The organism is Acinetobacter sp. YH12116 (assembly GCF_013418895.1).
Classification (GTDB): domain Bacteria; phylum Pseudomonadota; class Gammaproteobacteria; order Pseudomonadales; family Moraxellaceae; genus Acinetobacter; species Acinetobacter indicus.
In genome coordinates, this window is sequence record NZ_VPBE01000007.1 from 1 (window position 1) to 57,671 (window position 57,671).

The following is a 57,671-nucleotide window of genomic DNA, read 5'->3' on the forward strand; positions in this document are numbered from 1 at the left end:
ATTAGCTGTTTTTCTAAACCCATCATCATTTTTATTTGATAAATAATTTTGAACAACTTCAAGTTTAAACTGTTGAGAATATTTAGCCATAGAAAAGCACCCTTCAAATTGGACTAAGAGTGTCCAACTTTCGGGGTGCAGATCAATCATGCGGCTTTTTTATGCAGATTGAGATCTGTTGAGATCAACACGCGGCTTAAGCCAGGAACGTTTTGATCATTTTCACCAGACGTTCAACCAGCTGATCGGCCTGTTCCTGGCTAATGTTCAAGGTTGGCAGTAAACGCACCACGGAGCCGGCGGTCACATTGACAATCAGTTTGTATTCATCACGGGCAATATCCACCAGTTCTGCGCAGGCTTTAGGTAATTCAATCCCGATCATCAGGCCAAAACCACGCACGCTGACATTTTGGTCAGCCAGCTGGTTGCGTAGCTGCTCAACAATATAGCTACCCATTTTTGCGGCATTCTCGACCAGATTTTCTTTCTGGATAATATCAATCACGGTGTAGACCACACGTGACCCCAGGGCAGTACCACTGTAGGTTGAACCATGGTTACCGGCAGTGAGTACACCCACACCGCGACCTTGGGTCATCACTGCACCAATCGGGAAGCCATTGCCCAGGCCTTTGGCAGTGGTTAAGACATCTGGCACAATATTGGTGTGCTGATAGGCAAAATATTTACCGGTACGGCCGTTACCAGTTTGCACTTCATCCAGCATCATCAGCCAGTTGTGCTGGTTACAGATGCGGCGGATATCTTCTAGGTAGCTAAAGCCTTGAGGCGCGGTATTAACACCGCCTTCGCCCTGAATTGGCTCAACCAGAATCGCGACGATGTCCGGATACTGAATGGCGGCTTCTTCAATGGCTTCAACATCACCAAACGGTACACGGATAAAACCTTCTACCAGCGGTGCAAAACCTTCCTGGACTTTTTTATTGCCGGTGGCAGATAGGGTTGCCAGGGTACGGCCGTGGAACGACTGATCGGCGACAATAATTTTCGGATTGGCAATGCCTTGTAAATAACCAAATTTACGTGCAATTTTAATGGCACCTTCATTCGATTCTGCACCACTGTTAGAGAAGAAGACTTCTTCCATACCAGCGACTTCTGCCAGTTTTTGTGCAGCGGCAGTTTGCCAAGGCACTTCAAACAGGTTGCTGGTATGAATCAGGGTCGCGGCCTGATCCGCGATGGCAGCAGCAATTTCCGGATGAGCATGACCTAAACCACAGACTGCAATACCGGTCAGGGCATCCAGATATTCGGTGCCATCTTCAGTGTACAGATAAGCGCCTCGGCCGCGGACAAAGCTGATCGGCTGACGGCCGAAGACGGGCATCAAATGAGACGGTTGATCAGTTTGCACAGGGGCAAGGGTAACGTTGTTCATGACTAACTCTTATCTGTAAGAAAGAAAGGAAAAAACTTATATAAGCAAAATCTGCCCCCGATTGAAAGTGTAAATGTAAATAAAAATGGAAATATTGCTTTAAGCATACTGTTTTGCTGTGTTTTCGGTATAATGCAAAACAGATTAGTTGAGGATTTATCAATGACTGAACAAGCACGCGATACCGAAGCGTTAATTCGTGACCAAATTGCTAAACATGCAGTTCTTCTTTACATGAAAGGCACACCGCAATTCCCACAATGTGGTTTCTCAGCTCGTGCAGTAGAAGCGCTCAGTCAAATTGGTCGTCCATTTGCCTATGTGAATATTCTTGAAAACCAGGATATTCGTGCAACTTTGCCGAAAATTGCCAACTGGCCAACTTTCCCGCAATTGTGGATCAATGGCGAGTTAATTGGCGGTAGCGATATTATGCTGGATATGTTCCAAAAAGGTGAGTTACAGCCTTTGGTTGAACAGTACAGCCCAGCGCCTGAAGCTTAATTCAGTCGTATAAAAAAGCGCCTTTCGGCGCTTTTTTGCTTTTTTAGACCGGCCATTATGAGCCAGTCTGGTTACGGGCATCTTCTACCGGAATAGCCTCAATTGCTGCTTCAGCAGGCTGATCTTTTTTCTTGGCCTTTTTTTCTTTCTTGGCTTTTTTCTTTTTCTTTGGCTCTTCCTCTTCAATTTCTGCGCCATCTTCAATGGCTTGCCAGTATTCAAGCTGCGCCATCACCATGTCATAAATCGAGCCTTTGCTATAACGGCCTTTTTTGTCCAGTTTACCGACCGGACGCGCCATCAGAATTTCTAGCGCCTGATCAATCACATCAATGGCATGAATATGGAATTCGCCTTTTTGCACCGCTTCAATCACATCTTTACGCAGCATGAGATGCTGCATGTTTTGACGCGGAATAATCACGCCTTGCTTGCCGGTTAAACCTTGTAATTTACAGGCATCATAGAAGCCTTCAATTTTGGCATTGACGCCGCCAACAGGTTGCACCTGACCCAGCTGGTTCATGGAACCGGTAATGGCCCAGGACTGATCAATTGGTAACTGGCTGATTGCTGAAATCAGGGCAGACAGTTCCGCAACGGTGGCGCTATCACCATCGACCTGACCATAGCTCTGCTCAAAGGCCAGTGCGGCAGAGAAGTGTAGAATCTGTTCGCGGCCAAAATGGGCTTTCAGGAAGCTGGACATTAACAGCACGCCTTTGGCATGCAGCGAGCCACCCAATTCAACACTGCGTTCAATATCCAGAATATCGCCGCCGCCCTGATAGACCGATGCCGTCAGGCGTGAAGGCAGACCAAACTCGACATCGGCATAATGAATCACGGACAGGGCATTGATCTGACCCAGACGATGACCTTTGGTTTCAATCAGCTGGGTGCCGCGTGACAGGTCTTGCCAGTACAGTTCACGTAAATAGCCTAAGCGATATTTGCGATGATCCAGCGCCATGTTAATATGTTCTTCTGACACCATTTTTTTGCCGGCTTGTACGGCATGATGATGTGATTCCCGAATCAGATCACCTAGCGTTAGCGCATGTAAGGACAACGAGCTTTGGTCCTCGGCCAGACGACTCGAGTCGGTTAACAGCGCAGCCAGGGCAGAGCGGTCAAAGGGCAGCAGTTTATCGGCCTGAACATAATCAGCAATCAGCTGCATATAAGCCTGCTCATTGGTGTCATTACGTTGTAATGTATCGGTGAAGTCGGCACGGATTTTAAAGACGCTGCCCAGCTCCGGTTCGACTTCCAGAATTTCATAATAGATTTCCGGCTCGGCCAGCAGAATGACCTTTAAAGTCAGGGGAATTGATTCCGGCTCAATCGAAATACTACCGGTTAAAGTCAGCATATGTTCCAGTGAGGACAGTTTTAGCTGGCCCGATTTCAAGGCACGTTTCAGCCCTTGCCAGGCATAAGGCTGTTCCAGTAACTGTTCGGCTTCCAGAATTAAAAAACCGCCATTGGCACGATGTAAGGCACCGGAACGGATTAAGGTGAAGTCAGTGGTGATGGTGCCGTTCTGGGTCATCTGTTCCACATGACCGAGCAGGTTGTAGTGGGTCGGGAAATCTTCAAAGATTACCGGTGCACCCGAGTTCGGTTTATGCGTGACAACAATATTGGCCTGATAACGCGCTGGCACCCGGCTAAACACCGCCGGAGTGAAGTCATCTTCTTCCTGTTCCAGCACCATTTCAACATTGTTGATAATGTCTTCAGCATAGTATTTCAGATAGTCTTCAAGCCCTTGAACCTCTGAAAATTTATTCAGCAATAAATCAATCCGCGGCATCACCACCTGTTTGGCAATGTCACGATTCAGGACCTGAACCCGATCGCGGGCATCATCTTCCAGATCGCCCAGATGCAGACCCAGACGTTCCAGTTTTTTATCCATATAGCGCATATTGGCGGCAATTTCGGCGCGCTCTTTGCTACTTAAGGCATTGACATCTTCCTGGGTCATTTCCTGCAGCTGATCATCTTTAAACTGTACCGGAATAAAGCAGTGCTCGTCATTGCGCGAGACCAGTTTTAAATCCAGCGTTTCACCTTCTTTGGTCAGTTCAATGAGGGCCTGTTGCTGTTCATCGCCAGTTTGCTGGCGAATCTGTTCAATGCGGTTGTGATAGGTTTCGGCGCTAAAACGGCGTTCCAGCTGTTTTAAAATGGTCTGCCAGCTCTGATGCAGCTGGGTCTGGAATTTTGGTGCCTGACCGGCCGGCAGTCGCAGGGCAATGGGCTGACGCGGGTTTTTAAAATTATTGACATACACCCAGTCATTTGGCGTGGCCATGGTTTTGGCATGTTGTTGCAGTAAACGCCGGATCATAGTGCGTTTACCCAGTCCTGCCGTACCGACCGCAAAAATGTTATAGCCCGAATACGGCAATGCAATGCCGGCTTCTACTGAAGCGCGGGCACGATCCTGACCCAGAAAATTATTTAAAGGCTTAATCCGTTTGGTGGAGGCCGGAATTTTTTCCAGATCCGGAATATGGGTCAGCTGTTCCGGGCTTAAGCGGGTGTTATTAAGTGTCGTTTGAATTTCGGCTTGTTCGAAGGCTGAGGTAAGAGTTTGTTCTGGTTGTAAAACTAATGTTTGTTGTTCGGTAATTGAAGCAGATAAAGAAGAGGTCATGTGCTCGTGTCTTTGCGTCACTGTGAAATCCAAAACGAAATTATTGCAATAGAGATTTAAGGTATACAGGTTTAATAGAAAATTTCAAGCCAGGCCGCTGCATTTCTCCAGAAAATCACAGGGCGTTTGCATAAATCAGGTTGAAACCAAATCCATTAAACGATTGAATAGCAACATTCAGTTTTTTGACAAAAATAATGTAATGACAACACAATCTACAGGATGGAAATCTGCCTTTACCGCATTTTTAGATCGGCGTGCGCTGATCATGCTGTTTCTTGGCTTCTCGGCCGGTATTCCCATTCTTCTTATTTTTTCCAGTTTATCGTTATGGTTAGGTGAAGCCGGCATTAGCCGTAATGCCGTAACTTTCTTTAGCTGGGCGGCGCTGGGTTATTCATTTAAGTTTGTCTGGGCACCATTAATTGATGAGTTACCAGTGCCATATTTAACCCAAAAACTGGGCCGGCGCCGGGCCTGGCTTTTAATTGCCCAGGTCCTGATTATATGCGCCATCTGTATTATGGCCTTTTCAGATCCGGCCTTAGGGCAGACGCATCTCTACCAGATGGCGGTGGGTGCGGTGCTGCTCGGTTTTGCTGCGGCCACGCAAGATATTGTGATTGATGCCTATCGTATTGAGCTGGCTGAAACCCAGATGCAAACTGTATTGGCTTCGACCTATAACGCCGGTTATCGTATCGGGATGATTGTAGCTGGTGCGGGCGCTTTATTTCTGGCAGCGTATCTGGGCACGGCTAAAGGCAACTATATTTATGAGGCCTGGAAATACACCTATCTGGTGATGGCGGCGGTGATGCTGATCGGGATGTGTACCACGCTGGTGATTCGTGAGCCGGTGGTGGAGCGTGTCCGTAAAGAATATAAACGCAGCGATTATTATCGACTGGTGGTGGTGTTTTTTGTTGCCGTGATCAGTTTTGTGCTGAGTTATATCTATTCCGGTCAGGCGCTGGATGCGCTGAAAAACCAGCTCAGTATTCAGGATTCCTTCCTGCTGTTTACGCTGGAGGCGATTCGCTTTATTGGCTCGGGTGCGGTGGCTTTACTGATCGGAACTGTGCTGGTCAAACTGGGTGCAGTCAATAAACAGATGGCTTTTGAAACCTGGGTGCATCCGGTCGCGGATTTCTTTAAGCGCTATGGTTTAAAGCTGGCTTTGGTGTTACTGCTGCTGATCGGGTTTTATCGGGTTTCGGATATTATTGCAGGGGTCATTTCCAATGTGTTTTATCAGGACCTGAACTTCAGCAAAGAACAGATTGCTGAAGCAGTCAAAGTCTACGGGGTGATTTTCTCGTTGGTGGGTGGCTTCCTGGGTGGTTTGCTGGCCCAAAAAATGAATATCATGAAACTGATGTTTCTGGGCGCAGTGCTGGCCAGCTCGACCAACCTGATTTTTATTGGACTGGTCAAATCCGGGCAAAGCCTGAGTGATGTGCAGGTGAATGTCGGGGCGCAGCAATATAAGGTACAGGCTGATGAAGCCGGTTACTGGAGTATACAGGTACCGAGCAATGTGCTGGCTCAGGCCAATCAGATTCAGGTACAGGCACAATATGCCAATCAGTCCGATCAGGCACAATTAAGCATGCCGTATTTGCAGCAGACCGGCACAGCCCAAATCCAGTTATTACCGATTACCTCGGATGACCGGATTTCTGTACAGGAAGCCGAGCAAAGTCTAGTGATTCGCGGGCAGTTGAGTGGACTCGATGCTGCACAGCTACAACCTGAACAGCCGCTGAGTTTGGTTCTGGATGGCAAGGAATATCCGGCCAAGCTGGAAGAAGGTGGCCTGTTTAGTGGCGTGATTGAAGGCCAGCAGTTACAGACAGCGCAAAATAGCACGATTCAGGTGCAGGCCCGATTGCTGGATGGCAGTACGCTCAGTGCCAGCCGCGGTTATCAGCTGGCACAGCAACATCCGGCGCTGGATATTGATATTCAGGCCCTGACACCGGTAGATGTCAACGCTGATGCACCGATAGAAGTTCGCGGTAAGGTGATTAAACCGTATAGCAGCTTATGGCTCTATCTGGCAATTATTATTGATAATCTGGCCTCCGGTCTGGCCGGTGCGGCATTTATTGCCTTCCTGTCCAGCTTAACCAGTGTGTCGTTTACCGCTGTACAATATGCGATCTTTAGTTCGCTCATGACCCTCACCCCTAAAATTTTAGGTGGATATTCAGGTACCATAGTCAATAATATCGGTTATCCGAATTTCTTCCTCATGACCACGCTGCTTGGAATTCCAATTCTGATTCTGGTGGTGTGGGTGGCAAAATTATTGCGTGCTCATGAACACGCTCAAATTCAACAAAAGGACGAATAATATGCGCATGCTGCATACCATGTTACGTGTAGGCAATTTAGAACGGTCATTGCAGTTCTATACTGAAGTACTTGGCATGACTTTACTCCGTAAACGTGACTACGAAGAAGGCCGCTTTACCCTGGCATTTGTCGGCTATGGTGATGAAGACAACCATACCGTGCTGGAACTGACCCATAATTGGGATACAGACAGCTATGAGCTGGGCAATGGCTATGGTCATATTGCCATTGCAGTGGAAGATGCCTACAAAGCCTGTGAAGAAATCAAGGCACGCGGCGGCAATGTGGTGCGTGAAGCGGGGCCAATGAAAGGCGGCGTGACCGTAATTGCCTTTGTGGAAGATCCGGACGGTTATAAAATCGAGCTGATCCAGCAGGATGACAATGCCCGCAATAACTAAGTTGGCGCAGTAGTATAGCGCCACAAAATAGTGAACATTAAGCCAGCAGACTAGCTTTATTGTTCCAGCCCAGTAAGATGGAACTTTACCGTGAGGTAAAACCCGCTGACTGGGCTTTTTTATGTCGATGCAAAAATAAAATCACAGGATGTAGACATGCTAAAACTACTTGCATTGGATCGCTTTACCATATTGTTAATTGTGATGGTGATACTGGCCAGTATCGTGCCGGTGTCTGGACAGGTCGCTGAAGTCTTTGGCGTTATTACCACGGCGGCTATTGCTGTGCTGTTTTTTTTACATGGGGCAAAATTGTCCAGAGAGGCGGTGGTACAAGGCATCATGCACTGGCAACTGCATACGCTGGTGTTTGCATTTACCTTCTTGTTATTTCCAGTGTTGGGTCTCATGGCCAAACCCGTATTATTGCCATTGCTGGGGCAGGAGCTGTACTGGGGCTTTTTATTTATGTGCTTCCTGCCTTCTACGGTGCAGTCTTCTATTGCCTTTACCTCGGTTGCACGCGGCAATGTCGCCAGTGCAGTCTGCAGTGCGTCTTTTTCCAATATTGCCGGCATGTTCATTACCCCGGTTTTGGTCAGCCTGTTTATTTTTGGCCAGTCGCAGCACGATTATGATCCGACCTCATCCATTATTCAGATTACCTTATTGTTATTGGTGCCTTTTATTCTGGGGCAATTGCTGCGGCCGTGGGTCTATCCATTTTTGGTCAAGTTCCCAAGTCTGGTTAAAGGCTTTGATCAGGGTACGATTTTGATGGTGGTTTATGGTGCCTTTAGTGGCGCCGTGGTGGCCGGACTGTGGAATGAAGTCAGTGGCACAACGTTACTGATTTTAACTGTAGCCTGTTCGGTGCTGCTGACCATCATCATGCTGTTGGCGCTGTACGTACCAAAATGGATGGGCTTTAAACGTGAAGACCAGATTGCGATTTTCTTCTGCGGCTCTAAAAAAACCCTAGCCAGTGGTGTACCGATGGCGCAGATTCTGTTTATTGGCCAGCCTTTGGGCATGATTGTGCTGCCAATCATGATTTTCCATCAAATCCAGCTGATGGTCTGCGGCATTATTGCCAATTACTGGTCGAAGCAGCCTGAAATTGAGGACAAAGAATAATTCGCATATTGGCATAGATTCACGTATAATATGCCCCAACTTGTTGTGCTTAGCTCTGACGGTATCCGTCTCGGTGGGCCAAAAGAATGGTCTGTTGTGGTGTTGGTCTGCGGTTTATCTCGAATAAACAGCTTTTTTCCTCAGTCTTGAGAGTGATCAATTGCGACGACAGCTAAACCTTCTTTAATCTTATGGAGTAATCGACGATGCGCGCCGATATTCACCCAAAATATGAAAAATTAGTTGCTACTTGTTCATGTGGTAACGTGATCGAAACTCGTTCAGCTGTTGGTAAAGACACTCTTTACCTAGACGTATGTTCAGCTTGCCACCCATTCTACACTGGTAAGCAAAAGAACGTTGACACTGGCGGTCGTATCGACAAGTTCAAACAACGTTTTGCTGGTATGTCACGTTCTATCAAACGTGGTTAATACCCAGAATGAAAAAAACGGGCATTTGCCCGTTTTTTTGTGCCTGCACTTCAGGCGAAAAGTACAAGACCTTATTGGTCTTGTACATCAATGAGATGATCCAGTTTCTTCTGGAAGTAATCACCCTGAATATAACGGGCATCCACATTCCAGGCGTTGGCAAACAGGTTCATATCGTTTAGTTCATGTAGCACCACTTCCACCGGCTTGATTTCGCTAAACTGCTGAATCTGTTCCTGTAGCTCCTGAGTGGCACTATCTTGCATCAGTTTGCTGGTCAGCGATGGATGCAGGGTCACATATTGCACATCCAGCTGTTTAAGAATGGATTCGCTATACATCGACTGGCCGAATTCACGGATGGAAATCTCCGCACCATGCTGATGCAGCAAATGCATCTGCTTTTGGGCATCCATCAGGTTCTGGCTCACATCTTCTTCAGAGAATTGCAGAATTAACGGATAAGCCTGCTGACTGCCGACAATGGTAATCAGTTTGGACACAAATTCCGGGAAAGCGCGGTCTTGTAGCAGCACATGCTTGTTCAGGTTAACAATCAGCTTGGCTTCCGGATATTGGGTAATGAAGTTATGCAGCTGTTTGCAGGCTTCGACCAGAATCCAGCGATCCAGTTTAATTGAGAGTTCCGGATCTTCAGCCAGATCAACCAGCCCGGTCAGACTTTTCCATTCTGCTTGATGAATAAAGCCGCTGCTGACTTCATAGGTATATAAATTGCTGTCCTGTTTGTCATACAGCTGCTGGTATTTCAGATGAATTTCATTACGATCCAGGCTGTGGCGTAAGGCGCCTAATAGCGATGAAGCAGCGGTTTCGACCACAGGTGCAACCTTTGGCTCGACAATTTCCAGCGACAGATCGGTCATGGATAAATCCAGTCCGAGGCTTTGCTCATCTTTTTGCTGATAAGGCAGTGCGGTTACAAAGGCACGTTCCATCAGCTGTTCAAACTGGGTGCTGTCGGCAATTTCACCTTCTAGTACCGCATAGCCCATACGGAAATTCAGCGGATAACTTTGCCCATTGACGCTCAATAACTGTGGTTTACTCAGTGAGCTGAGACCAATCAGTTTGGAATGCAAAATGGTGGTTGATTCTGCCTGAAACAAGCCAATATAGATCGATGAATTGACCTTGAATAAAGGCACATTGGTCTGTTCTTTCAGGAAGGTTTTAATATTACCGAAATAGTTTTTCAGCGTAACCCAGTCCGATTGCAAGACTTTTTCAGGGCAGGAGGCCAGGGCAAATACCACCAGCGCATTAATTTTGGATGGCTGATTGTTCAGGGTGCGGTTAATCAGCTGATGGGTCGGCTGCTGACCAGCTGTGCTTTCATGGCTGGCCTTGGCTGGTGCTGTAGCAGCTTGCTGAATATCAATGGTCAGCTGCAAGGCATCTTCATCAGTGGCCGGTAAAAATTCCAGCTGTAGCGGATTTTGCGCGGCGACATGACTATTTAAAGAGCTGTAGCTGAAACGGCCTAAATCAAACTGACCTTGCGATACTTTTTTAAAGCGCAGTTTAAAATCGGCTAGATCTTCCGGTTGCAACAGGTCAAGCAAAGGCAGACCAATAATCTCATCTTCATTCTGAAAGCCAAACAGCTGTAAATATTCCTGATTGGCCTGTACATGAATGCCTTCCTGAATAATCGCCACCGCCTTGTTGCTGTCTTCCACCAGAGACTGCGCCTGCGTCTGGGCATTTTCCAGCTCTTCTTTGAGCTGGGCATGGGTTTGCTGCAAACGGCTGAAAGAGAGGGCACGAAGCAGACCCAGATAGAAACTGTCACTATCGTTCAGGTTGACCAGATCATAAATGCCTTTGCGGATGAGGGCGCTATATTGGGTGGCATCATAGTCTTCAGGTTGCAATAACACCAGCGGTAAATTCGGCTGTTTTGAGGCGCGAATCAGGGTCAGGGCCTGATCAATTTTCAAGTCGTAGGCGCGGCCAAAAATCACCACATCCCAGGTTAAATTCAGCTGTTTTTCAAAATTTTGCAGGTCATCGAGCAGGGTGGCCTGCACGGTATGTTCCTGTGCATTCAGCTGTTCGCAAATCTGATTAAAACGGATTTGGTTATCATCGATAATGAGTAAACGTGTTTCGGTACGTTTAAATTTTTTAGATAGTAAAGGATTTCTCACTTCAACGCTTCCCATAAATCTTGATTCTTAACGTCATTCATCTGCTTGTGAATAAAGGCATCGACTGTGGCTTGCTGCTGGTCATTTAACAGTTCAAAGTCAAAACGCATAAAGCTTTGAGTAATGAGTAACGGTTTAATTAAAAAGACTTTAATGTCTTCATCCCCCAAACGCAGCTGTACGGTCTGCTTGTCTCTTAATAATTGAATCCCCGGTAAAATAAGATGAGTGCTGACTTCATTTAGCTGTGAGCTCTGCATGAGCAGGGCAGGATGATAATGCCCGCTATGCCGGTCAGATTTCACATAGACGGCACATGGAATAATGTCCTGCGCCAAAACTTCAAGGCCCAGTTCCAGGGTTTTGTCAGTCGACTGTTTAATCCAGCGAATCACACCGCCACGCCACGGACTTTGCGGATTTTCCTGCACCAGAATAAATTCACCGGTTTTAAGGTTTTTTGGCGTTTCACCTTCCCATTTAATCCGGTAACCATTCACACTGATATCCAGCACTTCCGCGCCGTAAATCTGTTTGGCCTCGCGGTCCAGATTCTGGATTTTACTGATGTCGGCAGTGGCATGACTGTGCATCTGGTTGATGAACTGGCTTTCACTCTGGAACTGGTAATTTTCACCCAGTTGCAGGGTTTCCTGAAAATTCTTGCCTTTAGACAAATAGAAGTGCGCCACGCTTAAGCCAAAACAGATTTTGACCCGGGCCGAATATTCATAACGTTCATGGCGACGCTCAGGATTATGAGTGAGCAGGGTATGAATATGAAAATGCAGGGCCGGAGTTAAAAACAGCTTTTCATTGCGGGAGAAATGTTCGGCCTTGCGGCCCTGATTTTCACTAATATGATCCAGCAGTGCCTGCGTCGAAATAAAAATACCCGGCTCAAAATCACCCGATTGATGCGAGTTATAAATTGGCGGATAGTCTTTGTTGGTATCGACAATATAGCGTGACAGGGTGGTTTCTTTGGGCAAAATCTGAATCAGCTTGACCCAGTCAAAACTGCAGAGATACAGCCCCTGAATTTCGGCCGGACGAATCTGATGGGAATTGAAAATATCCAGCAGGATTAATTGCGCATATGCCTGACTGATATTTTGCAGCTGATGCTGGGTGCCTTGCAGATGGTTAATATTGTTCTGAAGAAAATTGTGCTGCAGCGCGCAGTTAAACAGTTGATGCGCAGTGAGCCATTGCCCGGAAAATGGCGAGCTATATAGCATCTGTTGCTGATACAGCAATAAGGTCAGTTGTTGCAGCGCATAATAGGTGGCCACAGTCCGCGCAGTCTGCAGGTTCTTTTTCAGGTTAAAGGCAAAAATGGAAAACTTCTGCTGGGCCAGCTGGCGGTGACTGCGGCGCGCGATTTCAATATAGACTTTGGCAAAATGACTACGTAACAACAGCGCCAGCTCGATAATGTGCTCATTGCGGTCGCTGCTAATCAGACCCTGGTTAAAAAAGTGTTTTTCCAGGCTGGTCAGGACATTTTCCAGCGTCGGGTGAATGGCCTGAATCAGGTCAAAGCGCAAGGTTTCCTGACATTTGAGTTCAGAAATTTCCAGTAAGGCTTTGAACAAGGCTTTTGACGAGTCCCCAAGCTGTAAAATGGATAAGTCAGCTGCCCACTCCTGAATACTTTTGACAGAATTCTGGCAAAAACTGAGCTGTTCCAATTTCAGCTCAGTGGCAACCTGAAAAATATCTGAATGATTCATAGTCATCGTTGTTATTTAACTCAAATTCAAGCAGTTGAAACCCCAAAAAGCGGTGTTTTATTCTTTTCGCCCGCAATTTCCCTAACGAGTTTAGGAACAAGATAACCCGGCAAGTTCGCTAAAACCTCTTTATAAATAAGATCGATGTCCTGTGGCATCAGATCGAAATGATGTGCACCTTTCACTTTATCTAATACATGCAAGTAATACGGCATCACCCCAGCATCGAACAGGCGATAACTTAAATCGACCAGAACCTGAGCAGAATCATTCACCCCACGAAGTAAAACTGCCTGATTCAGGACGGTAATTTGATGTTTCACCAGTGTATTTAATGTACGGCAAGTGAAGTCATCCAATTCTGATGCATGATTTGAGTGTACCACCAGAATAATCCGTAGCCTACTGTTTTTTAATATGGAAATCAGCGCTTCATCGACACGGTTGGGGATTACAATCGGAACGCGTGAATGAATTCTCAAAAATTTAATCTGCGGCAGTGATTCCAGACGTTCAATCCAGCTCTGTAAACGTCGATTGGTTAACGTTAATGGATCACCGCCACTTAAAATCACTTCATTAATGTCGGGCTGAGATTCAATATATTGTTTGATGTTTAGCCAATCTTCATTTTTAGGCAGGTTGTCCTGATAGGGAAAATGGCGGCGGAAACAGTAGCGGCAATGTACCGCACAAGCCCCGGTCAGGGTCAGTAAAAAACGCGACTTATATTTGTGCAGGACACCCGGTTGCTGATTGGCCTGTTCTTCACCTAAGGGATCGGTGACAAATTCAGGATGATCTTCCAGTTCCAGATGATGTGGCAAGACCTGTAACAGCAGCGGATCAAAGGGATCGGCGACTTTCATTTTTCCGACGAATGCACGCGGCACACGTAATTTAAACTGTTCAGATGCCAGAATTGCGCCGGAGAGTAACTGTTCAGGCGACAGTTGCAGAAGACTCAGTAACTCTTGAGGATCGGTAATTAAATCACTGAGCTGTGATTGCCAGTTTTGCTGTTGATACAAATAGTTTGTCATGCCGGAAAAGAATCATGGAAGTGGGAGGGCAAGGCCTAATCGTGCTAGTTTAACAGTTTGCAGGCGCTGGGAATGTGCTTTGTGTGCGAAAAATCAGGACATCCGGGCCAGGCGGAGTCCAGAACGAGCTGCGCTGATTTTAAGCATCTGCCAGTTGGGAATAAAGCCGGTAGATGGATATCTGCTTGTAACTTAGGCAGCAGCGGCCGGTTAAACAAGAATTTTTCATTGCGGCAAGGCATATTGGTCATTTAGAATACGTCACATAAAATGAATGTGCATGTGGCAACTAATGTTCGTGTCAGACTTGCTAAATGACATCGCAACAGCCCGTAGCATCGATAGCTTAAAGTTAGTAAGTTTGGAGTGTGCCAGTCATGGCCAATTATTCTACGAATGAATTCAAGTCAGGCCTTAAGGTTATGCTTGATGGTAACCCATGTTCAATCATGGAAAACGAATACGTAAAACCAGGTAAAGGTCAGGCCTTCAACCGTGTGAAATTACGTAACCTTAAAACAGGTAAAGTATTAGAAAAAACTTTCAAATCTGGTGATTCACTAGAAGCTGCTGACATTGTAGAAGTAGAAATGGACTACTTGTACAATGACGGCGAACTGTGGAACTTCATGGATCCTGTAACATTTGAACAGATCGCAGCTGATAAAACAGCTATGGGCGATGCTGCAAAATGGTTAAAAGACGATTCTAATGAAAAATGTACCATTATGTTGTTCAACGGCGTGCCTTTAAACGTTAGCGCTCCGAACTTCGTGGTATTAAAAATTGTTGAAACTGATCCAGGTGTTCGTGGTGATACTTCTGGCGGTGGCGGTAAGCCAGCGAAACTTGAAACAGGTGCTGTGGTACGTGTTCCATTATTCGTTCAGCAAGAAGAAAGCGTTCGTGTAGATACCCGTACTGGTGAATATTTAGAACGTGCATAATGGTGTAAAAATATACTATTATCGAAGGGATGATGATCAATCATCCCTTTTTTTATGCCAAAGTCTTAGAGGCATAGAAAAATAACAGGCGTAAAGTCGCAAAGGAAAACAGCAGTACCTCGAACAACAACAATCAAGCTGATTTAAATGCATCGAAAATATGAGGGATTGAATGGAAACATTACCAACGAAGTCGAGCCTAACTTCGAAAATTATCTGGCTGCTCGTCGCTATTGTGGGTGCAGTGTCTTTCGGGATTCTGGCGCTCAGCCGTGGTGAGCATGTAAACGCAGTCTGGCTGGTCCTTGCCGCCGCCTGTGTCTATAGCATTGCTTACCGCTTCTACAGTTTATTTATTGCCAATAAAGTCTTTGAACTCAATGCTAGGCGTTTAACTCCCGCGCATCGCCTGGCCGACGGTTTAGATTATGTTCCGACCAATAAAAGTGTCTTGTTCGGCCATCACTTTGCTGCAATTGCCGGTGCCGGACCGCTGGTTGGTCCTATTCTGGCAGCACAAATGGGTTATTTACCGGGCACCATCTGGCTACTGGTCGGGGTGGTGCTGGCCGGTGCGGTACAGGATTTCCTGGTGTTGTTTATTTCGACCCGTCGTGACGGCCGCTCACTGGGTGAAATGGCCAAGCAGGAACTGGGCAGCTTTGCCGGTATTATCGTGATGCTGGGTGCACTTGGGGTGATGATTATTATCCTGGCGGTACTGGCGCTGGTGGTGGTGAAAGCCCTGACCAACAGTCCGTGGGGTGTATTCAGTATTGCCGCCACCATTCCGATTGCCATTTTTATGGGCATTTACATGCGTTTTATCCGTCCGGGTAAAATTGCAGAAGTGTCGATTATTGGTTTTGTGCTGATGATGCTCGGTATTATCTACGGTGAAAACATTGCACAGCATCCGTACTGGGGTCCGTTCTTTACCTTATCGGGGACTGAACTGACCTGGGCGCTAATCATTTACGGTTTTATTGCGTCGGTTTTACCGGTGTGGCTGTTATTGGCACCGCGTGATTATCTGTCAACTTTCTTGAAAATTGGTGTCATTGCAGGTCTGGCGATTGGTATTTTATTTGCCATGCCGGAAATGAAACTGCCAGCGGTCACCAAGTTCGTGGATGGGACTGGTCCGGTATTTGCCGGTTCGCTGTTCCCATTCCTGTTTATTACCATTGCCTGTGGTGCGATTTCCGGTTTCCACGCCCTGGTGTCTTCAGGAACCACGCCAAAACTGGTCAACAACGAACGCGATATCCGTATGATTGGTTATGGCGGTATGTTGATGGAATCTTTCGTGGCGATTATGGCGCTGATCTGTGCCGCGGTGCTTGATCCGGGTGTGTATTTCGCGATTAACTCGCCAGCAGCTTTATTGGGTACATCGGTAGATACGGCTGCAGAAGCGGTGCGTAATCTTGGTTTTGTGGTGACGCCTGAAGCCTTGACCTTGCTGGCTCAGGAAGTCGGTGAAAACTCGATTCTGTCCCGTACTGGTGGTGCGCCAACCTTCGCAATTGGTATGGCCCATATCATCACCGAGATTTTCAATAGCCGCGAAATGATGGCGTTCTGGTATCACTTTGCCATTCTGTTTGAAGCGCTGTTCATTCTGACAGCGGTGGATGCCGGTACCCGTGCCTGCCGTTTTATGGTTCAGGATACCGTAGGTATTGTGATTCCTGCGGTGAAAAAATCTCACAACTTCTTTGGTAACTTGCTGGGGACAGCAGTTGCGGTGGCAGGTTGGGGCTTCTTCGTCTATCAGGGCGTGGTCGATCCACTTGGCGGGATTAACAGCTTGTGGCCACTGTTTGGTATTGGTAACCAGATTTTGGCTGCGATGGCGCTCATTCTTGGTACTGTCATCCTGTTCAAGATGAAGAAACAGAAATATGTCTGGGTGACCATCATCCCGACCGTGTTCCTGTTTATCACCTCGATGACTGCTGGCTGGCAGAAGATTTTCCACGAAAATCCGAAGATCGGCTTCCTGGCACAGGCAGAGCGTTTCAATACCGCCATTGCCAATAATGAAATTCTGGCACCAGCCAAAAGTATTGCGGAAATGCAGACTGTGGCAATGTCGAACCAGATTAATGCGGCATTGTGTGGCTTCTTTATGATTGTGGCGTTTGTGATGCTGTTTGCTGCGATTGGGGTGATTCGCCGTGCCTTGGCCAATCCGGAACCAACCGTGCATGAAGCAGAAGCAATTTACCGCGATCCTGAAGATATTCAGCCGGCCAAAGGCCATTAAGGAGCGAGAAGATGAATCTGAAATTTGCTCGAGCGGGTAAAACGGTGATTTATAAAATCATCAAAATGACCGTGATGTCGCAGAAGGATTTAATCCTGAATCCTAAAAACTGGTCGCGGATTGCCACATTGTGGCAGCGCCTGCAGCAAAGTTTCCGGCTGATGGTGGGGGTGCCTGACTATCAGACTTATCTGGAGCATATGCGGCAGCATCATCCGGATCTGGAAGCGATGGATGCCAAAACCTTTTACCGGCACTGTGTCGATTCACGTTATCCATCTTCCGGAAACCTGAAGAAGTGTCCGTGTTAAAAATCTAGAAATCATCTGATTTCTTTAGAAAAAAAACAAAACGGTGTATGTTAGGGCATACACCGTTTTTATTTGGGGAATGAAGGTGATTTGGGGCATGAAACAGGATAAGAAATCGGAACCAGTACACGATCAGGCGCAGCTCCAGAGCGAGCTACAGCGCTATGCACCCAAAATCCAGCAGTTCCTTGAACAGGTTAATCAGATTGTTCTGGATAAACAGCAGCAGACCAAACTGGCACTGGTCTGTTTACTGGCTGGCGGCCATGTGCTGTTTGAAGATTTACCAGGCCTAGGCAAAACCACCTTATCCAGCAGTCTGGCACATTTGGCCGGACTGAAATTTCAGCGGATTCAGTTTACCAATGACATGCTGGCCAGTGATGTAATTGGGGTGAACATGTTTAATCAGAAAGAACATCAGTTTGAGTTTAAGCAAGGCCCGATTTTTACCCAGATTTTATTGGCCGATGAAATTAACCGCTGTAGCCCGAAAACCCAGAGTGCCTTGCTGGAAGCAATGGAAGAGGGCAACGTCACGGTCGATGGCGTGCGTTACGAACTGCCGCAACCATTTTGGGTCATTGCTACCCAGAATCCGCTGTTTCAAAGCGGAACCTATGCATTGCCTGAATCACAACTGGATCGCTTTTTAATGCGTTTATCACTGGGCTATCCATCGCGTTATGCAGAAAAACTATTGCTGCAGCAATCTTCCCGGCAGAGCCTGATTGCCAGTTTGCAGCATGTGTTTAGTGAAGATGAAATCCTGGAATTACAACAGCAGGTGCATCGGCTATATGTCAGTGACGCCGTGCAGGATTATATTCTGGATCTGGCCGAAGCCAGCCGTAAAAACCGGCATGGACTATCGACGCGCGGAGTACTGGCCCTGAAAAAAGCCGCCCAGGCACATGCGTTAATTGAACAGCGCAGTTTTGTCACTCCGGATGATGTACAAGCGGTTTTTGTGGCGGTGGTGGCACATCGTATTGGTTTAAGTGAGGGTGAAACCCAGCAGCTGCTGCAACAGGTGCAGGTCAGCTAAGTATGCTCGGGCAGAATTTTTGGCAGCACTGGCTGGAGAAACGCTTTCAATTCCAGCAGAAAAAACGCCTCACGCAAAAAGATGTGCTGGTATTTATTTATCAGCAGGGTTATTTATATCTGGTGCTTATCCTGATTACCTTTGTGGCCGGTATTAACTATGCCAATAACCTGATTCTGGGCTTCTGCTTTTTAATTAGCGCGATTTTATGTATCAGTTTTTATTTGACCTTTAAGCAGCTGCATGGCTTGCAGCTTGAGGTGGTGGCACAGCAGGTCGGGCAGGCCGGGGAAAATGTCCAGCTGCAGCTGTTTTTTCAGCAGGATACGCCACAGCTGCGTTATCTGTGGATTCAGGTTGATCAGCAATTACATAAACTGGCGCTGAGTGAAGCCAAACAGCAGTATAGCTTAGCTTTTTATACTGCCCAGCGCGGCAAGTTTCATTATCCGGCCATCCAGTTATATTCGGTTTATCCCTTTGGTCTGGTACGTGCCTGGACCTATCTGTATTTCAATGACTTTGCCTGGATTGCACCGAAAGCGGCGCAGCACACCACTGAAAATAAACACAATCGGCACAATGAAGAACCTGATTTAGATGAATTCCGGGAGCTGCGCAGTTATCAGCTCGGAGATTCCTTGCAGGCAGTGTCCTGGAAACAGGTGGCGCGTGGCCAGGGCTTATACGTCAAGGTCTTTGAGCAATATCAGAATCAGCAGCAGCTTGAAATTGACTATGCGCAGATGCCCAGCACATCGCATGAAGAAAAACTCAGCCTAATGATGGGCCTAGTCGAGCAGTGTGAACAGCAGCAATGTGCCTATGCCCTGTATTTGCCGCAGGTAGAATTACCGGCCGCCTGTGGCGAGCAGCAATTGCTGCTCGCCAAACAACTGTTGGCGCAGGCATAAAGATGAATTCCAGTATCCGTATTTCGATTCTCTCAAGCCTGGGCCTGCTGTTACTGGCACAGCTGATCTATCTGCCTGTGCTGCTCAGTATAATTTTTATCATCATCCTGATTAGTCTGTATTTCAGTCTGCAGCCCGGGCGTCAGCCGATTGCTAAATACTGGACCTTTAGCCTGATTGCGCTGGCGCTGCTGAGTATTTATTTACAGTACCGCGCCTTTATTGGGGTAGAGGCCGGCGTGGCGGTGTTATCAACCTTTTTATTTGCCAAGGCCCTCGAAACCCGAACCCGGCGCGATGTGATTATCCTGTTCAATTTCGCGCTATTTGTCAGTGCCAGTTCCTTCCTGTTTAGCCAGTCAATCTGGATGGCCTTTATGGTCATTTTAAGCCTGCTCAGTTGTCTGATCGGGCTGTATCGCCTGCAAACCAGCGAATTTGAATATCAGGCTTCGGCTGTACAGGCCTTAAAGCGCGATGCCCGCCATGTGGGACGTTTTGTGCTGTATGCACTGCCATTTTTTGTCTTGCTGTTTATGTTTTTCCCACGGCTGCCGCCGCTGTGGCATATTCCGATTCCGGAAAATAAAGGCATTACCGGAATTAGTGACAGCATGTCGCCGGGCGATATTGCCGAGCTGTCACAATCTAGCGCGCTGGCCTTTCGGATTATTGGCGATGTGCAGCAACTGCCACCACGGCATGAGCTGTATTGGCGGGCGATGGTGCTGGATGAATATGATGGCCAGCGCTGGCGTAGCAGCTTTGTTAACCAGCAGCCGTTAATGCGTAGCGATGTATTGCAGCCGGCGCAGGCGCGTAGTTTTGATTATCAATATCTGGCGGCTGACCCGGGCGTGCGTTGGGTGATGGGGCTGGAGAAATCGGTACCGCTGGAGCGCCGTTATTATAGCCAGCAGGATTGGGGCATTGTACCGCGGCGTTTAACCCAGCGGGTCGAGCCGATTCCGTTGCGCTGGATCGGCGATATCCAGGCTCAGACCGTGAGTAATGCTCATCTGAATTTACGCATCAATACTCAATTTCCGGTACAGCAGGATCTGCAAGCACAACAATTGGCCCAGCGTTTATTTTTGCACAGCGGACAAGATCCTGAGCGTTATGTACAGCAGGTGCTGCGCTGGTATCGGGAAAATGGCTTTGTATATACCTTAACCCCGGGGCGATTAGGGCAACATCGTGTTGATGAGTTCCTGTTTCAGTCACGTCAGGGCTTTTGTGAACATTATGCTTCCAGTTTTGTGATGCTGATGCGTTATGTCGGAATTCCGGCGCGGGTGGTCACCGGTTATCAGGGTGGAGAGCTGGCCCCAGATGGTAAAAGTTGGGAAGTACGCCAGTTAGATGCGCATGCCTGGACCGAAGTGCTGTTAAACGGCAAATGGCAGCGTTTTGACCCCACAGCAATGATTAGTCCGCAGCGGGTTGAGCAGGGCATGCAAAACCTGATTGCGGAAGATCAGGCGGTATTGGGCGAGCGCGGCAGTGGCTGGACTTATCGGCATTATCATTTAATGAATAAACTGCGTATCTGGAGCGACTATGCCAGCTATCAATGGCAAAGCAAGGTGGTGGGCTATAATGCCGAGTCGCAGCGGGGCTGGCTGGCCAAACTGGGGCTACATTCCAGCTATGCCAATATCCTGATGCTGATACTGACCATTTTAGGTCTGCTGGGGCTATATATGGCCTGGTTGTATTATCAGCATCTTCGCCGGCAGCCAAAACTTGCCCAGCTGTTGCAGACGTTTTCGAAGCCGTTACCGCCTGAATTACAGAAAAAGCCTGCTGAAACGTTTAACATGTGGATGTCTCGTTTGGCGGCTCAGGCTGAGTCACAGCAGCATCATGTGTTTAAGCAGACCGTGCAGTTATATGAGCAGATGCAGTATGCATCTGAGCAGGTTTCTGAGGCAGATTTGAAAAAATTCAAAGCATTGCTGAATTCTTGTGCATCTGCATTGAAAAATCATAGAAAAGGCTTGTCATAAAATTTAAAAGTGAATATGATGCGTCACATATAGGCGTATAGCTCAGTTGGTTAGAGCGCTACGTTGACATCGTAGAGGTCTCCAGTTCGAGTCTGGATATGCCTACCAAATTTTAAAGGCTTATGAGTGAAATACTGATAAGCCTTTTTTCATATCTGTAATTTCTCCATCCATCATTTTATCAGTGACTCTTCTATATAAGTTAAAGCTGCCCCTTATTAAGACTCACAAGAAACTTTCTCCCTCTTTTGCAAAAAGACACAGCAGGTGCAGTAAAATTTGCTAGGCTAATATTTTTTATAAAAGAATACTGCCCATGAAAAATATTGTTCTTTTTGCTGCGCTTGCAGCCTCGCTTATGGCCTGTAGCACCGTACAACAGCCTCCTGCACAGGTAGGACTTGCCAATCCGGCCAGTCAGTATTGTATTGAACAGGGCGGCCGACTGGAAATTAAAGATGAACACAGTGGGCAGGTGGGCTATTGCCATTTGCCAGATGGCAGCATCGTTGAAGAATGGGCGCTGTTCCGTCAGCAGCCAGGCCAGTGTGTGGCAGAAGAAGCCAAAAAGCTGATCGGTCAATCAGGTAGTTTGCCACAGAGCGAAATCAAGCAGCGGACCCAGGCCAAAATTGTTCGCAGCGTCCATCCTGGCCAGCCGGTCACCATGGATTATCGCGCTGACCGAGTCACAGTAACCATTGATCCGAACAGTAATAAAATTGTGCAAGCATCCTGCGGTTAAGGCTAAACAGTCCGCCCAGTGCGGACTTTTTTATGGGTGTCAGGAAATTGAAATTTCAATAGGTGAGGGTAGGAGTGAGTTAAAGGCCAATTGAATGCTTGAATTGTTAAAATTTGATTAATACACAAAATGAAAGTTGTGACATGGTTCACATATTGTTTATTTTTCTGTTAGTATAAATTAAATTTGTTTAATAATAGTAAAGAACATGAGGCAAATCCTGATAGTGACCTTTATTGTCATGGTTATCCTGTTAATGGTCTGGGTGTTTCAGCAGGAACAACACCGCAGACAACAAGAAATGCAGAATATTGTGCAGGAGGCACGCGACTCTCTGCATCTGATTGAACAAGATCGGGCTTCACATCGTTCATCGCTGGATGATCACATGCGAAAGATCGAACCCTCTATTGAGCGGGCTGGAAGTTTAGGCCAAAAATTCTAATTCAGCATGAAATGCTCTGAATGAAAATTAAAGATAAATTTTAGAAACAATGAAAAATCAGTGTGATATAATTTACCCATTAGACAATTAAATTAGCGTATTTATTTTTTAAATAGTTGATTTAATTATGGTAAGTAAAGCTGCATAAAGTTATGCGGCTTTTTTGTTTAGAATTTATCTGATTTGAGCTGTTAAGGGCTCAAAGCATAATGGCTAAATAGACTTATCCTGTGCGTGTAACTTTTGGCATATCCGTTGCTTGGCAATGCTAGGGGTAGGGATGAATTTTCTCCGTACTTTCGCATCACTGTTGGGTATTTAAGTTTATTTACAAGGGCGAGGTCATGACGACTCCTAATCCATCTTCAGAAAATGTGCTTGAGCGCTTATTTAAGTTAAGCGAAAACAAGACCAGTTTTCGTACTGAGGTTCTTGCCGGTGTAACCACATTCTTAACTATGTGTTACATCATTATTGTCAATCCAATGATTTTATCCGAAACCGGGATGGATCACGGGGCTGTCTTTGTTGCAACCTGTCTGGCAGCCGCAATTGGCTGTCTGGTGATGGGACTGATTGCCAACTATCCGATTGCGCTGGCACCGGGTATGGGCCTGAATGCCTATTTCACCTATTCGGTTTGTCTGGGCATGGGTGTGCCTTGGCAAACTGCGCTGGCTGCGGTGTTTGTATCCGGTCTGGTGTTTATTGCCATCAGCATGTTCAAAATTCGTGAAGCCATTGTCAATGCCATTCCAATGTCCCTGAAACTGGCCATTGGCGGCGGGATTGGTTTATTCCTGGCCTTAATTGCACTAAAAAACGCAGGCATTATTGTCGATAACCCGGCGACTTTGGTGGGTCTGGGTGACTTGAAACAGCCTTCAGTGCTGTTGGCCTTATTTGGCTTCCTGATGATTGTGGTGATGCACCAATTCAAGGTGCGTGGTGCAATTATCATCAGTATTCTGGTATTAACGGCTATTTCTACGGCTTTGGGCTTAAGCGAATTTAAAGGTGTGGTCGGTGAAATCCCGTCTATCGCGCCAACGTTCATGCAAATGGACTTTGAAGGTCTGTTTACTGCCAGCCTGATCGGGGTGATTTTCGTCTTCTTCCTGGTCGATCTGTTTGACTCCACCGGTACCCTGGTCGGCGTTTCACATCGTGCGGGCCTGCTCAAAGATGGTAAATTACCACGTTTGAAAAAAGCCTTATTTGCCGACTCATCTGCCATTGTAGCGGGTGCAGCACTGGGTACCTCTTCAACCACACCGTATATTGAATCGTCTGCCGGTGTTGCTGCGGGCGGGCGTACCGGTCTGACTGCGGTAGTGGTGGCGGTGCTGTTTGTACTGTGTTTATTCCTCGCGCCACTGGCCCAATCGGTACCGGGCTTTGCTACTGCACCTGCCTTGTTATTTGTAGGTGTGCTGATGATTCAGGGCATTGTACATATTGATTGGGAAGATATTACCGAAGCGGTTCCAGCCTTCCTGACCATCGTATTTATGCCATTTACCTACTCAATTGCAGACGGTATTGCCATGGGCTTTATCAGCTATGCGTTGATCAAGCTGTTGACCGGTAAAGCTTCATCTGTGCCGTATATGGTGTGGATTATTGCAGTATTGTGGGCATTAAAATTCGCGTTATTTGGCGGTTAATCCCCAGCAACCATTTTGAGGGTGTAAACTCGGTTTGCACCCTTTTTTATTTTCATGAGGATGAGAGATGAATCAACTTGAGCTGATTCGCGCCTTACCCAAGGCAGAGTTGCATGTCCATATTGAAGGGACGTTTGAGCCAGAACTGATGTTTGCCATCGCGCAGCGTAACAACATTGCCATTCCATATCAGTCGGTCGAGGAAGTCAAAGAGGCCTATAACTTTCATAACCTGCAGTCGTTTTTAGACATCTATTATGCCGGTGCCAATGTACTGGTACATGAGCAGGACTTTTATGATCTGGCCTGGGCCTATTTTGAAAAGTGTGCAGAAGATCAGGTGGTACATACCGAAATGTTCTTCGATCCGCAAACTCATACTGACCGCGGGATTGCCTTTGCGACAGTAATTAACGGTTTGCAACGTGCCTGTGATGATGCACAAAGCAAACTGGGCATCAGTTCCCGTTTAATCATGTGTTTCTTGCGTCATCTTAGCGAAGAAGCAGCATTTGTAACGCTGGAACAGGCACTGCCGTATAAAGAACAGATTATTGCAGTCGGTCTGGATTCCAGCGAAGTGGGGCATCCGCCTGCTAAATTTGCCCGCGTTTTTGCCAAAGCCCGTGAATACGGTTTCTTGGTGGTGGCGCATGCCGGTGAAGAAGGTCCACCAGAATATATCTGGGAAGCACTGGACTTGCTGAAAGTGAATCGTATTGACCACGGCGTGCGTTCTGAAGAAGATCCGGCACTGATGCAGCGTCTGATTCAGGATGAAATGCCGCTTACGGTGTGCCCGCTCAGTAATTTAAAACTGTGCGTGGTGCAGGATATGCGGCAGCACAATATCCGCCGTTTGTTACAGCAGGGCGTGAAGGTGACGGTTAACTCGGATGATCCGTCGTATTTCGGCGGCTATATGAATGACAACTTTATTGCCATTACCGAAGCGTTAGATTTAAATGCAGATGAGTTAAAGCAACTGGCGATTAACTCTTTTGAAGCCTCGTTCCTGCCAGCAGCGCAGAAACAGGCCTGGATTGAAAAAATCCAGGCGTTATAAGCGCATCTAGTTTCATAAAATGATGAAAAAAATAGGCCTACTTCATGTAGGCCTGTTACTTTCTTGTTATAAAAAAGTAAGTTAAAGCAATATTAGGCTAAGAATCTTATAGGATTCTACACAGATAAAGCCAATATAAGTACAGATGCCAAAATTTATAATTTTTACAGATTTAGATGGGACTTTATTAAATCATGATAATTACAGCTATGGGCAGAACACAGAGCTGATCCAGCGTTTAATTCCGGATTCTCCGGTTATTTTATGTAGCAGTAAAACCGCAGCGGAAATCCGCCATTTGCAGCAACAGCTCGGTTTAAGCGGCATGCCTTTTGTGGCTGAAAATGGGGCATATATCTATTTTAATGCGCAGCATGACTATCAAAGTCCCTTATCCAGTACCGACATTGCGGTGCAACTACAGCAGTTAAAAGCAGACTATGGCTTAAATTTTCAATGCTTTAGTGACTGTGATGCTGCGCAGATTGCAGCGCTGACCGGTTTGGTGTTGGACGATGCAGCCCGGGCTTTAGAACGTCCGTATAGCGAAGTCATTATCTGGAATCCGGACAGCCGAACCGAAGACGAAGCGATATTGTCGCAACATCTGGCCAGTAATTTGCATATGGTTCATGGTGGACGCTTTAGCCATATTTTAAGCCGTGACTGTGATAAATCGCTGGCGGTGAACTGGCTGAAACAGTTTTATCCGACGCAAATGGTGTGTATTGGGCTGGGGGATAGTGAAAATGATCTCGATATGCTGAAAGCCTGTCAGCATGCTGTGGTGGTCAAACGGCCGTATAAAGCAGCATTGGCATTAGAACACGATTCTGTGTACTTCACCCGGCAGCAGGCACCAGCGGGTTGGGCAGAAGGATTACAGCACTTTTTACAACAATAAACTGGAGAGAATGATGGTCGATTTTGCACAAGAAGGCATGATTACAACAATACATGATTTAAAACAGCGCCATCTACATGAATATGAACAGGAACTTCGCGAATTTACCAAGTCCAAACCGGTCACCTTAATTTTACCTTCCTTATATTCCGAGCTTGAGCATCCGGCGCTAACCCAGATTGTCGAAGAATTAAAAGGCGCTGATTATATCCAGCAGATTATTATCGGTCTGGATCAGGCCAATGCGGAGCAGTTTGCCCATGCGCGGGAATTCTTCTCGGTGTTGCCGCAAAACCATGTGATTTTATGGAATGATGGACCGCGTTTGCAGCAGCTGCATCAGCAGTTAAATCAGTTAAATGTCGCGCCTTTGCAGCGCGGTAAAGGCCGTAATGTCTGGTATTGTGCGGGTTATGCCATGGCCGAAGGCAAGAGTCAGGTGGTGGCGATGCACGATTGCGATATTCGTACTTATAAACGTGACATGCTGGCCCGACTGATTTATCCGATGGTACATCCACAATTCAGTTTCCAGTTTTCCAAAGGTTATTATGCGCGGGTGGCTGACCGGAAAATGAATGGTCGGGTATCACGTCTGCTAGTGTCACCTTTATTGCAGGCGCTGAAAAAAGTCTTCGGACCGCTGGATTATCTGCTTTATCTTTCAGCCTTTCGTTATCCCTTGTCTGGAGAGATGGCAATTCATGTCGAAGCACTGCGTGACCTGAAGGTGTCGGGCGATTGGGGCCTGGAAATTGGCGTGCTCTCGGAAATTTACCGCAACTATTCCACCAAGCGCATCTGTCAGGTCGATATTGCCGATGATTATGAACATAAACATCAGGAAGTCACCACCGCCAATGGGGATGGTGGCCTAAAACGGATGAGCCGGGATATCGCACTGGCATTTTTCCGTAAGCTGGCGGCGCTGGGGGTGCAGGTCAGTCTGGACAATATTCGGATTATCCGCGCGGCCTATTATCGTAATGCGCTGGATCTGATTGATCACTATTATTATGATGCCACCACCAATGGCCTGAACTATGACCGGCACAGCGAAGAAAATGTGGTGGAATTATTTGCTCAGAGTATTGTCGAGGCAGGGGAGCAGTTTATGAATTATCCGAACCAGCAGTCTTTTATTCCAAGCTGGAACCGGGTGCAATCGGCCTGTCCAACGGTATTTGCGGATATGAAGCAGGCAGTTGCCCTGGATAATGCTTAAATTTGCCATTTATTTGTGCATTGCGGTCAAAAAGATAAACCGAATCCGCGCTAAAGCCCTTAAAATAGGCCGGTAAAATGACGCAAAACTGAAGGAAAATACATGAAAAAGTTGGCTTATGTTTTAGCACCGCTGGCATTACTGTTAAGCGCATGTGCATCTACAGGCACCACTCAGCCTACAGCGGCAACAACGACCCAGCAATTGGGCGGCGCAGCACTGAAAATTGCGATTAATGCCAAATGTGTCACCGAGCTAAACAACATTCCGGCATGGCAAACGGCCACCAAAGTCATGACCAGCACCCAAAAGCAAAATATCCAGACTGAAATCTGTGGTTGTGTCAGCGAAAAAGCACCACAAAATGTGACTGCGGTAGACTTGGCGACAGCAGCGATTGACCCGGCAGCGCGTGCCACCATTGTGAGCAATGTTGTATCAAAAACCATTCATGCTTGTGTGCAAGAAGCAGTACAATAAGCGCAAGATGAAAGAAATAGGCTGACAGGTTCAGCCTATTTTATTGAAGGTAATAATGTCGATGAAAATTGCTGGTGTAGATGAAGCAGGGCGCGGGCCTCTGGTGGGAACCGTGGTGGCTGCGGCAGTCATTCTGGATCCGAACAATCCGATTGCGGGCTTGAATGATTCCAAGAAACTGAGTGAAAAGAAACGTGAAAAGTTATTCATTGAGATTCAGGAAAAAGCCTTGGCTTGGGCCATTGCTGAAGCCAGTCCGGCTGAAATTGACGAGCTGAATATTTTACAGGCCTCATTGCTGGCTATGCGCCGTGCGGTTGAAGCCTTGCAGGTCCAGCCCGATCAGGTCCTGGTCGATGGCAATAAAATTCCGCAAGGACTAAACATGCCGTGTGAAGCGGTGGTGGGTGGAGATGCCTTGCACGCCGAAATTTCCGCAGCCAGTATTCTGGCCAAAGTCACCCGTGATCGGCAGATGCTGGAACTGGACCAGAAGTTTCCACAGTTTGGTTTTGCCAAACATAAGGGCTATCCGACCAAAGCGCATTTTGAAGCAATAGCTTTGCATGGCGTGACTACAGAGCATCGCCGTAGTTTTGGACCAGTACGTAAAGCGCTGGCTTTGCTGGAACAGCAATAATTTTGAAGCGCTAAAAAAACTTAAAGCGGCCGTAGAGCCGCTTTATAACAAGATAACTTTAAGTCTTAACGGTTAAAGTTATTTTGTGGGTAATTATCATCTTCATAAGAAGGCTGATAATCCTGATCGAGATGTTGCAAATGCTCATGCATGGCACGTTCATGTTGAATACGTTGATAAATTTCTTCACGATGAACAGACACTTCTTTTGGCGCATTCACACCAATACGCACCTGGTTGCCTTTGACACCAAGTACAGTAACACTGACTTGATCCCCAATCATTAATGTTTCTCCGACACGTCGGGTCAGAATCAGCATGTTTATCTCCTTGCAAAATGCTAAACCTGCATTGATTTGAAAGTTTTGAAAAGCACAAAATATTTCAAGCGAAATTTTATCAGAACTCTCCCTGACAAAACCTTGTCGGATACAATTCTGTTAAGATTTCTAATTCTCATTATTTCAATATAACAGAGCCACTATAAAAAATACTATAGTGGCTCTGATTTTTTGTAGTTTTTCGCAATATTGTCTGACAATTCCAATAATTGCTGACTACAGATTAAGCACGCGGGCTTGATTCACCTGACTCGCGGTCTAAACCGAACGCCGTGTGCAGTGAACGAACTGCAAGCTCTAAATAGTTTTCTTCAATAATCACTGAAATTTTGATTTCAGAGGTCGAGATCATCAGAATGTTGATGCCTTCATCTGCAAGTGCGGTGAACATTTTGCTCGCTACGCCAGCATGTGAACGCATACCCACGCCAACAATTGACACTTTTACGATGTCATCACGGGTTGCAACTTCACGTGCACCAATTTCCTGTGCAGTCGCTTCAAGAATCGCTTTGGCTTTGGCCAGTTCACCACGGTTTACGGTAAAGGTGAAATCAGTGGTGCCATCTTCTTCAACGTTCTGGATAATCATATCCACTTCAATGTTGGCAGCGCCAATTGGGGCCAAGATTTTAGAGGCAATACCTGGCTCATCTGGCACACCGAGAATAGTCAGTTTAGCTTCGTCACGGTTAAACGCGATACCTGAGATAATTGGCTGTTCCATGTTGTCTTCCAATTCAGTAGTAATAAGAGTTCCGACGTTGTTTTTAAACTCTTCGTCAAATGCACCATCGTTGTCGTTATCGAAGCTAGATAGTACGCGTAAAGGCACCTGATATTTGCCAGCAAATTCTACAGAACGGATTTGCAGGACTTTTGAGCCTAAAGATGCCATTTCCAGCATTTCTTCAAAGGAAATACGATCCACTTTTTTTGCTTTTGGCGCAACACGCGGGTCAGTGGTGTATACACCATCAACATCGGTGTAGATCTGGCATTCATCTGCTTTTAATGCTGCGGCTAACGCAACACCGGTTGTATCTGAACCACCGCGGCCTAAAGTTGTGGTATTGCCTTGCTCGTCTACACCCTGGAAGCCTGCAACCACAATCACACGGCCGGCATCTAAATGACCGGTCATGACATCGGTGTCAATCGCTTCAATACGGGCTTTGGTGAACGCGCTGTCAGTTTTAATTCCGACTTGGCGACCGGTTAGAGATTTAGCTTCTACGCCAATAGAATTGAGCGCCATAGCTAACATGGAAATCGTTACCTGCTCACCCGTAGAAACCATCTGGTCAAGTTCACGTGGGTCAGGGGTGTCGGTAATGGCTTTCGCGAGAGCGAGCAGGCGATTGGTTTCGCCACTCATTGCTGATACAACAACGACCACCTTGTGGCCATGGTCATGCCAGCGCTTTACGCGACGAGCAACATTTAAAATGCGCTCGGGCGTACCCATAGAAGTACCGCCATATTTTTGAACGATTAATGCCATAGTTGTTCCATATAAGCCATGACCCTGATTGCCGCCAGGGTCAGTTACACAAAAGTGAAGTTATTTTGCTTCCAGCCAGGCAGTTAACTCTGCCATCACGGTTGCAAACTTCTCGTTTAGTGGCGCGCCACCTTGTGCTAAGTCAGGTTTACCACCACCTTTACCACCAAGCTCAGTAGCCAAGTGTTTGATGATGTCACCTGCTTTAATAGACGTAGTGAAGTCTTTTGCAACGGATGCAATCAGGCTCACTTTGTCACCCTCTACACCGGCAAGTACAATCACTGCGTTGTCTAATTTTGATTTCACACCGTCATGCAGGTTGCGCAGTGCTTTGGCATCCATACCCTGAACAGTGGTAATAAGTGTTGCACGGCCAGCAATGGTCTGAACTTGGCTTAAAAGTTCACCCGCTTGCAGGCTGGCCAGTTTCTGATTCAGCTGTTCAATCTGTTTTTGCAGGCTAGATGCTGTTTCAACAATTGCTTCAACTTTCTCAATGGTTTGCTCTTTCTGTGCTTTTAACAGCGCATTAATGGTGTTGATGTCACGATCAGCTTTTTGCGCAGCTTCAATCGCTTTGGTGCCTGTCACCGCTTCAATACGACGCACGCCTGCAGCCACACCACCTTCAGAGGTTATTTTGAACAGACCGATGTCACCAGTGCGTTTCACGTGAATACCGCCACATAGTTCGATCGAGAAGTTTTTCTCTTCAATTACTGAACCCATAGACAGTACGCGAACTTCATCACCGTATTTTTCACCGAACAGCATCATCGCGCCTTTGGCTTTCGCAGATTCGATATCTAACAGCTCAGTGGTCACTTCGGTATTGGCAATCACTTCAGCATTCACCAGACGCTCAATTTCTTGCAGCTGTTCAAATGAAACCGGCTGGTCGTTGGCAAAGTCAAAACGTAATACGTCTGATGCAACCAGTGAGCCTTTTTGCTGTACGTGTGAGCCCAGAATTTGACGCAGCGCAGCGTGCAGCAGGTGAGTCGCCGAGTGGTTGCGTGCAGTTGCAGCACGAATGTCCGCTTTGACAATTGCTTCCACGTTTTGTGCTGCTTTCAGGCTACCCATGGTTACAATACCCTGGTGTACAAAAGCGCCGCCCGATTTTTTGGTGTCTTGCACTTCAAAAATACCGGTGTCGTTTTTGAAAATACCGGTATCACCGATCTGACCACCGCTTTCTGCATAGAATGGCGTCTGGTTCAGGACGATCAGTGCTTCATCACCTTCAGCGACTTCGTCAACTTGTTCGCCATCTTTATAGATGGCAATGATTTGACCTTGACCTGCAGTGGCATCGTAACCATCAAACTGGGTTTCACCATCCACTTTGACTACGCTGTTATAGTCGATGGCAAATTTACCGGCATCACGTGCACGTTGACGCTGTGCTGCCATTTCAACTTCAAAGCCAGCTTCATCAATGGTTAGGTCGCGTTCACGGGCAATATCTGCGGTTAGGTCGGTCGGGAAACCGTAAGTGTCATACAGTTTAAATACCACTTCGCCTGGAATCACAGAACCTTTTAAGTTCGCCAGTTCGCCTTCAAGCAATTTCAAACCTTGCTCAAGTGTTTTGGCGAATTGTTCTTCTTCTTTCAGTAATTGCGCTTCAATACGTGCTTTTTGAGCTTCCAGTTCAGGATACGCCGCACCCATTACTTCAATCAGCGGTTGCAGCATTTTGTGGAAGAATGAACCGGTTGCACCGAGTTTGTTACCATGACGCACGGCACGGCGGATAATACGGCGCAGTACATAACCACGTCCTTCGTTAGACGGATTGACGCCATCTGCAATCAGGAAGCAGCAAGAACGGGCATGGTCAGCCACCACTTTAAGTGAAGCTGGATATTGTACCGGTGTGCCTTTTTCTTTGGCTTCCGCTTCAAGTGCAGAGGTATCTAGACCAATAATTTCAGCTGCTGCTTTTAAAAGATGCTGGAACAGGTCAATTTCGTAGTTGGAGTTGACGTGCTGTAATACGGCAGAAATACGTTCCAAGCCCATACCGGTATCGACCGAAGGAGCAGGAAGCGGGTGCAATACGCCATCAGCAGTACGGTTGAACTGCATAAAGACGTTGTTCCAGATTTCAATGAAACGGTCGCCATCTTCTTCAGGTGTGCCAGGTAGGCCACCCCAGATATGATCGCCATGGTCAAAGAAAATTTCAGAACATGGACCGCATGGACCGGTATCACCCATAGCCCAGAAGTTATCAGATGCGTATTTCTCGCCTTTGTTGTCGCCAATACGGATAATACGTTCTGGTGCTAAACCGATTTCCTTGTTCCAGATGTCGAATGCTTCGTCATCGGTGTGGTAAACCGTGGCATACAGTTTGTCTTTTGGCAGGGCTAACCATTCATCACCGGTCAGGAATTCCCAGGCAAACTTGATCGCATCACGCTTGAAGTAATCACCAAAAGAGAAGTTACCCAACATTTCAAAGAAGGTGTGGTGACGCGCGGTATAACCGACGTTATCTAAGTCGTTGTGTTTACCACCGGCACGTACACATTTTTGTGAAGATACGGCACGGACATAATCGCGCTTTTCCAGACCTAAGAAACAATCTTTAAACTGGTTCATACCAGCATTGGTGAACAGCAACGTTGGGTCGTTGGCGGGAACCAGAGAACTCGACGCGACACGTGTATGCCCTTGCGATTCAAAGTAACGCAAAAATGCTTCACGAATTTCAGCTGATGTCATAAAACGAGTACTCACAACCAAGTCACTCCATAATTCTCGATTTGGCTAAAAGCATAACAGTCTGACAAGATTTTCTCTGCTGTTATACGGGCTTAAAATTTAAAAACGCCAAATTATAACGGAAAAAGCCACACTCACCAATGATTTTAAAGTGTTTTGATGACAAATCTGCGGCGAAAACCCAAACCTTAAAGTCATCTAAACTGCTGTGAAATCACAAGCTGTTGTCATTGCTGCGGTTTAGCCAGTTACCGTGCATCCTGCTAATTTTTATCAAGCAGAAAATAGTGCTGCTAACTGCTTAAATATTGGACAGGTTTAAATTAATTGCTGAGTTTGGCAGGAATTATTCGCCGTGTCTGGCGGAAATCCTTTAACATAAGCACAGACAAGATTGATGTGCAGTTTGAAGGAATACGGATGCAACGAGTGGCGATTAATGGCTTTGGGCGAATTGGGCGAAATGTACTGCGTGCCTGGTTTGAAAATCCTAAAGAATTTCATTTTGATATTGTCGCGATTAATGACGTTGCCGATGTTGCCACGCTACTACATCTGTTTAAATACGATTCAACCCATGGCCGTTTTCCGGGGCAGGTAGAAATCCAGCTGGAACAGGAACAGATTTATCTGTGCATACACTCGGGGCAGGCCAAGCTGAAAGTTCAGGTGCTGAGCCAGCCACAGCCGGCACAGTTGCCATGGCAGCAGTTAAATATTGATGTGGTGCTGGAATGTACCGGCCTGTTCCGTTCGCGTGAAGCCGCAACCCAGCATATTCATGCCGGTGCCAAACGGGTGATTATTGGCGCAGCACCGTTTGACACGGTTGATGCCGCCATTGTTTACGGGGTCAATCATCATGAGGTCAAAGCCTCAGACCAGATTATTTCCAGTGTTTCCTGTACCACTCAGGCCTTGGTGCCGTTGGTTAAAATTGTGGATGATGCTTTTGGTATTGAAACCGCGCTGATGACCGAAATTCATGCTGTCACGGCTGATCAGTCGGTGCTGGATCATGCGCACCGTGATTTACGCCGCGCACGTGCATCCGGGCAGAATATTATTCCGACCACCTCAAGTGCTTTAGGCGCCTTAAAACAGGTGATGCCTAAAATGGAAAACCGTATTGATGGCTATTCGATTCGGGTACCCACCATTAATGTCGCCGCCATTGATGTCAGCTTTATTTCCCAGTCACCCATTACCGTGCATAAATTGAATGAAGTGCTGGTGAAAGCCGCGCAGCAGGATTATGCCGAAATTATGCAGGTCACCGATGAGCCACTGGTATCGAGTGACTTTAACCATTCGCCGTATTCTTTAATTGTCGATCTTACCCAGACCATGGTGGTCGGGCATCAGGCCAAAGTCTTTGCCTGGTATGACAATGAATGGGGCTATGCCAACCGTTTACTGGATTTATGTGAATCTTTTGCCCATCAGGCGCATTAATTTCTATCTGTCCAAATCTTTGTCTAAGCTTGGACTGCACGATGGTGGTCTAACCGGGCGAAATGCGATAACAGCCGAGTATTGACAGGTTGGAGGCGATTTTTCGCCTTTTTGCTATATTTTTCGTTAAGATAAAACAAAACAAATAAGTCGAGCACTACACATGATGTTTATTCTACTTTGGGGATTTATTTTACTGTTGGCCGTAGCGGTGATTTTTCTGATCTGGCTGCAGTTTAAAAACCAGCATGATCATTTGAATCGCCAAAGCGATAATCATCAGCTCGAAAACAAAGTCATCAGTCTGGAAGAAAATCTGAAAAAGACTTTAGAGATCATGCAGGATCTGGCCAAGAAAATGCACGTGCAGCAGGAAGCACTGGATAAATCGGCGCAGCGAATTCATCAGCTGGAAACCCAGAACGTCGAGCTGGTCAATTTAATTACTCAAGTGCTGGATCCGAATAAAGTCAAATAAGACTTTTTTAAGCAGATGGACGCAGGGCAGAGTGAAGGTGATTTCCATCTGCGCTGAAAAAAAGATGATAAGTTTGGGATGTGTCCAGCTCCTTTATCTTCTTCAGTAAAAACAGCTTTTACTCTCGAAACGACAGCTCCAGCCGGGCAGGATTGTAATGGAATTGATCAGACAGAGAAAATTATCAAATTTGCGATGCACAGCCCATTTGATCGTGCTAAACTAGGAGAAATCGGGTGTGCTCCCGATTTTTTTATGCGGATTTGTTCCGCGCAGACAAGAATTTAGGTTTACAACATGCCCATTTCAGAGACATGGTTATTACCTGATGGTGTAGCTGATGTATTACCAGAACAAGCGCAAGTCATCGAAACATTGCGCCGTAATTCACTGGATTTCCTCGCATCTCGAGGTTATCAGTTGGTGTACACGCCATTTATTGAATATATCGAATCTCTCTCTTCTCTTTCAGAATCGAATCAAGATTTAGACCTGGCCACTTTCAAGGTGATTGACCAGCTGTCTGGTCGTCTGCTTGGCGTGCGTGCCGATATGACGCCACAGGTGGCGCGTATTGATGCGCATGTACATCCGGTAGATGGTGTGGCGCGTTATTGCTACGCTGGTACGGTCTTGCATACCAAGCCACAGGGCTTTAATACCACCCGTGCGCCTTTGCAACTGGGTGCCGAACTGTTCGGTTCCGACAGTATTGATGCCGATGTGGAAATGGTTGACCTGATGATCAGCCTGATTCAGGAAGCTGGTCTGGCCGATGGTATCCACCTGGATTTAGGCCATGTGGGGCTGTTCCGCAGTCTGGTACAAAAAGCTGGTCTGAACAAAGCTACTGAGCGTCAGTTATCTGATTTATATCAGCGTAAAGCCTTGCCAGAACTGGCGGACTTTACCCAGGACTTAGCCTTTGGTTCAGATTTCTATGCGCTGGGCCGTTTTGCTAGTGATCTGGATGCACTGGAAGCCCATTTAAGCACCGATGTACTGGCCAATGTGGAATTTAAACATGCCTTTGATGCGGTAAAAACCACCCAGGCAGAAATTCAGGCACGCTGGCCAAATCTGCATATCGGGATTGATGTGGTAGAACTGCGTTCGTATCACTACCACACCGGTTTAATGTATGCCGTTTATGCACCAAACCGTGCTGCACCACTGGCTCAAGGCGGCCGTTATGATGGTATTGGCCAGCATTTTGGTCGTGCCCGTCCGGCAACCGGTTTCTCTTGCGACTTATATGCGCTCAGCGCCGGTCGTTTCGAAGCAAAATCGGTGGTGGTTGCACCAAAGGGCAATCAGGCAGATTTATTGGCTGCAATTCAGGCCACCCGTACCCAAGGCTTAAGTGTAATTCAGTTATTGGGTCAGGATGATTTAAGCTCTGTACCGTATGCAACTCACCAGCTGGTGAATCGTAACGGTGAGTGGACGGTCGAAAAAATTTAATCGCCAGCGCATGTGTTCATGTCACATGCGCCTGGTTTTCAATTTTAACAGCATGATGTAATGAGGCTATTATGGGCAAGAATGTTGTGGTACTTGGTACCCAATGGGGCGACGAAGGTAAAGGTAAAATCGTCGACCTGCTCACAGATCAAGCGGCTGCGGTAGTACGTTATCAAGGCGGACACAACGCAGGTCATACTCTCGTGGTTGGTGGTAAGAAAACTGTATTACACCTCATTCCATCTGGTATTTTACGTGAAAACGTACTGTGCTTAATTGGTAACGGTGTGGTGCTTTCACCTGAAGCGCTGATCAAGGAAATGACCATTCTTGAACAGGAAGGCGTGCCAGTTAAAGAACGTTTACGTATTTCTCCAAACTGTCCATTAATTCTTCCGAACCACATTGCGCTGGATCAGGCACGTGAGAAAAAACGTGGCAATGCCAAAATTGGTACTACCGGTCGTGGTATTGGTCCTGCCTATGAAGATAAAGTGGCGCGCCGTGCAGTACGTGTGGCTGACCTGGTACGTGGCGGTGACGCATTACGTGCGCAACTGGCTGAATTGCTGGATTACCACAACTTCCAGTTAACTCAATACTACGGTGTTGAAGAAGTTAAACTGGACGACGTGATTGCACTGTGTGACCAATGGCGTGAAGTGATTGCACCATTAGTGGTGGATGTAACCACTGAAATTCATAATTACCGTAAAAACGGTGACAATATTATGTTTGAAGGTGCGCAAGGTTCATTGCTGGACGTTGACCACGGTACTTATCCGTACGTGACTTCTTCAAACACCACTGCGGGCGGCGTAAGCTCAGGTTCTGGTTTAGGTCCATTGCATCTTGACTATGTGCTGGGTATTACCAAAGCCTACACCACACGTGTGGGTGCTGGTCCGTTCCCAACTGAGCTGGTCTACGACGCGGCAAATGATGTGGGTGATGCAATTGGTAAACACCTGGGTACAGTGGGTCACGAGTTTGGTGCATCTACTGGCCGTCAACGTCGTTGTGGGTGGTTCGATGCAGAAATCCTGCGCCGTTCAGTGGATGTCAACTCACTGTCTGGAATCTGCCTGACCAAGTTAGACGTATTGGATGGTTTAGAAGAAATTAAAATCTGTGTTGGCTATGAAAACACCGATTCAGGTTGTGTCGGTTCTTCTGACGCGCTGGCTTATGAAAACTTGAAGCCAATTTACGAAACCATGCCAGGCTGGTCTGAGTCAACTGTGGGTGCGACCAGTGTTGAACAATTGCCTGAAAATGCAATCAACTACATCAAGCGTCTTGAGCAGTTAATTGAATGTCCAATCGATATCATTTCAACGGGTCCAGACCGTGCAGAAACCATTATTCTGCGTCATCCGTTTGAAGCTTAATCGTTTAAGCTGAAATGAGAAAACCCTGTGCCTGCACAGGGTTTTTTATTTTTGGCCGAGAAAAATAGCGCGCCATCTTGAGAACTCCCTGATTTTGTTTATAGTGCTAAGCACTTTCGAATAATTAGAGAACGTTATGAAATATAAGAACTTAGCCATTGGAATTATACTGGCAACGCATTTGACAGGCTGTGCCACTGTGGCAGAACTGGCCGGGGCAGATTCAGCGACTTTAAACTTAAACGCCAGCCAGAGCTATCAGCAAATGTTGCAGGAAGCCGAGCAGAAAAAGGTGCTAGATACCCGTTCTGCCACCTATAAGAAAGTCAATCGCGTGTTTTTAAAGATGAAGCCCTATGCCGACCAGATGAACCAGACCGGGCAGGCTTTTGAGTGGCAGGTGGCGGTGATTAAGTCACCTGAAATTAATGCCTATGTGGCTCCGGGTGGCAAAGTAGTGTTCTATACCGGCATTGTTGAAAACCTGAAACTGACCGACAATGAAGTCGCGGCGATCATGGGCCATGAAATGGTGCATGCGCTAGAAGAACATGCCAAAAGTAAAATTGGTGCCCAGACCCTGACCAATCTGGCGGTTAGTATTGGCTCGCAATATGTGGGCCAGTCGGTAGGCGGTTATGGTGGTTTACTGCTGGATTTGGGCAGTCAGTTTGGGGTAGGGTTGCCTTATTCGCGTAATCTGGAAAGCCGCGCCGACAAAGGCGGTTTACTGTTAATGGCCAAAGCCGGTTATGATCCGAATGCGGCCATTACGCTCTGGCAGAAAATGAATGCCAATGATGCGCGTGGAAATAGCGCCATTGCCAAGTTTATGTCGACCCATCCCAGCAATAATGACCGTATTGCCGCGTTACAGCAGATGATGCCGGAAGCAATGCAGTATTACCGCGCTGCGAAGTAATTCAAGACTAAAGTTGCACACATCAGCACTGTCTATTCAGATGGTGCTTGCTAGAATAAAACACAGCAAAAACATTGGGTCAGGCAGGATGCATAAAAATATTTCAAGCACCATTTTCTATTCGTTATTATTTGCCATGGGCGGTGCACCGACCATTGCGATGTTGCTGATTCTGTTACAAAAGCATGATCCGAATATTATGTATCAGGCCTTTATTGGTCTGAGTGTGATTTTTGCCTGTATTTTGGTGCCGCTGGTACTGATCCAAAACGCCTATTTATTCTATAAACGTAAAAATCCGGCACTGGAAGAGAAAATGGAAGTGGTTTCGCAGATGTATCTGGGTCTGAATATTTTCTGTCTGGTATTCTGGATTTTCTATCAGTTTGCCTATTAAGGCCGTATTCCGCTCGTTGCTGCTGATGTAGCTACAGTTTACACAGCACTGCCATTGTTTACATAAATGATATGATTATGAAGCCATTTCAGATTTAAAGCATTGAAATGATTTCATATAATTCATGAGTATGTGTATAGCCGAATGGCGGAGATTATTATAATGAACAAAAAATTGGTATTGAGTTTTTGTGCCGCAAGTGCAATCACTTTTTCAGGCTGTACCACCGTGGCCGATATGGCCGGTGCAGATACCGCAACCCTAAATGCAACCGCGGCGCAAAGTTATAGCCAGATGGTGCAAGATGCGCGTAACAAGGGGCAGCTGGACACCAGTTCAAGTACCTATAAACGTATTAACACGGTGTTCCAGCGTTTAACACCGGTTGCCAACCAGATGAACCAGACTGGTCAGCCATTTAGCTGGCAGCTGGCAGTATTAAAATCTGACCAGATTAATGCCTTTGTCGCGCCCGGCGGTAAAGTGGTGTTCTATACTGGTATCGTCAACAAACTGAACCTGACCGATGCCGAAATTGCTGCGATTATGGGCCATGAAATGGTGCATGCTCTAGAAGAACATGCCAAGAGTAAGATTGGCGCGCAGGCACTGACCAATTTGGCTTTAAATATCGGTTTAAGCGCAGCAGGCAGTAACGTTGGCCAGTTAGGTGCTGCAGCGGCACAATTGGGCGCACAGGTAGGTGTGGGCTTGCCATATTCACGTAATCTGGAAAGTCGTGCCGATGAAGGCGGTTTAATGCTGATGGCGCGTGGTGGCTATAACCCGCAAGCGGCAATTACCTTATGGGAAAAAATGAACCGCTTAGAAGGTGGTGGCGGGGCATCGTTCCTGTCGACTCACCCATCGAACAGCCAGCGTATTGCAGCGATGCGTGAGAACTTGCCGGCTGCTCAGGCCATTTATAACCAGAACCGTCGTTAAGCTTCTGGGTTTAAAATAGATTTAAAAATGCCTCATATGATGAGGCATTTTTTTATGCATGAGGTTTTGTTAATACCTGTCATCAAGGTGCCGGGTTGGGCTGCTGACGGTGAATCGCTTCAATGCCTTGTAAAATGTCATCGGACAGATTGACTTCAAAGGCATCAATATTTTCTTTTAGCTGTTCCAGCGAAGTCGCACCAATAATGGTACTGGTGACAAAGAACTGCTGCTTAATAAAAGCCAAAGCCAGTTGGGTTAAGCTGAGGCCATGTTGCTCGGCCAGTTGCGCATATTGTTCAGTGGCCCATTCACTTTCTGGATTGCTGTAGCGGCTAAAGCGTGAATACAGGGTAACACGCGCATTGGTCGGACGGGCACCATGCCGGAATTTCCCGGTTAAATAACCAAAGGCCAGAGGAGAGTAAGCCAGTAAGCCGACGCCTTCATATTTGGCAATTTCCGACATGCCAATTTCATAAGTACGATTCAGCAGGTTATAGGGGTTTTGTACGCTGACAAATTTGCTTAAACCGAGTTTTTCCGCCAGATGCAAAAACTTCATGGTGCCCCATGGGGTTTCATTGGAGAGCCCAATATAGCGAATCCGTCCGTTTTGGATTTCCTGCTGCAAGGCGGTCAGGGTTTCTTCAAGGTCGGTGACATGCTGCTGTGCATGGGCTTCGGCATTGCCATAACCCAGCTTGCCAAAGAAGTTGGTCGGACGCTGTGGCCAGTGCAGCTGGTATAAGTCAATATAATCGGTTTGCAGGCGTTTCAGGTTGCCATCCAGCGCAGTGCGAATATCAGTAGCGTTGTAACGGGTTTGTCCATCACGAATATGGCTGCCACCCTGAGCCGGTCCGGCAATTTTTGAGGCCAAAAAAAGCTTGTCCCGTCCACCGCGCGCCTTGAGCCAGTTGCCAATCATGACTTCGGTGGCACCTTGAGTTTCTGGTTTAGGGGGCACCGGATACATTTCGGCGGTATCCCAGAAATACAGGCCACGTTCCAGTGCATAATCCAGCTGGGCGAAGGCTTCATCCTGGGTGTTTTGTTCACCAAAGGTCATGGTGCCCAGACAGATTTCAGGCAATAAAATACCGGTATCAGCAAGGGGATTGAACTGCATAAGATGTCCTTATTCAAAATATCATCAAGCGAATAGGGACTAGGCTAAACCATCGCAGGCAGACTGTTAAATCAATATTTTAGGTTAGTTTGTAAATATTTTTCACATAGCGAACAGGCATAAAAAAGGCAAATCCGAAGATTTGCCTTAAGCATATAGCAGTTTAAGACTTATTCATCATCAAACTGTTCATCTGCTGCATCATTTTGCTCTAAAGAGGCATCAAAAATCAGAATGGCTTTACCATCAGTTTCGATCATGCCTTGTTCTTCCAGGGTTTTCAGAACACGGCCGACCATTTCACGTGAACAGCCAACAATGCGGCCAATTTCCTGACGGGTAATGCGGATTTGACGGCCATTTGGCAAAATCATGGCTTCAGGCTGCGCAGACAGGTCAATCAGACAACGCGCAATACGGCCTGAAACATCAATGAAGGCCAGATCGGTCACTTTACGCGTGGTATTTTTTAAACGGCGCACCAGTTGGGCAAATACCGCATAGCTTAAATCTGGATATTGCTTGCTGAGCTCGTGGAAGTTTTCATAAGTCACTTCGGCAATTTCACAAACGTCACGTGTGCGTACTTCTGCAGTACGTTGTGGATTTGCTTCGAATAGACCCATTTCCCCAAAGAAGTCACCCGGATTCAAATACGCCACAACAATTTCGCGATCATCATCTTCACGCAGAATGATGGAAACAGATCCTTTCAGAATCAAATAAAGTGATTTTGATTCAGACCCCGCATCAACAATTGTGGTCCGTTTCGGATAACGGTTGATATATGCACGTTTTAATAATGCCTTGACTGAATTTGGTAATTGACCAGGAGACAGGGCATCGGTGCTTAATTGTGAAAAGTTTGAAGTCATGCTAACGGTTCCGAAAATGGATAAATAATAGATCGCACAAGACCTAGTATGAACTTGTCACACAGTAGAGATGAAATTCCTTATCAACTCAAATTATGTTAGTGTACAGGCACCTTGTAAATTTATAGTTTTTTTGAAGGACTTGCAATGCAAACGAGTGTTCATTGGCTAGAGAATGTTGCTTTTGAAGCAAAATCGGAAAGTGGCCATAGCGTGGTGATGGATGGTTCTGCCGAGTATGGTGGAGAAAACCGTGGACCACGTCCCATGGAGCTCATTTTAATGGGACTTGGTGGTTGTGCATCGTTTGATATTGTGACCATTTTAAAGAAATCACGTCAGGATGTGACTGGTGTGGTTTGTCAGCTGAAAGCAGAACGTGCCGATTCGATTCCGGCGGTGTTCACCAAAATTCATCTGCATTTTGTGGTGACAGGCAAGGCAGTCAAGGAAAAGCAGGTCGCCAAGGCAGTTGAATTATCCGCAGAAAAATACTGTTCAGCCAGCAAAATGCTGTCAGATGGTGGTGTTGAAATTAGCCACGATTTCGAGATTATCGAAGCAGAATAATCATGACTGTAAAGTCATGTAAAAAGTCGGTTAATTACCGGCTTTTTTATTTTTCCATGGTTTTAGACCTCGCAAAAAATTGGCCGCAATGGGCAGAGCTCTCAAAATATGTGTTTCCTATTACATAGGTCGCAGCTGCATTACTGTATAAAAATAATCCTGATGCTGACTTGAAATTGGCCGGTCACAGACCAATATTATAATTGAGTTATATCTGTTTCATTAAAATAACACTTTGAAAAATATATGAAAAATCATTTGAAATTGCCAAAAGTACTCCCATATATGTTTCAAGTGAAAAAATTGTTGTGAGGAATAACAAGAATGCGTTTTGAAAAATTTACAAATCGCTTACAGCAAGCTCTCTCCGATGCGCAATCGCTGGCGATGGGCAAAGACCATACCGCCATTGACGGCATTCATGTCTTGGCCACTCTGTTAGAAGAAGCATCCAATGTCAGCTTGTTACAGCAGGCCGGTGCCCAGTTGCGTGATTTGCAGAGCAAGTTGCAGCAGGCACTGAATGATGCGCCAACGCTAGCCAATCCGACTGGCGACATTAATTTAAGTCCGGAAGCGGTTAAAGCCTTAAACTTGGCCGATAGCTATGCCCAGAAAGCGGGCGATGAATTCCTGTCTACCGACTGGGTATTACTGGGCCTGAGCGAAGTTGGGGCCACTAAAAGCTTATTGAACAGTATCGGTGTCAGCGCAGACAGTCTGCGTCAGGTGATTTTAAAAATTCGAGGTGATGAAAAAGTGATGAGTAATAATCATGAAGATCAACGTGATTCACTCAATAAATACACTGTAGATTTAACCGAACGTGCGCTGGCTGGCAAGCTCGATCCGGTGATTGGTCGTGATGATGAAATCCGCCGTACCGTACAGGTCTTGTCACGTCGGACCAAAAATAACCCGGTACTGATTGGTGAGCCTGGGGTCGGTAAAACCGCAATTGTAGAAGGTCTGGCACAGCGTATTGTGAATGGTGAAGTGCCAGAAAGCTTAAAAGGCAAACGCGTGTTATCGCTGGACCTGGGTTCATTGCTGGCCGGTGCCAAATATCGCGGCGAGTTTGAGGAGCGTTTAAAAGCGGTCCTGAAAGATCTGGCCAAGCATGAAGGCGAAATCATCCTGTTTATTGATGAGTTGCATACCCTGGTTGGCGCAGGTAAAGGTGATGGCGCGATGGATGCCGGCAACATGCTGAAACCGGCGCTGGCACGCGGTGAATTACGCTGCGTGGGGGCAACCACGCTCGATGAATATCGTCAGTACATTGAAAAAGATGCCGCCCTTGAGCGCCGTTTCCAGAAAGTGCTGGTCGATGAGCCAAGTGTCGAAGACACCATTGCCATTTTACGTGGTCTGAAAGAGCGTTATGAAGTCCACCACGGGGTGAAAATTCTCGACTCGGCGATTATTGCTGCAGCGAAAATGTCACATCGTTATATCACTGACCGTCAATTGCCCGATAAAGCCATTGACCTGATTGATGAAGCAGCATCGCGCATCAAGATGGAGCTGGACTCTAAACCGGAAGCGCTGGATAAGCTGGAACGCCGTCTGATTCAGTTAAAGCTGCAACTTGAAGCTGTGAAAAAAGATGAAGATGCCGGCAGCCGTGCAGAAGTCAGTCATCTGGAAAAACAGATCGAAGACGTCCAAAAAGACTATAATGATCTGGAAGAAGTGTGGAAGTCTGAAAAAACTCTGGTCGAAGGCACTAAGCAGATTCAGGCGCAGCTGGATCAGGCGCGTATTGCCTTGCAAAAAGCACAGCGTGAAAATGATCTGGGCGAGATGTCGCGTCTGCAATATGGCGTGATTCCGGAACTGGAAAAACAGCTGGCCCAAGATGAGCTGGTGGAAGAGAAAGAAGAACCGAAGTTATTGCGCAATAAAGTCACCGATAACGAAATTGCGGAAGTGGTCAGCGCAGCCACCGGTATTCCGGTTGCGAAAATGCTGCAAGGCGAGCGTGAAAAACTGCTGCAAATGGAAAGCTTCCTGCATCAGCGTGTGGTAGGGCAGGATGAAGCGGTGATTGCGGTATCCAATGCGGTGCGCCGTTCACGTGCCGGGTTGTCGGATCCGAACCGTCCAAGTGGTTCTTTCCTGTTCCTGGGTCCAACCGGTGTCGGTAAGACCGAGTTAACCAAAGCCTTGGCCAATTTCCTGTTTGACAGCGATGACGCCATGATCCGGATTGATATGTCCGAATTTATGGAAAAACATTCAGTCAGTCGTCTGGTCGGTGCGCCTCCGGGCTATGTCGGCTATGAAGAAGGCGGGGTATTAACCGAAGCCGTACGCCGTAAACCATATAGCGTGGTGCTGTTTGATGAGGTGGAGAAAGCCCATCCGGATGTATTTAACATCTTGCTGCAGGTGCTGGATGATGGTCGCTTGACCGACTCGCAGGGCCGTGTGGTGGACTTTAAAAACACCGTGATTGTAATGACCTCGAACCTGGGTTCAAGCGATGTGCGTGAACTGGGCGATAATCCAAGCCGTGATGATGTACGCAATGTGGTGATGGCGGCCGTGTCTGAGCATTTCCGTCCGGAGTTTATCAACCGTATTGATGAGCTGGTAGTATTCCATGCCCTGGAAAAAGCGCAGATTCGTGGTATTGCCGATATCCAGCTGGACCGTTTACGTGCCCGTCTGGCCGACCGCGATATCAAGTTAACGGTAGATGATTCTGCCTTTGACCAGCTGATTGAAGCCGGTTTTGACCCAGTTTACGGTGCGCGTCCATTAAAACGTGCCATCCAGCAACAGGTAGAAAATAATCTGGCGCAGAAAATTCTGGCCGGTGACTTCCAGCCGGGAGATACCATTGTGATTACGGCAGATGCAGGCCAACTGGATTTCCAGAAGCTGAAACTGAACTAATCCGCACACGGTTCATCTAAACTGTTTAATCAAAGACCTGGCTTCGGCCGGGTTTTTTTATGGAGGTATCTGCAGCAAAAAGCCGGGCAGATGTAGCGATTCACTCTGCAAAGTAAGTCCACGCTGGATGATGAGTGACAGCGTAAAGTTTCCGATGTAAAAGAAGCCTGCTATGGGGTAGCAGGCTTTTTTATTGCTGATCGAATGAATTGCGAATAGAAAAGGATCAAATCATCCTTTGCCATTCACCGTCCTTGCCAATCACATTTTAGATTTGTGGATGCTGGATTTTCCAGGCGCGGTGAATCTTCTGGTTACGCTTGAAATCTGGACCAATGGTTTCATGGCTGATTTCCTGAATATCAAACAGCGCTGGCAAGGTTTCATCCATTTCAAAACCGCGATAGTTGTTCGAGAAGTACAGGGTGCCTTCTGTGGTTAAACGGTTCATGGCGCGTTTAATTAGCGAAACATGGTCACGTTGTACATCAAAAGTGCCGTAGAATTTCTTCGAGTTAGAGAAGGTGGGCGGATCAATAAAGATCAGGTCATATTGCTCATGACCTTCTTTTAGCCACTCAAAACAGTCGCTGGCAAAGAACTGGTGTTGTTCATCGGCATGGTCGACGGTTAAGCCGTTTAAGACAAAGTTTTCTTTGGACCAGTTTAAATAGGTGTTGGACAAGTCCACACTGGTGGTACTGGCCGCGCCGCCTAAAGCGGCATGCAAACTCGCCGTTGATGTATAGCTGTACAGATTGAGGAAATGCTTGCCTTTAGCTTCTTTGGCAATGCGTAAACGAATCTGGCGATGGTCCAGGAATAGGCCGGTATCCAGATAGTCGGTGAGGTTAACCAGAATCTTGGCCTGACCCTCCTGCACAATAAAGCGTTTCGATGCGGTACTTTGTTTGGTGTACTGGTTTTTACCTTCCTGACGGGCACGGGTTTTAATAAACACGGCATCACGGCCTAAACCGGTCACGGCACGAATCGCTTGCAGCGCCAGGTTAAAGCGTTTTTTTGCTTTTTCAGGATCAATTTTCTTCGGTGGTGCATATTCCTGCACATGCAGACGATCACCATATAAATCGACCGCGACATTAAAGTCCGGTAAATCGGCATCATACAGACGCAGGCAGTAAACGTTTTCTTTAACCGCCCATTTTTTTAAGGCCTGCATGTTCTTTTGCAGACGGTTGGTAAAGTCTTCGGCACCTTCAATTGGTTCAAACTGCTGTGGCTGCCAGTCAGCCAGGAACGGTTTTACTACTGCCGATGGTTTGACCGTACCAAAGCGAATGTAAATTGGCAGCTTACCATTCATTAAACGCAAGGTTTGTGGCTCATTAAATGCCAGCACATCAGCCTGTTCCACCTGGGCTGCAATGACAGCAGCAGACTGGTTCGGGAAATGTTTTTGTAGCAGGGCAGACAGACCTAAATACAAGGCACGGTTCGAGGCTTTATCACCCAGACGTTCACCATACGGCGGGTTGGTCACCACAAACGCAGTTTTGCCTTCGGCCTGAAAATCTGGCCAGTCTGACAAGGTGCGTTCTTCAATCTGGATATGATCGAGCAGACGTTCAAAACCGGCAGCAATAATATTCTGTTTGGTGGCTTTGACTGCTTCCCAGTCGGCATCAAAAGCATAGAATTTTGGCAGTGGCTGTTCCAGCGCCTGTTGATGACGCTCAGCCGCTTCTGCCTTTAATGACATCCACAGTTCATGGTCATGGCCATTCCAGCCATTAAAGCCGAAACGGCGTACCAGACCCGGTGCACGGTCGGTTAAAATCAGCAGGGATTCAATAATAAAGGTACCTGAACCACACATCGGGTCCAGAATAATGTCCGGATTCTTTTCTTTGAGTTTGGCTTTTTGCAAAATTGCCGCGGCCAGGTTTTCTTTAATTGGGGCGTCGGTCATAAAACGACGGTAGCCACGTTTATGCAGTGAATCACCCGATAAATCTAAGCAATAGGTATGTTCTTTTTTACCTGCCAAAATATACATGGTGATTTCAGGTGATTTGGTGTCGATACTTGGGCGTTTACCGACAGCTTCCATAAATGAATCAACCACACCATCTTTGGCACGTAGCGTAGCAAACTGCGTATTGACCTTAATTTCACGTTCAACGTGTAAACGAATGGCGAAGGTACTTTGTGGTGCAAAAATCAGTGACCAATCAAAGCTGATTGCACCTTCATAAAGCTCTTCAGCAACATCACGGGCATCATGTGAAAATTCAATTTCATGGGTGTGGATTGGCATCAGGACACGCGACGCCAGACGAGACCACATGCAGATGCGGTAAGCATTTTCCAGCGTACCTTTGAAGGTTAGACGACCCGGGAAACGTTCAATATTCTGAACACCTAAACCTTTGATTTCTTCTTCTAATAAGGTTTCCAGACCATCGGCACAGGTGACCCAATAATTGCTTAAACGTGAAGAGGTATTCATAAAATAGAGAGACCGGAAAAGAATAAATAAAAACTGCGCCAAGTTTACCGTATTTTGGCTATTAAAGCTGTGGAATTTTTTATAAATCTGGCACATCTCTGTTAGAGCTAATAATTATAAAAAGCTCTTAATCTTGGCATAAAAAGCAAATTGAAAATTCATGAGATATGTATAATTACACACCATCAACAAGAGGAACTTGTTGATTAAATCTTTTATTTTACAGAGGGATATAGGGTGAATATTACATCCGGTCGTGATGATGTTTTTTCCATTGCAACATTGTTGTATGCACGGTTAAGAAAAGTGAATAGTCGAGTAATTGACGTGATGTATCTGATGCAGGATCGCTCCTATGCACATCATGTGATTACGCTGGCGCTAGAAACCCGGGATGCTGAACTGGCAACGCATGTCGAGCGTTTGCGTCAGTTGCTGGATCTTCCAGATGACGAACAGCTGGAAAGAAGAAATTATGAGAATATTCAGGATGATGTATCAAGAAAAGGTGGTTCGGCCAAATATGATGAAGGCCATGTAAGTTTTAGCCTATTCTGATTTATAACTGAATTGTAGTTTTTATAAAAAGCCTGTCTTAATTGCAGATGGGCTTTTTAATTTTGGTATGGATATTGCTGTAATTATCACGAGATTGCAGTCGCTGGGGAGAGGCTGCAATCTCGATTTTTAAATGATTGGGGAATCAAGAATGGTCAATACAGAAAGTTTTTCAATTGCGACTTTAATCTATGCACGTTTGAGACGAGTTTCAGGCCGGGTAATTGATGCCATTTATCTGTCTGAAAATAGTGATTATGCCGAACATGTGATTGCATTAGCCGAAGCCACACGCGATCCGGAATTACTGCGTCTGGTTGAAAAATTTAAAGACGTATTCGAGTTCTCTTCCGATTCGAACATAAGTCAAAAAGCGGGTTTACAGCAAAAAAATAACGATGAATTAATGAAAGTTGAACCAACTGAAGATGACATTTATCGGGCACAAGTCTCACATCATTATATTGGCGCACTACGCTAGATCAGTTATGGCATTCAAGCTCCAGACTTGGGTGCCATTTTAGAACATAAAATATTCATTCTAAAAATTCGTTTAAATTATCTTATTGAAAAAATACATAGGAATTTCAAAATCAATTTTTATTATCGAGCCGGTTTTTATACAAGTAGCCGAATTGCCAAGTGCCAAGAATGGCGATTCTCTGTATAATACGTTGACTTAACGTATAAGGAATCTCTCATGCACTTGGCGGCATTGCATACTCCGAGCCAGATTCAACTCAATAAAGATGGAAATCTAAAACATTTCATCACCATCGAAGGGCTTTCCAAACAAACCCTCACCAAAATTTTGGACACCGCGCAGTCCTTTTTTAATGACCAAAATCAGCTGATCACTAACAACCTGCTGGAAGGTCGTACGGTTATGAACCTGTTTTTTGAGAATTCAACCCGTACCCGTACCACCTTTGAAGCTGCAGCCAAACGTCTTTCGGCCAACGTGCTTAACATTGACATTGCCCGTTCCAGTACCTCTAAAGGCGAAACCCTGCGCGATACGCTGTGGAACTTGGAAGCCATGGCCGCCGATATTTTTGTGGTGCGTCATTCCTCTTCAGGTGCAGCGCATTTTATTGCCAAGGATGTCTGTCCAAATATCGCGATTATTAATGCCGGAGATGGCCGTCATGCGCATCCGACTCAAGCGATGCTGGATATGCTGACCATTCGCCGTGAAACCAAAAAAGACTTTGCTGACATGAGCATTGCCATTATTGGCGATATTAAACATTCGCGCGTGGCACGTTCTGATGTGGCGGCGTTACAAACTTTAGGTTGTAAAGATATTCGCGTGATTGCACCGAATACCTTGCTGCCATTTGGTTTTGAGGAATACGGGGCCGATGTACGCCTGTTTAATAAAATGGAAGATGGCATCCGTGACTGTGATGTGATTATTACCTTGCGTATCCAGAATGAACGGATTGATTCACCGGCGCTGTCCTCACCGGCAGAATTCTACAAAATGTATGGCCTGAACAAAGAGCGTCTGGCGCTGGCCAAACCGGATTGTATCGTGATGCACCCGGGACCGATGAACCGGGGTGTGGAAATTGATTCCAGCATTGCCGATGGTCCGCAATCGGTGATTTTAAATCAGGTGACCAATGGTATTGCGGTGCGTATGGCTGTGCTGGCACTGGCGATGCAGGGTCAACTGCAGGAACAAGGTTTAATTGAAGCGATTGCGGTATAAGGAATCAGTCATGCGTATTGTAAAAATTGAAAATGTCCGCGTTCTTGATCCAATGCAAAAGACTGATCGCGTGCAAACGGTATATCTGGAAAATGGCAAGCTGGTTGCAGAAACAGCAGATGTGACTGAAACCATTGATGGACAAGGCAAATGGCTGATGCCAACCATGGTTGATCTGTGCGCGCGGATGCGTGAACCGGGTCAGCAGCAGCATGGTACTTTAAAATCAGAAGGCAAGGCGGCACGTGAAAACGGTATTCTGCACGTGTTTACCCCACCAGATTCCAAGCCGATTGTGCAGGACAATGGTGCTTTGATTCACGGTCTGGTCGAAAAAGCCATGCTGGATGGTGGTATTTATTTACAGGTGATTGGCGCACAAACCCAAGGCTTGCAAGGCAAACAGCCTGCCAATATGGCCGGTCTGAAAAAGGGCGGCTGTACTGCAGTTTCCAATGCCAATGCATCCTTTGCTGATGATGATGTCGTGATTCGCACGCTGGAATATGCAGCCGGTCTGGACCTGACCGTGGTGTTCTATGCCGAAGAACCGAAAATTGCCAAAGATGGCTGTGTGCATGAAGGTTTTATTGCTTCACGTCAGGGCTTGCCTATGATTCCGGCGCTGGCCGAAACCGTAGCCATTGCCAAATACCTGTTGATGATTGAAGCGACCAAAGTCCGTGCGCATTTCGGTTTGCTGTCCTGTGGCGCTTCGGTCGAGCTGATTAAAATTGCCAAAGAAAAAGGCCTGCCAGTAACCTGTGATGTGGCGATGCATCAGCTGCATTTAACCGATCAGGTGATTGATGGCTTTAACTCGCTGGCGCATGTGCGTCCACCGCTACGTGCTGAAAAAGACAAAGAATTGCTGCGTCAGGGCTTAAAAGATGGCGTAATTGATGCGATCTGTACCCATCATGAACCCTTAAGCAGTTCGGCCAAAATGGCACCGTTTGCTGAAACCTTACCGGGCTTTACCGCTTTTGATACCTTTGTGCCCTTGGGTGTGCAACTGGTTGAGGAAGGTCTGTTCAGTCCATTGGAATGGGTGCATACCGTGACACTGGCACCGGCGACGGTTGCGCAAATGGCAGATCGCTGGATGCAGGAAGCCGGCTGGATTCTGATTGATCCTGAACTGGAGTGGACGCTGGACAAAGACAGCATTCTGTCCCAAGGCAAGAACACGCCACTGATTCAGCAAACCGTGAAAGGCAAGGTAATTCAGACTTTCCTGGCCTAAATTCGCCTGTTCAAGAGCCAGCATTTGCTGGCTTTTTTATGTTTTAATTTAAGTACATAAAGAAAAATACAATTATTTACAACGTCTAAAAAATGACCAGATACACTAAAAAATGCGAGTAGAACAATGAAAAAAATGAGGCCATATCATGCAAACCAGATTGATAGAATTATTGAAAAATAGCGTGTCATCCATTGTGCTAGACGGGGAAACGGATTACCTCATTGAGAAAAACCGTGCCTTAAATGATTTTTATCCGGTGTTTTTATCGGTGTTAAGACACCGGCCATCCCTCATTGACAGTCTGAGAAATCAGCTTAATCCGCGGCTGGCTGAAATTTTTGGTACCAACCTGAACCTGAAACAGCAGTTTCTGGAATTTAGCCGCGGTCAGGCGCCGGCAGATGAAATTGAATCCACCCTGAACCGGGCCATCGTACCAACCTTAGGTTTTTTAGAAAGTGAGGCCGGCTCGACCGATCCTGAGGCGATTGTGCATTTGCTTGATCAGCATATGCCGGACATTCAGGCTGCTTTGCCGGAATGGGCCGCTGCGCTGCTGGCCAGTTTAGGTGTCAATACCACTGCCGGGCAGACCATTCATCAGGCGCCTGAGTTATATGAAGAGGTGCCAGAGCAGAAGCGCTCGCCGTGGGTACCGATTCTGATTTTTATTATTCTGGCATTGTTACTGGCCTTTTTATTTAAAGCCTGTTCTGACCGTAATGAAGAAGAGGTGCCTGTTACCCAGGCAGCAGCGACGGAACCGGCCTATTTGCAGGTCAATACCGGTTCCAATGGCGATCTGGTCACCTGTCAGTTGTATCTGAACAATCCGGCTTATACCGACATTCTGCAAACAGAAGTTAAACGGATTTTTAACCATCCGACAGGTTGTGGGGTGAATAGCGCCAGTAATTATCATAGTGAATTTATTGATCAGGATGTGATTCCAACGGCATTGAAAATCCTGAAAGATGTGCCGAATACCAATATGACCTGGATGGGTGAGCAGATTGCGATTCAGTCCACCAATCCGGCAGATGCGCAGCGTGTGGCCAATCAGCTGCGTCCTTTGGCCAAGAATATGACCATTACGGTGCAGCAGGATCTCGATGTACAGACCGTCACACCAGCGACCACGACCGCAGCACAAGCCTTGGCCGTGATTAACCCGGATAATATTCAGGCGCTGGATGTCGCCACAGCCTTAAATCTGGAGGCGATTCATTTTGAGTCGGCATCTTCGACTGTACCGGAAGCCAATCAGCCAATTCTGGATCAGGCTGCGGCCTTAATCCAGCGTGCGCCGCATGTACATTTGACCATTAAAGGCCATACCGATGCAGTAGGCAGTAATGAAGCCAATAATCTGTTGTCCTTACGCCGTGCTGAAGCGGTACGTGATTATCTGGTACAACGCGGGGTTGATCCTTCCCAGTTACAGGCCGTGGGGTATGGCCAGCAACAGCCGATGGAACCAAATGCAACCCCAGAAGGGCAGTTCCAGAACCGTCGTATTGAGTTTGAAGTATTAAATACAGAAACCGGGGTGGTACGTGCGGTCGATGACCAAGGTATTGTCGAGAAAAAAGCAGAGTAAGGATTGAGTTAAGGAAATAGAAAAGGACGACGTCAAGTCGTCCTTTTTGGTTTAGTTGAAAAGCGGAGGTAGCGGTGGGGATGTATTCACGACCATCCGATGCCCGCTTTTAAAACCAGCCATTAAGCTGCATTACGTATTAAAGGCACCCCGGTGACTTTCTGGATTTCATCAAAACTGACCTCCGGTGCCAGTTCCACCAGCTGCACGCCGGTTGGGGTAATATCCAGAACGCCCAAATCGGTAATTACGCGATGAACCACGGCTTTACCGGTCAGCGGCAGGCTACACTGTGAAACGATTTTAGGTGTCCCATCTTTGGCGCAGTGTTCCATCAACACCACCACTTTTTGCACACCTGCGACCAGGTCCATGGCACCGCCCATACCTTTGACTTTTTTGCCCGGAATCATCCAGTTGGCCAGATCGCCCTGTTCAGAGACTTCCATGGCCCCCAGAATGGCAATATTGACATGGCCGCCACGGATCATGGCAAAAGAGTCTGCGCTAGAGAAAAACGAAGCACCTTGACGAGCTGTGACCGTCTGTTTGCCGGCATTAATCAGGTCAGCATCGACCGTGGCTTCAGTTGGGAATTCCCCAATCCCGAGCAGGCCGTTTTCTGACTGTAGCCAAACGTTGATATTTTCTGGAATATAGTTAGCGACTAAAGTTGGTAAACCAATCCCTAAATTGACATAGAAACCATCTTCCAGTTCTTGTGCGGCGCGCTGCGCCATTTGATTACGCGTCCAAGCCATGGTTTAAGCCTCCGCCTTTAAAGTCATTTGTTCAATACGTTTTTCAGGATGTGCATTTAACACAATGCGGTTGACATAAATCCCCGGCAGATGAATTTCATCTGGATCGAGCGCGCCAATCTCTACAATTTCTTCGACTTCGGCAATGGTGATTTTGCCCGCCATGGCACAGACCGGATTAAAGTTTTGTGCAGTTTTACGGAAAATCAGGTTGCCGGCCTTGTCGGCTTTATAGGCTTTGACCAGGGCAACATCGGCAGTTAAAGATTCTTCTAAGATATAATCCTGACCTTTAAACTGGCGCACTTCTTTGCCTTCCGCGATGACGGTACCGACACCGGTGGCGGTAAAGAAGGCTGGAATACCTGCACCGCCGGCACGTAATTTTTCTGCCAGCGTACCTTGCGGGGTCAGTTCAACTTCCAGTTCACCACTCAGGAACTGGCGTTCAAATTCCTTGTTTTCACCGACATAGGATGAAATCATTTTTTTAATCTGTTTGGTTTCAAGCAGCAGGCCCAGACCAAAACCATCAACACCGGCATTGTTGGAAATACAGGTCAGCTGTTTGGCACCGGTGTCTTTTAGCGCGGCAATTAATGCTTCAGGAATCCCGCACAGGCCAAAACCACCCACGGCCAGGGTTTGACCATCCTGAACCACGCCATTTAAGGCGGCTTGTGCGCTGTCATAGACTTTATTTGCCATGTGTCACCTCTATTTTTATCCTTTTTTCAGCAGATTGCTGCTGTTACATCCTTGAGTGGCTTGAGGGCATTGCTCAAGCCGGGTTTTATTCGGTTATTAAGCGCAGGCTTTTTGCCAGTAGGCATTGGCATAATTGGATGGATTATTGCGCTGTAAAACATTGCTGATGTTACGGCTGGCCTGCATCAAGGCATCCAGCTGAATGCCGGTTTCATAGCCCATGTTGGACAGCAGGTAATACAGATCTTCGGTTGAGACATTGCCGGATGCGCCTTTGGCATAAGGACAGCCGCCTAAACCGGCAATTGACGAGTCAAAAACGCGAATACCTTGCAGCAGTGACTGGTAAATATTGGCGATGGCCATGCCATAGGTATTATGGAAATGACCGGCCAGCACCGTCGTATCCAGTTCGGCCAGACAGGCGTCCCAGACTTTTTTCACCCGGTCGGGTGTGGCGGTGCCAATGGTTTCACCCAAAGACACTTCATAGCAGCCCATATCCAGCAGGCGCTGCGAAACTTTTGCCACCTGCTGCGGATCAATTGCGCCTTCATACGGACAATCGACCATACAGGACACATAACCACGCACACGAATGTTGTGCGCTTTGGCTTCACGCATTACATCGCTGAATTTTTCAAAGCTTTCATCAATCGAACAATTGATGTTTTTGCGGGTAAAACTTTCAGACGCGGCGGTAAAGACCGCCACTTCTTTGCAACCCACTGCCAGCGCAGATTCAAAACCTTTCAGGTTTGGCGTGAGCAGGCTGAACTGAATATTTGGATCTTTGGGCAAGCCGGCAAACAGCACATCGCTGTCTGCCATTTGCGGTACCCATTTGGCCGATACACAGGAACCAACTTCAATGGCCTGTAAACCGGTTTGCATTAAATCCAGAATCAGCTGTCTGCGGTCATCCAGGGTTAAGGGTGTTTTTTCATTTTGCAGGCCATCGCGTGGCCCGACTTCAACAATTTTGACAAATTCGCTCATGCGACTTCCTCCGCCAGCGGCTGGAATTCCACCAGCTCATCGCCAGCTTTGACCTGATCACCGGCCTGGAAGTAAGAGCTGGCCACGATGCCATCATGCGGTGCACGAATCGAGTATTCGATTTTCATGGCTTCGAGGGTCATCAGGACATCGTCTTTTTTGACTTTGTCATTGGCCGCGACCAGTACCTGAGTGATGACACCCGGCATTGGCGCAGTCAGGTTGTTTTCAGCACCTTGTTCATCATCCTGGTTAAATACCGGTTTCAGATAGGTAAATTTATAGCTCTGGCCATTCTGGAACAGGGTAATGCCATGTTCAGTCTGGCTAAAGGCCAGTTTTTGCTGTTTGCCGGCCAGCTTGAATTGCAGGGTATGCGCATCCAGTAACTGACCCTCAAGCTCAAAAGTCTGACCCTCATACTGTGCGACAAAGCCATGTTCTTGTGCTGCAAACTGGATATTTAAGGTTTTGTCATTACATTGTAATTTGATTGTCTGCCCCGATTGCAGGTTTAAACGCCAGAAAGCATTGGTCTGCCAGACCGGATTGCTGGCGCTCGGGTTCTGGGCCAAACGTGACAGCAATTCGATGAAGGTCGCGCTGACCACTAGCGTACTGTTCAGCTCTGTGGCCGGTTTTAGCAGGAATTCTTCTTCGCGCTGAATCAGGCCAGTATCCAAATTGGCATTCTTGAAAGAATCGCACAGTACCAGACGATCCAGGAAGGCAATGTTGTTGCCCAGACCATCGACATGGAACTGACCTAAAGCATGGTGCATTTGCGTTAATGCTGCTTCACGGTTTTTGCCCCAGACAATCAGTTTGGCAATCATCGGGTCGTAGTAGGTGCTAATTTCATCGCCTTCAACAATACCGCTGTCGACACGTACCGCTTCATTTTGTGCTGGATAATGCAGATAGCTGATTTGACCAATCGCCGGAATAAAGCCTTTTTCAGGTTCTTCGGCATAAACACGTGCTTCTAAAGCATGGCCGTGAATCTGCAATTCGTGCTGCTGTTTTGGTAAAGGCTCACCAAAGGCGACGCGTAATTGCCACTCGACCAGATCCTGACCGGTAATCATTTCAGTCACCGGGTGTTCAACCTGCAGACGGGTGTTCATTTCCATGAAGTAGGCAGTACCATCTTGCTCGACAATAAACTCGACCGTACCGGCACCAACATAATTCACGGCACGCGCGGCATCAATTGCGGCTTGACGCATGGCTTCCAGTTTATCTTCCGGCATTTTAGGTGCAGGTGCTTCTTCCAGAACTTTCTGGTGACGACGTTGCACAGAGCAATCGCGTTCAAACAGATGCACATAATTGCCATGTGTATCACCGAAAACCTGAACTTCAATATGGCGTGGCTGCACGACATAGCGTTCAATCAATACATCTTCATTGCCGAAACTAGAACGTGCTTCGCTTTTACAGGAAGCGAGTGAACTCAGAAAGTCTTCGCTGCGCTCGACCAGACGCATGCCTTTACCACCACCGCCGGCACTGGCTTTGATCAGTACCGGATAGCCGATACTATCGGCTTGTTGTTTCAGGAAATCGGCATCCTGATTGGTACCATGATAGCCTGGGGTTAACGGTACACCGGCTTGTTCCATTAAGGCTTTAGAGGTCGCTTTAAGACCCATTGCTAAGATCGCATCCACTGGCGGACCTATAAAGACAATGTTGTTGTCCTGACAGGCCAGTGCAAACTGGTCATTTTCAGACAGGAAGCCATAACCTGGATGAATAGCCTGAGCACCTGTAGTTTTTGCTGCCTGAATAATACGTTCAATCTGTAAATAACTTTGTGCAGCAGGCGATTCACCAATATGGATGGCTTCATCTGCCAGTTTGACATGCTGTGCCTGTGCATCGGCATCGGAATATACGGCAACAGTAGCGATGCCTAACTTTTTCGCTGTACGAATTACACGA

At 46.8% G+C, this 57,671-nt stretch carries 48 protein-coding genes and 1 tRNA gene (1 of these 49 running past the window's edge); 34 read left to right on the top strand and 15 right to left on the bottom strand.

Features of this window, described 5'->3' with window-relative positions; translation table 11 throughout:
• Positions 1–196: 196 nt before the first annotated feature.
• Complete coding sequence (locus tag FTU54_RS06175; protein ID WP_005176809.1) at positions 197–1,408, bottom strand: aspartate aminotransferase family protein; 1,212 nt, start codon at positions 1,406–1,408, stop codon at positions 197–199.
• 162 nt (positions 1,409–1,570) lie between these two features.
• Here FTU54_RS06175 and grxD point away from each other — a divergent pair, with 162 nt between their 5' ends.
• Positions 1,571–1,912 (top strand): Grx4 family monothiol glutaredoxin, encoded by a 342-nt coding sequence (grxD, locus tag FTU54_RS06180; protein ID WP_005176812.1) that lies wholly within the window; start codon positions 1,571–1,573, stop codon positions 1,910–1,912.
• Positions 1,913–1,967: 55 nt separating this feature from the next.
• Here grxD and FTU54_RS06185 read toward each other — a convergent pair whose 3' ends face one another.
• On the bottom strand, positions 1,968–4,580 hold the full coding sequence (locus tag FTU54_RS06185) for a Lon protease family protein (RefSeq protein WP_171526471.1): 2,613 nt from the start codon (positions 4,578–4,580) through the stop codon (positions 1,968–1,970).
• Between the two features lie 202 nt (positions 4,581–4,782).
• Between FTU54_RS06185 and FTU54_RS06190 the strand changes: the two genes are divergently transcribed.
• The 4 genes from FTU54_RS06190 (at position 4,783) to rpmE (ending at position 8,913) form a co-directional block, all read left to right on the top strand.
• Complete coding sequence (locus FTU54_RS06190) at positions 4,783–6,939, top strand: MFS transporter (RefSeq protein WP_180074561.1); 2,157 nt, start codon at positions 4,783–4,785, stop codon at positions 6,937–6,939.
• 1 nt (position 6,940) lies between these two features.
• Positions 6,941–7,342 (top strand): lactoylglutathione lyase, encoded by a 402-nt coding sequence (gloA, locus tag FTU54_RS06195; RefSeq protein ID WP_005176820.1) that lies wholly within the window; start codon positions 6,941–6,943, stop codon positions 7,340–7,342.
• A 156-nt stretch (positions 7,343–7,498) separates the two neighbouring features.
• On the top strand, positions 7,499–8,479 hold the full coding sequence (locus tag FTU54_RS06200) for a bile acid:sodium symporter family protein (RefSeq protein ID WP_180074562.1): 981 nt from the start codon (positions 7,499–7,501) through the stop codon (positions 8,477–8,479).
• A 206-nt stretch (positions 8,480–8,685) separates the two neighbouring features.
• Positions 8,686–8,913, top strand: coding sequence for a 50S ribosomal protein L31 (gene rpmE, locus FTU54_RS06205; protein WP_005176824.1), 228 nt, complete (start codon positions 8,686–8,688; stop codon positions 8,911–8,913).
• 71 nt (positions 8,914–8,984) lie between these two features.
• Here the strand turns inward: rpmE and FTU54_RS06210 are convergent, their stop codons facing one another.
• The 3 genes from FTU54_RS06210 to epmB are packed head-to-tail and all read right to left on the bottom strand — an operon-like array spanning position 8,985 to position 13,866.
• Positions 8,985–11,102, bottom strand: coding sequence for an EAL domain-containing protein (locus FTU54_RS06210; protein WP_180074563.1), 2,118 nt, complete (start codon positions 11,100–11,102; stop codon positions 8,985–8,987).
• Positions 11,084–12,829, bottom strand: coding sequence for a GTPase (locus FTU54_RS06215; RefSeq protein ID WP_168397360.1), 1,746 nt, complete (start codon positions 12,827–12,829; stop codon positions 11,084–11,086). The genes FTU54_RS06210 and FTU54_RS06215 overlap by 19 nt, the downstream gene beginning before the upstream one ends.
• Before the next feature lie 20 nt (positions 12,830–12,849).
• Positions 12,850–13,866 carry an EF-P beta-lysylation protein EpmB gene (epmB, locus tag FTU54_RS06220; RefSeq protein WP_016658396.1) on the bottom strand — a complete coding sequence of 339 codons (1,017 nt, stop codon included), beginning with the start codon at positions 13,864–13,866 and terminating at the stop codon, positions 12,850–12,852.
• A gap of 377 nt (positions 13,867–14,243) precedes the next feature.
• Between epmB and efp the strand changes: the two genes are divergently transcribed.
• The 15 genes from efp (at position 14,244) to rnhB (ending at position 28,542) form a co-directional block, all read left to right on the top strand.
• The gene (gene efp, locus FTU54_RS06225) at positions 14,244–14,813 is read left to right on the top strand and encodes an elongation factor P (RefSeq protein WP_005176835.1); all 570 of its coding nucleotides are present in this window, start codon (positions 14,244–14,246) and stop codon (positions 14,811–14,813) included.
• A 172-nt stretch (positions 14,814–14,985) separates the two neighbouring features.
• Positions 14,986–17,085 (top strand): carbon starvation CstA family protein, encoded by a 2,100-nt coding sequence (locus FTU54_RS06230; protein WP_005176837.1) that lies wholly within the window; start codon positions 14,986–14,988, stop codon positions 17,083–17,085.
• An 11-nt stretch (positions 17,086–17,096) separates the two neighbouring features.
• Positions 17,097–17,396 carry a YbdD/YjiX family protein gene (locus FTU54_RS06235; protein WP_005176838.1) on the top strand — a complete coding sequence of 100 codons (300 nt, stop codon included), beginning with the start codon at positions 17,097–17,099 and terminating at the stop codon, positions 17,394–17,396.
• A gap of 97 nt (positions 17,397–17,493) precedes the next feature.
• A complete protein-coding gene (locus FTU54_RS06240) occupies positions 17,494–18,444 on the top strand; it encodes a MoxR family ATPase (protein ID WP_005176839.1) in 951 nt (316 codons plus the stop codon).
• A 2-nt stretch (positions 18,445–18,446) separates the two neighbouring features.
• The gene (locus FTU54_RS06245; RefSeq protein ID WP_180074564.1) at positions 18,447–19,358 is read left to right on the top strand and encodes a DUF58 domain-containing protein; all 912 of its coding nucleotides are present in this window, start codon (positions 18,447–18,449) and stop codon (positions 19,356–19,358) included.
• 2 nt (positions 19,359–19,360) lie between these two features.
• The gene (locus FTU54_RS06250; RefSeq protein WP_016658394.1) at positions 19,361–21,370 is read left to right on the top strand and encodes a DUF3488 and transglutaminase-like domain-containing protein; all 2,010 of its coding nucleotides are present in this window, start codon (positions 19,361–19,363) and stop codon (positions 21,368–21,370) included.
• A gap of 31 nt (positions 21,371–21,401) precedes the next feature.
• Positions 21,402–21,478: transfer RNA gene (locus FTU54_RS06255), tRNA-Val, on the top strand.
• 208 nt (positions 21,479–21,686) lie between these two features.
• Complete coding sequence (locus FTU54_RS06260) at positions 21,687–22,115, top strand: I78 family peptidase inhibitor (protein ID WP_005176977.1); 429 nt, start codon at positions 21,687–21,689, stop codon at positions 22,113–22,115.
• A 208-nt stretch (positions 22,116–22,323) separates the two neighbouring features.
• Positions 22,324–22,560 (top strand): hypothetical protein, encoded by a 237-nt coding sequence (locus FTU54_RS06265; RefSeq protein WP_035362975.1) that lies wholly within the window; start codon positions 22,324–22,326, stop codon positions 22,558–22,560.
• A gap of 344 nt (positions 22,561–22,904) precedes the next feature.
• Positions 22,905–24,227, top strand: a complete 1,323-nt coding sequence (locus FTU54_RS06270) for an NCS2 family permease (protein ID WP_005176982.1) — start codon at positions 22,905–22,907, stop codon at positions 24,225–24,227.
• 67 nt (positions 24,228–24,294) lie between these two features.
• Positions 24,295–25,293, top strand: a complete 999-nt coding sequence (locus tag FTU54_RS06275; RefSeq protein ID WP_168381847.1) for an adenosine deaminase — start codon at positions 24,295–24,297, stop codon at positions 25,291–25,293.
• Between the two features lie 145 nt (positions 25,294–25,438).
• A complete protein-coding gene (locus FTU54_RS06280; RefSeq protein WP_180074565.1) occupies positions 25,439–26,197 on the top strand; it encodes a mannosyl-3-phosphoglycerate phosphatase in 759 nt (252 codons plus the stop codon).
• A gap of 13 nt (positions 26,198–26,210) precedes the next feature.
• On the top strand, positions 26,211–27,422 hold the full coding sequence (locus FTU54_RS06285) for a hypothetical protein (protein WP_005176998.1): 1,212 nt from the start codon (positions 26,211–26,213) through the stop codon (positions 27,420–27,422).
• Positions 27,423–27,524: 102 nt separating this feature from the next.
• Positions 27,525–27,902, top strand: a complete 378-nt coding sequence (locus tag FTU54_RS06290; RefSeq protein WP_005177001.1) for a hypothetical protein — start codon at positions 27,525–27,527, stop codon at positions 27,900–27,902.
• A gap of 61 nt (positions 27,903–27,963) precedes the next feature.
• On the top strand, positions 27,964–28,542 hold the full coding sequence (gene rnhB / locus FTU54_RS06295; protein ID WP_104500160.1) for a ribonuclease HII: 579 nt from the start codon (positions 27,964–27,966) through the stop codon (positions 28,540–28,542).
• Positions 28,543–28,607: 65 nt separating this feature from the next.
• Here the strand turns inward: rnhB and csrA are convergent, their stop codons facing one another.
• From csrA to alaS, 3 genes are all read right to left on the bottom strand, one after another.
• Complete coding sequence (csrA, locus tag FTU54_RS06300) at positions 28,608–28,862, bottom strand: carbon storage regulator CsrA (protein ID WP_016658388.1); 255 nt, start codon at positions 28,860–28,862, stop codon at positions 28,608–28,610.
• 244 nt (positions 28,863–29,106) lie between these two features.
• Positions 29,107–30,387, bottom strand: coding sequence for an aspartate kinase (locus FTU54_RS06305; RefSeq protein WP_160232502.1), 1,281 nt, complete (start codon positions 30,385–30,387; stop codon positions 29,107–29,109).
• Positions 30,388–30,447: 60 nt separating this feature from the next.
• Entirely contained in the window at positions 30,448–33,141 is a 2,694-nt protein-coding gene (gene alaS, locus FTU54_RS06310; RefSeq protein ID WP_171502411.1) for an alanine--tRNA ligase, read from the bottom strand.
• 405 nt (positions 33,142–33,546) lie between these two features.
• Between alaS and FTU54_RS06315 the strand changes: the two genes are divergently transcribed.
• From FTU54_RS06315 to FTU54_RS06345, 7 genes are all read left to right on the top strand, one after another.
• The gene (locus FTU54_RS06315) at positions 33,547–34,581 is read left to right on the top strand and encodes a type I glyceraldehyde-3-phosphate dehydrogenase (RefSeq protein ID WP_016658386.1); all 1,035 of its coding nucleotides are present in this window, start codon (positions 33,547–33,549) and stop codon (positions 34,579–34,581) included.
• Between the two features lie 163 nt (positions 34,582–34,744).
• The gene (locus FTU54_RS06320) at positions 34,745–35,059 is read left to right on the top strand and encodes a hypothetical protein (protein WP_005177014.1); all 315 of its coding nucleotides are present in this window, start codon (positions 34,745–34,747) and stop codon (positions 35,057–35,059) included.
• Positions 35,060–35,356: 297 nt separating this feature from the next.
• Complete coding sequence (locus FTU54_RS06325; protein ID WP_104498237.1) at positions 35,357–36,523, top strand: ATP phosphoribosyltransferase regulatory subunit; 1,167 nt, start codon at positions 35,357–35,359, stop codon at positions 36,521–36,523.
• Between the two features lie 71 nt (positions 36,524–36,594).
• Positions 36,595–37,914, top strand: coding sequence for an adenylosuccinate synthase (locus tag FTU54_RS06330; protein WP_005177019.1), 1,320 nt, complete (start codon positions 36,595–36,597; stop codon positions 37,912–37,914).
• Positions 37,915–38,050: 136 nt separating this feature from the next.
• On the top strand, positions 38,051–38,836 hold the full coding sequence (locus FTU54_RS06335; protein ID WP_168395100.1) for a M48 family metallopeptidase: 786 nt from the start codon (positions 38,051–38,053) through the stop codon (positions 38,834–38,836).
• Positions 38,837–38,924: 88 nt separating this feature from the next.
• The gene (locus FTU54_RS06340; RefSeq protein WP_005177024.1) at positions 38,925–39,233 is read left to right on the top strand and encodes a hypothetical protein; all 309 of its coding nucleotides are present in this window, start codon (positions 38,925–38,927) and stop codon (positions 39,231–39,233) included.
• Positions 39,234–39,395: 162 nt separating this feature from the next.
• Complete coding sequence (locus FTU54_RS06345) at positions 39,396–40,178, top strand: M48 family metallopeptidase (RefSeq protein WP_005177027.1); 783 nt, start codon at positions 39,396–39,398, stop codon at positions 40,176–40,178.
• A gap of 82 nt (positions 40,179–40,260) precedes the next feature.
• On the opposite strand, the gene FTU54_RS06350 is transcribed toward FTU54_RS06345, so the two are convergent.
• Positions 40,261–41,310, bottom strand: coding sequence for an NADP(H)-dependent aldo-keto reductase (locus FTU54_RS06350; protein ID WP_160241449.1), 1,050 nt, complete (start codon positions 41,308–41,310; stop codon positions 40,261–40,263).
• A 170-nt stretch (positions 41,311–41,480) separates the two neighbouring features.
• A complete protein-coding gene (gene crp / locus FTU54_RS06355; protein ID WP_168399991.1) occupies positions 41,481–42,185 on the bottom strand; it encodes a cAMP-activated global transcriptional regulator CRP in 705 nt (234 codons plus the stop codon).
• A gap of 147 nt (positions 42,186–42,332) precedes the next feature.
• On the opposite strand from crp, the gene FTU54_RS06360 reads away from it, so the two are divergent.
• Both FTU54_RS06360 and clpB read left to right on the top strand, forming a co-directional pair.
• Entirely contained in the window at positions 42,333–42,755 is a 423-nt protein-coding gene (locus FTU54_RS06360; RefSeq protein ID WP_005177032.1) for an OsmC family protein, read from the top strand.
• A 324-nt stretch (positions 42,756–43,079) separates the two neighbouring features.
• Positions 43,080–45,659: an ATP-dependent chaperone ClpB gene (gene clpB / locus FTU54_RS06365; RefSeq protein ID WP_005177034.1), complete on the top strand. Its 2,580-nt coding sequence runs from the start codon at positions 43,080–43,082 to the stop codon at positions 45,657–45,659.
• A 268-nt stretch (positions 45,660–45,927) separates the two neighbouring features.
• On the opposite strand, the gene rlmKL is transcribed toward clpB, so the two are convergent.
• Positions 45,928–48,132, bottom strand: coding sequence for a bifunctional 23S rRNA (guanine(2069)-N(7))-methyltransferase RlmK/23S rRNA (guanine(2445)-N(2))-methyltransferase RlmL (rlmKL, locus tag FTU54_RS06370; protein ID WP_168399992.1), 2,205 nt, complete (start codon positions 48,130–48,132; stop codon positions 45,928–45,930).
• A gap of 237 nt (positions 48,133–48,369) precedes the next feature.
• On the opposite strand from rlmKL, the gene FTU54_RS06375 reads away from it, so the two are divergent.
• The 5 genes from FTU54_RS06375 (at position 48,370) to FTU54_RS06395 (ending at position 53,256) form a co-directional block, all read left to right on the top strand.
• Positions 48,370–48,690 carry a hypothetical protein gene (locus tag FTU54_RS06375; RefSeq protein ID WP_160241446.1) on the top strand — a complete coding sequence of 107 codons (321 nt, stop codon included), beginning with the start codon at positions 48,370–48,372 and terminating at the stop codon, positions 48,688–48,690.
• A 151-nt stretch (positions 48,691–48,841) separates the two neighbouring features.
• The gene (locus FTU54_RS06380) at positions 48,842–49,171 is read left to right on the top strand and encodes a hypothetical protein (RefSeq protein WP_005177044.1); all 330 of its coding nucleotides are present in this window, start codon (positions 48,842–48,844) and stop codon (positions 49,169–49,171) included.
• 219 nt (positions 49,172–49,390) lie between these two features.
• Entirely contained in the window at positions 49,391–50,407 is a 1,017-nt protein-coding gene (locus FTU54_RS06385; protein WP_005177046.1) for an aspartate carbamoyltransferase catalytic subunit, read from the top strand.
• 10 nt (positions 50,408–50,417) lie between these two features.
• Positions 50,418–51,653: a dihydroorotase gene (locus FTU54_RS06390; RefSeq protein WP_168399993.1), complete on the top strand. Its 1,236-nt coding sequence runs from the start codon at positions 50,418–50,420 to the stop codon at positions 51,651–51,653.
• 148 nt (positions 51,654–51,801) lie between these two features.
• Positions 51,802–53,256 (top strand): OmpA family protein, encoded by a 1,455-nt coding sequence (locus FTU54_RS06395; RefSeq protein ID WP_168399994.1) that lies wholly within the window; start codon positions 51,802–51,804, stop codon positions 53,254–53,256.
• A 122-nt stretch (positions 53,257–53,378) separates the two neighbouring features.
• Here FTU54_RS06395 and FTU54_RS06400 read toward each other — a convergent pair whose 3' ends face one another.
• The 4 genes from FTU54_RS06400 to FTU54_RS06415 form a co-directional block, all read right to left on the bottom strand.
• Positions 53,379–54,017 carry a CoA transferase subunit B gene (locus FTU54_RS06400; RefSeq protein WP_005177056.1) on the bottom strand — a complete coding sequence of 213 codons (639 nt, stop codon included), beginning with the start codon at positions 54,015–54,017 and terminating at the stop codon, positions 53,379–53,381.
• Positions 54,018–54,020: 3 nt separating this feature from the next.
• Entirely contained in the window at positions 54,021–54,725 is a 705-nt protein-coding gene (locus tag FTU54_RS06405) for a CoA transferase subunit A (protein ID WP_005177058.1), read from the bottom strand.
• Between the two features lie 96 nt (positions 54,726–54,821).
• On the bottom strand, positions 54,822–55,724 hold the full coding sequence (locus FTU54_RS06410) for a hydroxymethylglutaryl-CoA lyase (RefSeq protein ID WP_016658374.1): 903 nt from the start codon (positions 55,722–55,724) through the stop codon (positions 54,822–54,824).
• A protein-coding gene (locus tag FTU54_RS06415; RefSeq protein ID WP_180074566.1) for an acetyl/propionyl/methylcrotonyl-CoA carboxylase subunit alpha crosses the window boundary here: on the bottom strand, positions 55,721–57,671 show its 3' portion. Its footprint extends 44 nt past the window's final position; the window shows 1,951 of its 1,995 coding nt (coding positions 45–1,995); the start codon falls outside the window, past its right edge; it ends in the stop codon at positions 55,721–55,723. The genes FTU54_RS06410 and FTU54_RS06415 overlap by 4 nt, the downstream gene beginning before the upstream one ends.

Coding starts and splice junctions, on each gene's coding strand:
- FTU54_RS06270 (WP_005176982.1), top strand. CDS start 22,905: ATGACGACTCCTAATCCATCTTCAGAAAATGTGCTTGAGCGCTTATTT.
- FTU54_RS06325 (WP_104498237.1), top strand. CDS start 35,357: ATGCCCATTTCAGAGACATGGTTATTACCTGATGGTGTAGCTGATGTA.
- FTU54_RS06285 (WP_005176998.1), top strand. CDS start 26,211: ATGGTCGATTTTGCACAAGAAGGCATGATTACAACAATACATGATTTA.
- FTU54_RS06405 (WP_005177058.1), bottom strand. CDS start 54,725: ATGGCAAATAAAGTCTATGACAGCGCACAAGCCGCCTTAAATGGCGTG.
- efp (WP_005176835.1), top strand. CDS start 14,244: ATGGCCAATTATTCTACGAATGAATTCAAGTCAGGCCTTAAGGTTATG.
- FTU54_RS06290 (WP_005177001.1), top strand. CDS start 27,525: ATGAAAAAGTTGGCTTATGTTTTAGCACCGCTGGCATTACTGTTAAGC.
- FTU54_RS06340 (WP_005177024.1), top strand. CDS start 38,925: ATGCATAAAAATATTTCAAGCACCATTTTCTATTCGTTATTATTTGCC.
- epmB (WP_016658396.1), bottom strand. CDS start 13,866: ATGACAAACTATTTGTATCAACAGCAAAACTGGCAATCACAGCTCAGT.
- FTU54_RS06305 (WP_160232502.1), bottom strand. CDS start 30,387: ATGGCATTAATCGTTCAAAAATATGGCGGTACTTCTATGGGTACGCCC.
- FTU54_RS06395 (WP_168399994.1), top strand. CDS start 51,802: ATGCAAACCAGATTGATAGAATTATTGAAAAATAGCGTGTCATCCATT.
- FTU54_RS06190 (WP_180074561.1), top strand. CDS start 4,783: ATGACAACACAATCTACAGGATGGAAATCTGCCTTTACCGCATTTTTA.
- csrA (WP_016658388.1), bottom strand. CDS start 28,862: ATGCTGATTCTGACCCGACGTGTCGGAGAAACATTAATGATTGGGGAT.
- FTU54_RS06215 (WP_168397360.1), bottom strand. CDS start 12,829: ATGACTATGAATCATTCAGATATTTTTCAGGTTGCCACTGAGCTGAAA.
- FTU54_RS06200 (WP_180074562.1), top strand. CDS start 7,499: ATGCTAAAACTACTTGCATTGGATCGCTTTACCATATTGTTAATTGTG.
- rnhB (WP_104500160.1), top strand. CDS start 27,964: ATGAAAATTGCTGGTGTAGATGAAGCAGGGCGCGGGCCTCTGGTGGGA.
- FTU54_RS06315 (WP_016658386.1), top strand. CDS start 33,547: ATGCAACGAGTGGCGATTAATGGCTTTGGGCGAATTGGGCGAAATGTA.
- FTU54_RS06175 (WP_005176809.1), bottom strand. CDS start 1,408: ATGAACAACGTTACCCTTGCCCCTGTGCAAACTGATCAACCGTCTCAT.
- FTU54_RS06335 (WP_168395100.1), top strand. CDS start 38,051: ATGAAATATAAGAACTTAGCCATTGGAATTATACTGGCAACGCATTTG.
- FTU54_RS06410 (WP_016658374.1), bottom strand. CDS start 55,724: ATGAGCGAATTTGTCAAAATTGTTGAAGTCGGGCCACGCGATGGCCTG.
- FTU54_RS06380 (WP_005177044.1), top strand. CDS start 48,842: ATGGTCAATACAGAAAGTTTTTCAATTGCGACTTTAATCTATGCACGT.
- rpmE (WP_005176824.1), top strand. CDS start 8,686: ATGCGCGCCGATATTCACCCAAAATATGAAAAATTAGTTGCTACTTGT.
- FTU54_RS06245 (WP_180074564.1), top strand. CDS start 18,447: ATGCTCGGGCAGAATTTTTGGCAGCACTGGCTGGAGAAACGCTTTCAA.
- gloA (WP_005176820.1), top strand. CDS start 6,941: ATGCGCATGCTGCATACCATGTTACGTGTAGGCAATTTAGAACGGTCA.
- FTU54_RS06240 (WP_005176839.1), top strand. CDS start 17,494: ATGAAACAGGATAAGAAATCGGAACCAGTACACGATCAGGCGCAGCTC.
- FTU54_RS06275 (WP_168381847.1), top strand. CDS start 24,295: ATGAATCAACTTGAGCTGATTCGCGCCTTACCCAAGGCAGAGTTGCAT.
- FTU54_RS06235 (WP_005176838.1), top strand. CDS start 17,097: ATGAATCTGAAATTTGCTCGAGCGGGTAAAACGGTGATTTATAAAATC.
- grxD (WP_005176812.1), top strand. CDS start 1,571: ATGACTGAACAAGCACGCGATACCGAAGCGTTAATTCGTGACCAAATT.
- FTU54_RS06185 (WP_171526471.1), bottom strand. CDS start 4,580: ATGACCTCTTCTTTATCTGCTTCAATTACCGAACAACAAACATTAGTT.
- FTU54_RS06265 (WP_035362975.1), top strand. CDS start 22,324: ATGAGGCAAATCCTGATAGTGACCTTTATTGTCATGGTTATCCTGTTA.
- FTU54_RS06280 (WP_180074565.1), top strand. CDS start 25,439: ATGCCAAAATTTATAATTTTTACAGATTTAGATGGGACTTTATTAAAT.
- FTU54_RS06390 (WP_168399993.1), top strand. CDS start 50,418: ATGCGTATTGTAAAAATTGAAAATGTCCGCGTTCTTGATCCAATGCAA.
- FTU54_RS06320 (WP_005177014.1), top strand. CDS start 34,745: ATGATGTTTATTCTACTTTGGGGATTTATTTTACTGTTGGCCGTAGCG.
- rlmKL (WP_168399992.1), bottom strand. CDS start 48,132: ATGAATACCTCTTCACGTTTAAGCAATTATTGGGTCACCTGTGCCGAT.
- FTU54_RS06210 (WP_180074563.1), bottom strand. CDS start 11,102: ATGGGAAGCGTTGAAGTGAGAAATCCTTTACTATCTAAAAAATTTAAA.
- FTU54_RS06250 (WP_016658394.1), top strand. CDS start 19,361: ATGAATTCCAGTATCCGTATTTCGATTCTCTCAAGCCTGGGCCTGCTG.
- FTU54_RS06345 (WP_005177027.1), top strand. CDS start 39,396: ATGAACAAAAAATTGGTATTGAGTTTTTGTGCCGCAAGTGCAATCACT.
- FTU54_RS06400 (WP_005177056.1), bottom strand. CDS start 54,017: ATGGCTTGGACGCGTAATCAAATGGCGCAGCGCGCCGCACAAGAACTG.
- crp (WP_168399991.1), bottom strand. CDS start 42,185: ATGACTTCAAACTTTTCACAATTAAGCACCGATGCCCTGTCTCCTGGT.
- FTU54_RS06330 (WP_005177019.1), top strand. CDS start 36,595: ATGGGCAAGAATGTTGTGGTACTTGGTACCCAATGGGGCGACGAAGGT.
- FTU54_RS06360 (WP_005177032.1), top strand. CDS start 42,333: ATGCAAACGAGTGTTCATTGGCTAGAGAATGTTGCTTTTGAAGCAAAA.
- FTU54_RS06260 (WP_005176977.1), top strand. CDS start 21,687: ATGAAAAATATTGTTCTTTTTGCTGCGCTTGCAGCCTCGCTTATGGCC.
- FTU54_RS06385 (WP_005177046.1), top strand. CDS start 49,391: ATGCACTTGGCGGCATTGCATACTCCGAGCCAGATTCAACTCAATAAA.
- clpB (WP_005177034.1), top strand. CDS start 43,080: ATGCGTTTTGAAAAATTTACAAATCGCTTACAGCAAGCTCTCTCCGAT.
- FTU54_RS06230 (WP_005176837.1), top strand. CDS start 14,986: ATGGAAACATTACCAACGAAGTCGAGCCTAACTTCGAAAATTATCTGG.
- FTU54_RS06350 (WP_160241449.1), bottom strand. CDS start 41,310: ATGCAGTTCAATCCCCTTGCTGATACCGGTATTTTATTGCCTGAAATC.